General features: G+C 58.6%; 49 protein-coding genes (2 of these 49 cut by a window edge). 32 read left to right on the top strand and 17 right to left on the bottom strand.

The window, feature by feature from the left end:
- Nucleotides 1–251 carry the 5' end (the start) of a hypothetical protein gene (locus H6F75_RS20930; RefSeq protein ID WP_190754388.1) on the bottom strand. Its footprint begins 526 nt before the window's first position, so the window shows 251 of its 777 coding nt (coding positions 1–251); it begins with the start codon at nucleotides 249–251; the stop codon falls past the left edge of the window.
- A 503-nt stretch (nucleotides 252–754) separates the two neighbouring features.
- Here H6F75_RS20930 and H6F75_RS20935 point away from each other — a divergent pair.
- The 13 genes from H6F75_RS20935 to H6F75_RS20995 all read left to right on the top strand — a co-directional run bounded on the left by H6F75_RS20935 (nucleotide 755) and on the right by H6F75_RS20995 (nucleotide 16499).
- Nucleotides 755–3232, top strand: coding sequence for an ATP-dependent Clp protease ATP-binding subunit (locus tag H6F75_RS20935; protein WP_190754389.1), 2478 nt, complete (start codon nucleotides 755–757; stop codon nucleotides 3230–3232).
- A gap of 30 nt (nucleotides 3233–3262) precedes the next feature.
- The gene (locus H6F75_RS20940) at nucleotides 3263–4300 is read left to right on the top strand and encodes an S-layer homology domain-containing protein (RefSeq protein ID WP_190754390.1); all 1038 of its coding nucleotides are present in this window, start codon (nucleotides 3263–3265) and stop codon (nucleotides 4298–4300) included.
- A 251-nt stretch (nucleotides 4301–4551) separates the two neighbouring features.
- On the top strand, nucleotides 4552–5589 hold the full coding sequence (glpX, locus tag H6F75_RS20945; protein ID WP_190754391.1) for a class II fructose-bisphosphatase: 1038 nt from the start codon (nucleotides 4552–4554) through the stop codon (nucleotides 5587–5589).
- Between the two features lie 386 nt (nucleotides 5590–5975).
- Nucleotides 5976–7268, top strand: coding sequence for a glutamyl-tRNA reductase (locus H6F75_RS20950; RefSeq protein ID WP_190754392.1), 1293 nt, complete (start codon nucleotides 5976–5978; stop codon nucleotides 7266–7268).
- Between the two features lie 135 nt (nucleotides 7269–7403).
- Nucleotides 7404–8027 (top strand): urease accessory protein UreG, encoded by a 624-nt coding sequence (ureG, locus tag H6F75_RS20955; protein ID WP_190754393.1) that lies wholly within the window; start codon nucleotides 7404–7406, stop codon nucleotides 8025–8027.
- 267 nt (nucleotides 8028–8294) lie between these two features.
- The gene (gene urtA, locus H6F75_RS20960) at nucleotides 8295–9599 is read left to right on the top strand and encodes an urea ABC transporter substrate-binding protein (protein ID WP_190754394.1); all 1305 of its coding nucleotides are present in this window, start codon (nucleotides 8295–8297) and stop codon (nucleotides 9597–9599) included.
- Between the two features lie 401 nt (nucleotides 9600–10000).
- The gene (locus H6F75_RS20965; RefSeq protein WP_190754395.1) at nucleotides 10001–11173 is read left to right on the top strand and encodes a branched-chain amino acid ABC transporter permease; all 1173 of its coding nucleotides are present in this window, start codon (nucleotides 10001–10003) and stop codon (nucleotides 11171–11173) included.
- 4 nt (nucleotides 11174–11177) lie between these two features.
- Complete coding sequence (gene urtC, locus H6F75_RS20970) at nucleotides 11178–12350, top strand: urea ABC transporter permease subunit UrtC (RefSeq protein WP_190754396.1); 1173 nt, start codon at nucleotides 11178–11180, stop codon at nucleotides 12348–12350.
- A 180-nt stretch (nucleotides 12351–12530) separates the two neighbouring features.
- The gene (gene urtD / locus H6F75_RS20975) at nucleotides 12531–13661 is read left to right on the top strand and encodes an urea ABC transporter ATP-binding protein UrtD (RefSeq protein ID WP_190754397.1); all 1131 of its coding nucleotides are present in this window, start codon (nucleotides 12531–12533) and stop codon (nucleotides 13659–13661) included.
- 118 nt (nucleotides 13662–13779) lie between these two features.
- Complete coding sequence (urtE, locus tag H6F75_RS20980) at nucleotides 13780–14532, top strand: urea ABC transporter ATP-binding subunit UrtE (protein WP_199304045.1); 753 nt, start codon at nucleotides 13780–13782, stop codon at nucleotides 14530–14532.
- 344 nt (nucleotides 14533–14876) lie between these two features.
- Nucleotides 14877–15167 carry a hypothetical protein gene (locus H6F75_RS20985; protein ID WP_190754398.1) on the top strand — a complete coding sequence of 97 codons (291 nt, stop codon included), beginning with the start codon at nucleotides 14877–14879 and terminating at the stop codon, nucleotides 15165–15167.
- Nucleotides 15168–15265: 98 nt separating this feature from the next.
- Nucleotides 15266–15880: a cupin domain-containing protein gene (locus H6F75_RS20990; protein WP_190754399.1), complete on the top strand. Its 615-nt coding sequence runs from the start codon at nucleotides 15266–15268 to the stop codon at nucleotides 15878–15880.
- 115 nt (nucleotides 15881–15995) lie between these two features.
- The gene (locus H6F75_RS20995) at nucleotides 15996–16499 is read left to right on the top strand and encodes a hypothetical protein (protein ID WP_190754400.1); all 504 of its coding nucleotides are present in this window, start codon (nucleotides 15996–15998) and stop codon (nucleotides 16497–16499) included.
- A 111-nt stretch (nucleotides 16500–16610) separates the two neighbouring features.
- On the opposite strand, the gene H6F75_RS21000 is transcribed toward H6F75_RS20995, so the two are convergent.
- Nucleotides 16611–17984, bottom strand: coding sequence for a GTP-binding protein (locus H6F75_RS21000; protein WP_190754401.1), 1374 nt, complete (start codon nucleotides 17982–17984; stop codon nucleotides 16611–16613).
- Between the two features lie 35 nt (nucleotides 17985–18019).
- On the bottom strand, nucleotides 18020–19672 hold the full coding sequence (locus H6F75_RS21005) for a YcjF family protein (RefSeq protein WP_190754402.1): 1653 nt from the start codon (nucleotides 19670–19672) through the stop codon (nucleotides 18020–18022).
- A 337-nt stretch (nucleotides 19673–20009) separates the two neighbouring features.
- On the opposite strand from H6F75_RS21005, the gene H6F75_RS21010 reads away from it, so the two are divergent.
- Together H6F75_RS21010 and bioD are read left to right on the top strand one after the other, a co-directional pair.
- Nucleotides 20010–21911: a serine/threonine-protein kinase gene (locus H6F75_RS21010; protein ID WP_190754403.1), complete on the top strand. Its 1902-nt coding sequence runs from the start codon at nucleotides 20010–20012 to the stop codon at nucleotides 21909–21911.
- A gap of 124 nt (nucleotides 21912–22035) precedes the next feature.
- On the top strand, nucleotides 22036–22752 hold the full coding sequence (bioD, locus tag H6F75_RS21015) for a dethiobiotin synthase (RefSeq protein ID WP_190754404.1): 717 nt from the start codon (nucleotides 22036–22038) through the stop codon (nucleotides 22750–22752).
- Nucleotides 22753–22795: 43 nt separating this feature from the next.
- On the opposite strand, the gene H6F75_RS21020 is transcribed toward bioD, so the two are convergent.
- Complete coding sequence (locus H6F75_RS21020) at nucleotides 22796–23002, bottom strand: hypothetical protein (protein ID WP_190754405.1); 207 nt, start codon at nucleotides 23000–23002, stop codon at nucleotides 22796–22798.
- 508 nt (nucleotides 23003–23510) lie between these two features.
- Between H6F75_RS21020 and H6F75_RS21025 the strand changes: the two genes are divergently transcribed.
- A complete protein-coding gene (locus H6F75_RS21025; RefSeq protein ID WP_190754406.1) occupies nucleotides 23511–25571 on the top strand; it encodes a hypothetical protein in 2061 nt (686 codons plus the stop codon).
- Nucleotides 25572–25638: 67 nt separating this feature from the next.
- Here H6F75_RS21025 and H6F75_RS21030 read toward each other — a convergent pair whose 3' ends face one another.
- Complete coding sequence (locus H6F75_RS21030) at nucleotides 25639–26262, bottom strand: NUDIX hydrolase N-terminal domain-containing protein (protein WP_190754407.1); 624 nt, start codon at nucleotides 26260–26262, stop codon at nucleotides 25639–25641.
- Nucleotides 26263–26826: 564 nt separating this feature from the next.
- On the opposite strand from H6F75_RS21030, the gene H6F75_RS21035 reads away from it, so the two are divergent.
- Nucleotides 26827–27009 (top strand): hypothetical protein, encoded by a 183-nt coding sequence (locus H6F75_RS21035; RefSeq protein ID WP_190517623.1) that lies wholly within the window; start codon nucleotides 26827–26829, stop codon nucleotides 27007–27009.
- Between the two features lie 199 nt (nucleotides 27010–27208).
- Nucleotides 27209–27472 carry a hypothetical protein gene (locus H6F75_RS21040; protein WP_190702448.1) on the top strand — a complete coding sequence of 88 codons (264 nt, stop codon included), beginning with the start codon at nucleotides 27209–27211 and terminating at the stop codon, nucleotides 27470–27472.
- Between the two features lie 78 nt (nucleotides 27473–27550).
- On the opposite strand, the gene H6F75_RS21045 is transcribed toward H6F75_RS21040, so the two are convergent.
- Complete coding sequence (locus H6F75_RS21045; RefSeq protein WP_279308319.1) at nucleotides 27551–28834, bottom strand: YvcK family protein; 1284 nt, start codon at nucleotides 28832–28834, stop codon at nucleotides 27551–27553.
- Nucleotides 28835–29254: 420 nt separating this feature from the next.
- Between H6F75_RS21045 and H6F75_RS21050 the strand changes: the two genes are divergently transcribed.
- From H6F75_RS21050 to H6F75_RS21065, 4 genes are all read left to right on the top strand, one after another.
- Nucleotides 29255–30124 carry an ABC transporter ATP-binding protein gene (locus H6F75_RS21050; RefSeq protein WP_190754409.1) on the top strand — a complete coding sequence of 290 codons (870 nt, stop codon included), beginning with the start codon at nucleotides 29255–29257 and terminating at the stop codon, nucleotides 30122–30124.
- Between the two features lie 103 nt (nucleotides 30125–30227).
- On the top strand, nucleotides 30228–31487 hold the full coding sequence (locus H6F75_RS21055; protein WP_190754410.1) for an MlaD family protein: 1260 nt from the start codon (nucleotides 30228–30230) through the stop codon (nucleotides 31485–31487).
- Between the two features lie 21 nt (nucleotides 31488–31508).
- Entirely contained in the window at nucleotides 31509–31994 is a 486-nt protein-coding gene (locus H6F75_RS21060) for a nitrate reductase associated protein (protein ID WP_190754411.1), read from the top strand.
- Nucleotides 31995–32059: 65 nt separating this feature from the next.
- Nucleotides 32060–33253 carry an alpha/beta fold hydrolase gene (locus H6F75_RS21065; protein WP_190754412.1) on the top strand — a complete coding sequence of 398 codons (1194 nt, stop codon included), beginning with the start codon at nucleotides 32060–32062 and terminating at the stop codon, nucleotides 33251–33253.
- 50 nt (nucleotides 33254–33303) lie between these two features.
- Here H6F75_RS21065 and dut read toward each other — a convergent pair whose 3' ends face one another.
- The 7 genes from dut to H6F75_RS28885 form a co-directional block, all read right to left on the bottom strand.
- Nucleotides 33304–33735, bottom strand: coding sequence for a dUTP diphosphatase (dut, locus tag H6F75_RS21070; RefSeq protein ID WP_190754413.1), 432 nt, complete (start codon nucleotides 33733–33735; stop codon nucleotides 33304–33306).
- Nucleotides 33736–33817: 82 nt separating this feature from the next.
- Nucleotides 33818–34654 carry a queuosine precursor transporter gene (locus H6F75_RS21075; RefSeq protein ID WP_190754414.1) on the bottom strand — a complete coding sequence of 279 codons (837 nt, stop codon included), beginning with the start codon at nucleotides 34652–34654 and terminating at the stop codon, nucleotides 33818–33820.
- Between the two features lie 68 nt (nucleotides 34655–34722).
- A complete protein-coding gene (gene fmt / locus H6F75_RS21080) occupies nucleotides 34723–35727 on the bottom strand; it encodes a methionyl-tRNA formyltransferase (protein WP_190754415.1) in 1005 nt (334 codons plus the stop codon).
- Between the two features lie 3 nt (nucleotides 35728–35730).
- Nucleotides 35731–36780, bottom strand: coding sequence for an OmpA family protein (locus H6F75_RS21085; RefSeq protein WP_190754416.1), 1050 nt, complete (start codon nucleotides 36778–36780; stop codon nucleotides 35731–35733).
- A 64-nt stretch (nucleotides 36781–36844) separates the two neighbouring features.
- Nucleotides 36845–38266 (bottom strand): DUF4335 domain-containing protein, encoded by a 1422-nt coding sequence (locus H6F75_RS21090; RefSeq protein WP_190754417.1) that lies wholly within the window; start codon nucleotides 38264–38266, stop codon nucleotides 36845–36847.
- Nucleotides 38263–38868 (bottom strand): DUF3038 domain-containing protein, encoded by a 606-nt coding sequence (locus H6F75_RS21095; RefSeq protein ID WP_190754418.1) that lies wholly within the window; start codon nucleotides 38866–38868, stop codon nucleotides 38263–38265. Before H6F75_RS21095 ends, H6F75_RS21090 begins: the two co-directional genes overlap by 4 nt.
- A gap of 162 nt (nucleotides 38869–39030) precedes the next feature.
- Nucleotides 39031–41451, bottom strand: a complete 2421-nt coding sequence (locus H6F75_RS28885) for an IMS domain-containing protein (protein WP_190754419.1) — start codon at nucleotides 41449–41451, stop codon at nucleotides 39031–39033.
- A gap of 675 nt (nucleotides 41452–42126) precedes the next feature.
- Here H6F75_RS28885 and pdhA point away from each other — a divergent pair.
- From pdhA to H6F75_RS21135, 7 genes are all read left to right on the top strand, one after another.
- Nucleotides 42127–43155 carry a pyruvate dehydrogenase (acetyl-transferring) E1 component subunit alpha gene (gene pdhA / locus H6F75_RS21105; RefSeq protein ID WP_190754420.1) on the top strand — a complete coding sequence of 343 codons (1029 nt, stop codon included), beginning with the start codon at nucleotides 42127–42129 and terminating at the stop codon, nucleotides 43153–43155.
- 200 nt (nucleotides 43156–43355) lie between these two features.
- A complete protein-coding gene (locus H6F75_RS21110; protein ID WP_190702480.1) occupies nucleotides 43356–44339 on the top strand; it encodes an alpha-ketoacid dehydrogenase subunit beta in 984 nt (327 codons plus the stop codon).
- A gap of 141 nt (nucleotides 44340–44480) precedes the next feature.
- On the top strand, nucleotides 44481–45914 hold the full coding sequence (secD, locus tag H6F75_RS21115; RefSeq protein ID WP_190754421.1) for a protein translocase subunit SecD: 1434 nt from the start codon (nucleotides 44481–44483) through the stop codon (nucleotides 45912–45914).
- 9 nt (nucleotides 45915–45923) lie between these two features.
- Entirely contained in the window at nucleotides 45924–46895 is a 972-nt protein-coding gene (secF, locus tag H6F75_RS21120) for a protein translocase subunit SecF (protein ID WP_190754422.1), read from the top strand.
- Between the two features lie 13 nt (nucleotides 46896–46908).
- Nucleotides 46909–47280 carry a hypothetical protein gene (locus H6F75_RS21125; RefSeq protein WP_190754423.1) on the top strand — a complete coding sequence of 124 codons (372 nt, stop codon included), beginning with the start codon at nucleotides 46909–46911 and terminating at the stop codon, nucleotides 47278–47280.
- 194 nt (nucleotides 47281–47474) lie between these two features.
- Nucleotides 47475–48656, top strand: coding sequence for a sulfate adenylyltransferase (gene sat, locus H6F75_RS21130; RefSeq protein WP_190754424.1), 1182 nt, complete (start codon nucleotides 47475–47477; stop codon nucleotides 48654–48656).
- 18 nt (nucleotides 48657–48674) lie between these two features.
- The gene (locus H6F75_RS21135; protein ID WP_190754425.1) at nucleotides 48675–50924 is read left to right on the top strand and encodes a caspase family protein; all 2250 of its coding nucleotides are present in this window, start codon (nucleotides 48675–48677) and stop codon (nucleotides 50922–50924) included.
- Here the strand turns inward: H6F75_RS21135 and H6F75_RS21140 are convergent.
- Nucleotides 50921–51490 (bottom strand): hypothetical protein, encoded by a 570-nt coding sequence (locus H6F75_RS21140; protein WP_190754426.1) that lies wholly within the window; start codon nucleotides 51488–51490, stop codon nucleotides 50921–50923. The genes H6F75_RS21135 and H6F75_RS21140 overlap by 4 nt on opposite strands.
- Nucleotides 51491–51588: 98 nt before the next feature.
- On the opposite strand from H6F75_RS21140, the gene H6F75_RS21145 reads away from it, so the two are divergent.
- Complete coding sequence (locus tag H6F75_RS21145) at nucleotides 51589–52863, top strand: cyclic nucleotide-binding domain-containing protein (RefSeq protein ID WP_190754427.1); 1275 nt, start codon at nucleotides 51589–51591, stop codon at nucleotides 52861–52863.
- Nucleotides 52864–53059: 196 nt separating this feature from the next.
- Here H6F75_RS21145 and H6F75_RS21150 read toward each other — a convergent pair whose 3' ends face one another.
- Together H6F75_RS21150 and H6F75_RS21155 are read right to left on the bottom strand one after the other, a co-directional pair.
- Nucleotides 53060–53332: a hypothetical protein gene (locus H6F75_RS21150; protein ID WP_190754428.1), complete on the bottom strand. Its 273-nt coding sequence runs from the start codon at nucleotides 53330–53332 to the stop codon at nucleotides 53060–53062.
- Between the two features lie 162 nt (nucleotides 53333–53494).
- Nucleotides 53495–53986 carry a TIGR00725 family protein gene (locus H6F75_RS21155; protein WP_190754429.1) on the bottom strand — a complete coding sequence of 164 codons (492 nt, stop codon included), beginning with the start codon at nucleotides 53984–53986 and terminating at the stop codon, nucleotides 53495–53497.
- A 297-nt stretch (nucleotides 53987–54283) separates the two neighbouring features.
- On the opposite strand from H6F75_RS21155, the gene H6F75_RS21160 reads away from it, so the two are divergent.
- Entirely contained in the window at nucleotides 54284–56152 is a 1869-nt protein-coding gene (locus H6F75_RS21160) for an alpha/beta hydrolase (RefSeq protein WP_190754430.1), read from the top strand.
- A 33-nt stretch (nucleotides 56153–56185) separates the two neighbouring features.
- On the opposite strand, the gene H6F75_RS21165 is transcribed toward H6F75_RS21160, so the two are convergent.
- Entirely contained in the window at nucleotides 56186–57097 is a 912-nt protein-coding gene (locus H6F75_RS21165; protein ID WP_199304046.1) for a pentapeptide repeat-containing protein, read from the bottom strand.
- A 364-nt stretch (nucleotides 57098–57461) separates the two neighbouring features.
- On the opposite strand from H6F75_RS21165, the gene H6F75_RS21170 reads away from it, so the two are divergent.
- Nucleotides 57462–57671, top strand: the 5' portion of a protein-coding gene (locus H6F75_RS21170) for a DUF6816 family protein (RefSeq protein ID WP_190754431.1). Its footprint extends 645 nt past the window's final position; 210 of the gene's 855 nt are visible here — the first part of the coding sequence; it begins with the start codon at nucleotides 57462–57464; the stop codon falls past the right edge of the window.

Genomic DNA, 57671 nt, shown 5'->3' on the forward strand with positions numbered 1-57671 from the left:
AGTCCAGCAATCACCGATCGCTGGTCAGGGAAATGCGGCTGGTGGAGCTGAATTTTGTCAACTGTCGCCCACAGGTCGGCTGGTGTGAGGGTCGGGGGGCAATAGATAGCGTAGGCCGGTGTGAGCAGGTCTACGACCCCCTCCTCGGGGCAGGGTACCTGCCGATAAACGCTGTGGCCATAGTCTTCCAACCAGCGCCCTAGCGCGGTTCGAAGGTCTTCTGCATTGGCAAGTTCTATGGCAACGGTCACGGTCGGCCCAGGGAGATATAGTTCTTATGTACTAATACTAAAGCGAGATCTAAGATTGGGATCGAAAATCGCTAGAACGCTTAGCCGTTAACAGGTTTGTTCCGCAACGGTTCTGCAATGATAGAGCGATTTTTTTAAAGCGGTTGCGTCATTTTGCTGGTTGACCCCAGCAATTTGCCGAACTAGGCCCTAGGCTATAAGATAAGATTAAGTAATGTAAATAATCTCTAAGGAAAAACTATTGTCTGTGATTTTTGCTGCTGGTGGTTCATGCATTCTTAAAGCCGAGCTAGCGGACAAACGCTAAACCCGACCCGTTTCCTACGGTTCTCCTCACTGCGGAGTATGCGTGCATCTACGTAAAGTATTACTAACTCAGTAGGCCCATATATTCATGCTTTGGGGGTCCATGGCCCCAACATCGCCACAGTCGCAGCCCGTTCTTGCTCAGTCAATTTCGGCTCTCTGTCACTCCTCACGCCATTGGTACTGACTTAACTGCCATGTTTGAACATTTTACTAATACCGCGATCGCCGTCATCATGAAGGCCCAGGAAGAGGCCCGTCGGCTGCGCCACAACTTTGTCGGCACCGAGCAACTGCTGCTGGGCCTGATTAAAGAAGAATCGACTCTATCGGCTAAAGTGCTGGGCGAGTTTGGCGTCAACATCAACGATGCCCGCGCCGAAGTCGAGGCCATCATTGGCCGCGGCAGCGGCAGCGTACCGCCCGAAATTCCCTTCACGCCCAAGGTGAAGCAGGTGTTTGAGCAGGCCTTTCAAGAGGCCCGCAAGATGGACTCACCCTACATTGAGCCCGAACATTTGCTGCTCAGCCTTTGCCAGAACACGGAGAGCGTCGCCTATCGGGTACTGACCAACCTTGGGGTTGACCCGGCTAAGGTGCGCACCCGCATCATTCAAGATATCGGTGAAGTAGCCGCCATGCCCGCTGGCAGCCGTCGCGAGAGCGATCGCGACAGCTCCCGCAAGCCCGGCAAAATTCTCGCCGAGTTCGGCCATGACCTGACGGCCCTAGCTGCCGCCGGCAAAATTGACCCTGTAGTGGGCCGCGCCAAGGAAATTGAGCGCGTCGTGCAAATTCTTGGTCGTCGCACCAAAAACAATCCCATTTTGGTGGGTGAGCCAGGGGTAGGCAAAACGGCGATCGCCGAGGGCCTAGCCCAGCGCATTGTCAACCAAGACGTGCCCGAAGCGCTGATTACTAAGCGCGTCATCAGCCTCGACATGGGCTCCCTGGTCTCGGGCACCCGCTTTCGAGGTGATTTTGAAGAGCGCCTCACTCAGCTCGTGCAGGAGGTGCGCGAAGACCCCGATGTGGTGCTGGTAATTGACGAAATTCACACCCTAATTGGGGCTGGTTCCCTCGAAGGCGGGCTCGACGCCGCCAACATGCTCAAGCCCGCCTTGGCACGAGGCGAGATGCAGTGCATTGGAGCCACCACCCTCGATGAGTTCCGCAAACACATTGAGCGCGATGCTGCCCTAGAGCGCCGCTTTCAGCCCGTTACCGTGAGCCCGCCCTCGGTGAGCGAGACCATTGAGATTCTCCAGGGGGTGCGCAGTCGCTATGAGCAGTTCCACCAGGTGAACTTTACCGATGCGGCGCTAGAGGCGGCCGCCAAGCTGTCGGATCGCTATATCAGCGATCGCCACCTGCCCGACAAAGCCATTGACCTAATTGATGAAGCGGGTTCCCAGGTGAAGCTGCGGTTCATGCCCAAGTATCCCTCCAAGGAACTCAAGCAGCAGCTGCGCCAGGTCAATAAAGAGCTAGATGAAGCCATTCAGCTGCAAGAGTTCCCCAAGGCCAAAACCCTGCGAGAGCAGCGGCAGGCGCTGATTCAGCAGCTTCAGGCCGACATTCCCGAGTACGGCGAGGCGGTGACCGACAGTTCACCAGCCCTGCCCAATGTTGATGAAGACAACATTGCCGACATCGTGGCCGCTTGGACAGGCATTCCGGTGAACCGGATGACCGAAACCGAGGCCGTGCGTCTGCTGCACCTTGAAGATGTGCTCCACGAGCGGGTGATTGGTCAGAACGAAGCCGTAGTCGCTGCCGCTAAAGCAATTCGTCGGGCGCGTTCGGGCTTGGCCAGCGGCGATCGCCCCATTGCCAGCTTGGTGTTCTCTGGCCCTACAGGGGTGGGTAAAACTGAGCTGTCCAAGGCTCTGGCCGTGGCGCTGTTTGGCTCCGAAGAGGCAATGATTCGCCTCGACATGTCCGAGTTTATGGAGAGCCACACGGTGTCGAAGCTGATTGGCTCGCCGCCGGGCTTTGTGGGCTACGACGAAGGCGGTCAGCTCACCGAAGCGGTGCGTCGCCAGCCCTACAGCGTCATCCTGATGGATGAGATCGAGAAGGCTCACCCCGAGGTCTTTAACGTACTCTTGCAGGTGCTTGACGACGGGCGACTGACCGACGCCAAGGGGCGGGTGGTGAGCTTTAAGAACACCCTGATCATCATGACCTCAAACATCGGTTCTCAGGTGATTGAGAAGGGCGGTGCTGGTCTGGGCTTTGACTTTGCCACCACCGATGCGGCCACCAGCCAGTACAACAACATCCGCAACCTGGTCAACGAAGAGATGAAGCAGTACTTCCGTCCGGAAATGCTGAACCGGATCGATGAAATCATCGTCTTCCGTCAGCTCACCCGCGACGAGGTCAACCAGATTGCTGATCTGATGCTCGACCAGGTCAATCAACGCATTGCCGATCGCCAAATGGCGGTCACCTTGTCCGACGCCTTTCGGACGCGGCTGGCGGGCGAGGGCTATGACCAGCGCTATGGGGCACGCCCCATGCGTCGGGCGATCGCTCGTCTGGTAGAAGACACCCTAGCTGAGGCTATTTTGTCTGGCACTCTGGAGGAGGGCGATCGCGCCCACCTCGACATTGACGAGGCTGGTAACCCCATTGTTACCCCCCAGCGAGAGCCGGCTCTGGTAGGATAACCCTGGACGTTGCTGCCAGCTTGCCGAACCATGGTGAATCTCCCTCCCGACCCGCCTAACCCGTCTGACGCTAGTCGTCGCGTTGTTAGCGAAACCGCGCCCCGAGCGCGTCGCACCCTTGAGCCTGACGAGCTGTTGGCGGTAGTGCTGGCCTTCTTGGGTATAGGCTCCATCCTGTGGTGGGGCCTGACCCGCGGCCAGGGGCCATTGGCTGACCCGGAGCTGCTGTCGCGTCGGGTCGAGGAGCCGTCTTCCCTTACCCAGGTAGAACCGGAGGGGACGGAGGAAGATTTTGAACCACGCACCTTTGAACGGGGCGATCGCCCTCAGCAGGAGATCCCTGCTGAGCCGAGTTCTGACCTAGAAGATCGGCGCTCTTCGGTAGTTCCTAGGGAAGCCCCATCCGGTGTCGTGTTGCCGGTTAATCCTGATGAGGCGCCGAACGACCCCTCAACCGGGGTCATCGAGTCCACTCAACCCATTGATATTGCTGACGTACCAACTACCCACTGGGCCTATCCCTTCATCAAACCCATGTTTGATGCCGGATATCTGCCCGACTTTCCTGAGAGCAGCTTTCAGCCCGATCAACCCCTAACCCGGGCTGAGCTAGCGGCTTTCCTCAATCAAGCTTTTGGCGATGTCCCTCGGGAGGGCTCGGTGCGTGCCTTTGTTGACGTGCCCAGCAACTACTGGGCTGCTCCAGCGATCGACAGCGCCGTCTCCCAGGGCTTTATGAACGGCTACCCCGAAGGCGACTTTCGCCCCGACCAGGCCGTGCCCCGCTACGAGGTGCTAGTCTCTCTCGCCTCAGGACTGGGCCTGACCGACTCGTCCACTCCAGACCAAACGCTGCAAGCCTTTGTTGACCTCAATCCGCTGCCTGCCTGGGCCCGGCCCAAGGTAGCTGCCGCTGCCGAAAACGCCCTAGTAGTGAACTACCCCAACCGCGATCAGCTCAAGCCAGCCCAGGCGGCTACTCGTGCCGAGATTGTCGCGATGATTCACCAAGCTCTAGTGCAGCAGGGTGAGCTGCCGGCGGTGGAGTCGGAGTATGCGGTGCCGTAGGGAGTGAGGGGTGAAGGGTGGATGGGTGGATGGGTGAGGGGTTACTACTCAGTTACCCAGCAAGGTTGCTTGAGGCAGACTCTTGAGTCTGCTTCTAAACCCGCTACTCGCTACCCCTTACCCTCTTCACACCTCCTTCATCCTCCGCCCCACATTATTTCTATGCCTTGATCCCACCGTCTGATAGACTGGGAAATCGAGATGGGGAACGCGAAACCCACTAAATATAGGCAGTTTGGAGGATTGATCCCGTGGAAAGTACCCTCGGTCTTGAGATTATTGAGGTTGTCGAACAGGCTGCGATCGCATCGGCTCGCTGGATGGGCAAAGGCGAAAAAAACATTGCTGACCAGGTGGCGGTAGAAGCCATGCGGGAGCGCATGAACAAGATCCACATGCGCGGTCGCATTGTGATCGGCGAGGGCGAGCGGGACGATGCTCCGATGCTCTACATCGGTGAAGAAGTGGGCATTTGCACCCAGCCCAATGCGACTGATTTCTGCAATCCCGACGAACTGCTCGAAATTGACATTGCCGTTGACCCTTGCGAAGGGACCAACTTGGTGGCCTACGGCCAGAATGGTTCTATGGCCGTGCTAGCGATTTCTGAGAAGGGTGGTCTGTTCGCTGCGCCCGATTTCTACATGAAGAAGCTGGCGGCTCCGGCCCAGGCCAAGGGCAAGGTTGACATCAACAAGTCGGCCACCGAAAACCTGAAAATTTTGGGCGAGTGCCTCGATCGCGGTATTGATGAGCTGGTGGTCGTGGTAATGAAGCGCGATCGCCACAACGACCTGATCAAAGAGATCCGCGATGCCGGCGCCCGCGTCAAGCTAATTGCCGATGGCGACGTCGGTGCGGCTATCTCCTGCGCCTTCTCCGGCACCAACACCCACGCGCTGATGGGCATCGGTGCGGCTCCTGAAGGGGTGATTAGTGCTGCGGCCATGCGCTGCCTGGGTGGCCACTTCCAAGGTCAGCTGATCTACGACCCCGCCGTGGTTAAAACCGGCCTGATTGGCGAAAGCAAGGAAGCCAACATCGCTCGCCTTAACGAAATGGGCATCACCGACATTGATAAGGTCTACGACGCTCACGAGCTAGCTTCGGGCGAAACCGTGCTGTTTGCTGCTACCGGCATCACCCCCGGCGAGTTGATGGAAGGGGTGCGCTTCTTCCACGGCGGCGTGCGAACCCAGTCGCTGGTAATCTCTAGCCAGTCTAAGACCGCTCGCTTTGTGGACACCATCCACATGGTTGACCAGCCCAAGGCTCTCCAACTTCACTAGGCGCTCTTAGACCTAGCGAATGCTCGATTTGATCCCCCCTACCTCCTTTGAGGAGGGTAAAGACGCTGCCTTAGACAGCATGGCTCTGGGGGGTTCTACCCTGGCAAATAAACACCGACGGGCGCAAAAAACGTCCTGGAGTACGGGTTAAATTCGTTAGCCTAGAGATGCGGGATCCTCGCATCTCTTTTTTTAGGCCTTGTTCACAGTTTTTGATGGACTTTTGTTGAGTTTCCTTGAGTCGGGCCCTGTTTATCTCTAAGTTCAAACATATTGGCAATTGTGTATGCAGCAACCTTTGGGCGACCATTTATAGGCGACCAAGCTCCCCCGAAGGATCTGTCAACACCATAAAATTAGGTGACTACTAAACGCGTGGAGGAAGAATGAATATCGCCGTAATTGGCCTGAGCCACAAAACCGCCCCGGTGCAAATTCGCGAAAAACTTAGCATTCCGACGGCTCAGACAGGTGACGCGATCGCCCATCTCACCCATTGTCCCCACATCGACGAAGTCTCCATCCTCAGCACCTGCAACCGTCTCGAAATTCACATCGTGACCGAGGAAACCGAGCAGGGCATTCGTGAAGTAACTCAGTTTCTCTCCGAGCACAGCGGCCTGCCCCTCCACGAGCTGCGCCAGCATCTGTTCATCCTGCTGCACCAAGATGCCGTCAACCACTTAATGCGGGTGGCCGCGGGCCTCGACAGCCTGGTGCTGGGCGAAGGGCAAATCCTTGCCCAGGTGAAGCATGCTCACCAGCTAGCCCAGCAGCACAAGAGTATTGGCCGGGTGCTAGACCGCCTACTGAAACAGTCCCTCACGGCCGGTAAGCGTGTGCGCAGCGAGACCAGCATCGGTACTGGGGCCGTCTCCATCAGCTCTGCCGCTGTAGAACTGGCCCGCATGAAGGTGCCCCACTTGAACAGCTGCCACATCAGCATTCTGGGCGCGGGTAAAATGGCTCGTCTGCTGGTACAGCACCTAGTTTCTAAAGACTCCTCCTGCACCATCACCATTCTCAACCGCACCATCGATCGCGCCAACGAGCTGGCCAAGCAGTTCCCCGATGCCAACATTCGCACCGGCACCCTCGCTGCCATGCTGGAGACGGTTGAGGCCTGTGATGTAGTGTTTACCTGCACCTCGGCCACCGAGCCAATTCTGGATCGCGACAATCTGGCCCCGCTGGTCGACAATCGCACCCTGATGGTGTTCGACATCTCGGTGCCCCTCAACGTTCACACCAACGCCAACGAGCTGGACAACGTCCACGCCTTTAACGTCGACGACCTCAAAGCGGTAGTGGCTCAAAACCAGGCCAGCCGTCGCCGCATGGCCATGGAGGCCCAGGTGCTGCTCGACCAGGAGGTGGAGAGCTTTATGGACTGGTGGCGTTCCCTCGACACTGTGGGCACGATCAGCAGCCTGCGCAGCAAGGTCGAGACCATTCGCGAGCAGGAGCTAGAGAAGGCTTTGTCGCGCCTGGGCAGTGAGTTCGCCGAAAAGCATCAGGAGGTGATTGAGGCCCTCACTCGGGGCATTGTCAACAAGATTCTCCACGACCCGATGGTGCAACTGCGCGCCCAGCGCGACATTGAGGCCCGCAAGCGCGCTATGCAGACCCTTCAGGTGCTGTTCGACCTTGAGACCACCTCTAACGAAAAGTACAGCTAGCGTCGTTAAAAACGGGTTTCTAGCTTAGTTCACTTAGAACCCAGGGTTTTAGAACCGTGGGTTCTTCTGCTTGCCATAGGAACGTTCAGTAGGCAGTGTAAGATATCGAGCATCCTGATGTTGGCTTGAGCATACATGGCAACTCCCTTTCGCGTTGGTGTGGCAGGTCCGGTGGGCTCGGGCAAGACGGCCCTGGTAGATAGCTTATGTAAGGCGCTGCGCGATCGCTACTCCATTGCCGTAGTTACTAACGACATCTATACCCAGGAAGACGCCCAGTTCTTGGTGCGCAGTCAGGCTCTCAGCCCCGACCGCATCGTTGGGGTTGAGACCGGCGGCTGCCCTCACACCGCTATCCGCGAAGACGCCTCAATGAACCTAGTGGCGATCGAAGATCTCGAAGCCCGTTTCAATCCCCTCGATTTGGTGTTTGTGGAAAGCGGTGGCGACAACCTGGCCAGCACCTTTAGCCCCGAACTGGTCGACTTGACCCTCTACGTTATCGATGTGGCTGCCGGGGACAAAATTCCCCGCAAGGGCGGGCCTGGAATCACTAAATCTGACTTTCTGGTGATCAACAAGATTGATCTGGCTCCAATGGTGGGTGCCAGCTTAGAGGTCATGGAGCGAGACGCTCTCAAGATGCGGGGCGATCGCCCCTTTGGCTTCACCAACCTCAAAACCCAGGCGGGCTTAGCCACCATCATCGATTTTATTAGCTACCATGCAGCGGCTGAACCCGTAGCGTTAGTTCCTTGACTAGAGCTGATTTGAGAGCGTCGTGCAGAGTTTTGGCAGAGCCAGGCTGAGGTCTTAGTGCTGATACATTTGTGGCGATCGCCCAAAATCAGTCTTTAGAAAGAGGTCGCTCCAACCTGCATATCTCAGAAACGTTACAAAGAAGTTGAGGCCTTTGGTACCATAGGCTACATTTACTGCCAATCACACCTCCTAATATCCACTCTGACGGTCTACGTAATTTCTCGATCAGACAGTCTTCCATTAAAGAGTCAGGAGCGAGGTTGAATGGTAACTCGATTTAATCGACGTAAGTTTTTGGTGTATGGGTCTGCGACCCTCGGCACCTCTATGCTGCTCAAAGCCTGTGGCGGCAGCACCACCACTGATACCGGTTCCACCGATGCGGGCACCGACACTGCTGCCGCCGATGGCGAAACTATCAAGGTGGGCATTCTGCACTCCCTCAGCGGCACCATGGCCATCAGTGAAACCACTGTGGTCGATGCTGAAATGCTGGCTATTAAAGAAATTAACGAGGCTGGTGGTGTCTTAGGCAAGCAAATTGAAGCCATCACAGAAGATGGCGCCTCTGACTGGCCTACCTTTGCTTCCAAAGCCGAGAAGCTGATCGACGACGACCAGGTAGCCGTTGTGTTTGGCTGCTGGACCTCAGCTAGCCGTAAGGCCGTGCTGCCCGTGTTCGAGTCAAAAGACCACATGCTGTGGTACCCCGTGCAGTACGAGGGCCAAGAGTGCTCTAAGAACATCTTTTACACCGGAGCCGCCCCCAACCAGCAGATCGAACCGGCGGTAGACTGGCTGCTCGAAAACAAGGGCAAAGACTTCTTCCTAGTGGGTTCTGACTACGTCTTTCCCCGCACCGCCAACACCATTATCAAAGAACAGCTGACGGCTAAGGGTGGCAATACTCTGGGTGAAGACTATCTACCCTTGGGCAACACCGAAGTCACCCCCATCATCACCAAAATTAAGGCTGCCATGCCCGACGGCGGCGTAATTTTCAACAGCCTCAACGGTGACAGCAACGTGGCCTTCTTCAAGCAGCTCCAGGGCGCGGGCATGGGGCCAGACCTCTATCCTGTGATGTCGGTGAGCGTGGCAGAAGAAGAAGTTCGTCAGATTGGCCCCGAGTTTTTGGTGGGTCACCTGGCCTCCTGGAACTACTTCCAAACTGTTGAAACTCCCGAAAACGAAAAGTGGGTCGCTGACTTCAAGGCCGAGTTTGGCGACGACCGGGTAACCAACGACCCGATGGAAGCCGCCTACATCATGGTTTATCTGTGGAAGCAGGCTGTAGAAGCCGCTGGCACCTTTGAAATTCCTGAGGTGCGGGCGGCGGCCTATGGCCAGAGCATGGCGGCACCCGAAGGTTCCGTGACGATGAACGCCAACCATCACCTGTCCAAGACCGTGCGGCTTGGGGAAGTCATGGATGACGGCATGTTTAACATTGTCTGGGAAACCGAGGGTCCGGTTGATCCGGAGCCCTGGAACCAGTTTGTGCCCGACACCATTGGTTTTGCCTGCGACTGGTCTGACCCCGCTAAGGGCGGCAAGTTTGAGGTTTAAGGCTAAGCTGTAGCCGCGATCGCGGCACTGTCAAACAGTCGTTTGGTGGGGGTGCAGCAAGCTGTATCCCCGCTCTTCGTATAGGGTCGGCTAGATTTTTAGATAGCACCTATGCTTGCCGTTTAGTGGAGGCAATAGAAAGCGGGATCTCTCAATTTAGAACTTCGGAATTTTTGTCGCGACCAGGCTTTTTTGTCAAGCTAATCTCTCAAAAATATAAAGTGTAAAACAGCCCCACGTAGCGGGTTAGAGATCAAATCTCTAAACAGACGAAAACTGTAAAAGGTGAACATTTCTTCTCTGTGGGGCGCCTTAGTATTCCACTGAGATTGTGCCCAGTTCTTTCAGTGGGTCAATCAACATTTGTTAAGTAGCGCGTTGTTCCTAAATCGGTAAAGGCTGTGTTGGAAGGCTTAATTGGTGGCCTTTTTAATGGCATTAGCATTGGTGCGGTGCTATTGATTGTGGCGTTGGGCTTAGCCATTGTATTTGGCTTGATGGGGGTCATTAATCTGGCCCACGGCGAACTGATGATGTTTGGGGCTTACACCACCTTTGTGGTGCAAAATGTGGCCAAAAGCATTGGGGGCATTGCTCCTGATCTGTACATTTTTGCGGCCCTGCCTCTGGCGTTTTTGGTGGCCGCTTTGCTGGGCTTGCTGCTAGAGCGAACGGTGATTCGCTATCTTTATGGGCGTCCCCTGGAAACGCTGCTGGCCACCTGGGGGGTGAGCCTGATTTTGATTCAGTTCATCCGCAGCGTCAGCCTGCCGATGGTGATTGGCCTGGGCATTTTCGCGGTGTTGTTCTTAGTTGGTCGCTGGGTGCTGACGCGCTACACCGACTGGGAGCGCATTCAAGCCTGGGCCAACCCGGTGTTTTTGGGGCTGTCGGCGGCGATCGCAGTGCTGGCCTGGATTTTAATTGGCAACGCTGGCAGTGCTAAGTTCTCGCGAGCCTGGTTTAGCACCCGCAACGTGGATGTCACGCCGCCCAGCTGGCTGCGGGGGGGCATCACCCTGGGCGATTCGCTGCAGTTTCCCTCCGCCCGACTGTTCATTATTGTGCTCACCATTCTTTGCTTGGTGGCAGTCTATTGGTTCCTCAACGGCACGGCCTGGGGACTGCGGATTCGCTCTGTGACTCAGAATCGAGGCATGAGTGCCTGCTTGGGCATTCCCACCGGACAGGTGGATGCGATTACGTTTGCTCTGGGGTCTGGGCTGGCGGGGATAGCCGGGTGCGCGGTGACGCTGCTGGGTTCAGTGGGCCCTAACCTGGGGGCCAACTACATCGTCGATGCCTTCATGGTGGTGGTGGTGGGCGGAGTCGGCAAGCTGGTGGGCAGCATTGTGGCGGCGCTTGTGATTGGCATTACGACCTATCTGGTCGGGTCGGGCACCGTGGCGCTGCTGTTTCCGCCGACAGGATTCTTTAAGCCTGCGGTTGACTTCTTCACCTTTTTTGCCACTACAAGCATGGCCAAGGTGATGGTGTTTGCGTTGATTATCGCCTTTTTGCAGGTGCGGCCCGCTGGGCTGTTCCCGCCGAAGGGCCGTTCGGTGGAGCTATAGGGCTATGACTACAGATATTGCCGTTCAGCCGCGCCGGGCCGCCAAGGCCAGCCAAAAGCGCAAGTTAATGATTGAGGCGATCGCAGTCATTGCGATCGCCCTCATCCTGATTCTGATCATGCCGATGCTGCTGACGGGCTTTCGGCTGAATCTGCTGGGGCGCTTTTTAGCCCTGGGTATTGTGGCCCTGGGCATCGACTTGATCTGGGGTTTTACGGGCCTGCTCAGCCTGGGCCACGGCATCTTCTTTGGCCTCGGCGGCTATGCCTTTGCCATGTACCTGGAGTTAAACACCCTGGGCGAGGGGCAACTGCCGGAGTTCTTTGGTCTCTACGGGGTGACGGAGCTGCCCTGGTTTTGGCAGCCGTTCAACTCGCTACCGTTTACGCTGCTGGCGATTTTTACCATCCCGGCGATCGTGGCGGGGTTGCTGGGCTACCTGGTGTTCCGCAACCGCATTCGCGGGGTCTACTTCTCGATTTTGACCCAAGCCGCCCTGGTGGTGTTTTTTAACCTGTTCAATGGTCAGCAAAAGCTGATCAACGGCACCAACGGTCTGAAAACTTCCACCTCGGTGTTTATGAATCAGCAGGTGGGCAGCGACGGCATGCGGATGTTCTTTTACATCAGCACCGTCATTGCGCTGATTGCCATGTACGCCCTCTGCCGCTGGCTCACTAGTGGGCGCTTTGGCCGCATGCTAGTAGCCATTCGCGATGACGAAAACCGAGTGCGCTTTTCGGGCTATGACCCGACGGCGTTTAAGGTGCTGGTGTTTGCGGTCTCCGGGGCGATCGCAGGCATTGCCGGTGCCCTCTACACAGTTCAATCGGGCATCATCTCTCCCCAGGTCATGGATATTGCCTTCTCCATTGAGATGGTGATTTGGGTAGCCGTGGGTGGGCGTGCCACTCTGGTGGGTGCCGTGCTGGGTGCCGTGCTGGTGAACATGGCCCGTAGCCTGCTCAGCGAGCGCTTTCCTGACGTGTGGCTGTTTTTCCAAGGGGCGTTGTTCCTGATTGTGGTGACGGCTTTGCCGGACGGCATTATTGGCTGGGGTCGTCGCCAGTTTGGCTCTATGGTTAGCTCAGCTCTAGGTCTCACTCCCACAGATGTACCCTACGCCAGCGATAGCGATTCGGTCGTTGAAGCTGTTCCCGAGTTTGCCGAAAAGTAGCCTGCTGAAAAGTAGGGTGGGCAATGCCCACCATTTAACTAAGGCTTCCACAGCTTAGTTAAGGCAATAACCCCTTATGTATGTATTGCTCACCCACCCCAGCAAAAGCCTCGATCAGCGCCACAGATCAATGGTGGGCAGTGCCCACCCTACCCATCCACCCCCACCCATCCACCCACAATGAGCACCAAAGTCCTAGAGATCAAAGACGTCACCGTCAGTTTCGATGGGTTTAAGGCCATCAACAACCTCAACTTCAGCATGGATGAGGGCGAACTGCGGGTGATTATTGGCCCCAACGGCGCGGGTAAAACCACCTTCTTAGACGTGATTAGCGGCAAAACCAAACCCACCGAGGGCGCGGCCTACTTTAAGGGTCAAGATCTGCGCAAATACAAAGAACACGAGATCTCTCGCCTGGGCATTGGTCGCAAGTTTCAAACCCCCCGTGTCTACCTCAACCTCACCCCCCGCGAAAACCTCGATCTCTCCTGCAATCGCAATAAAAACGTCTTCTCCACACTGTTCAAAAAGGCCCCGCCCGCTGAAAAACGCACCGTGGGCGGCCTGCTCGAAACCATTGGCCTCGACCACAAAGCCGACATCCCCGCCGCGCTTCTCTCCCACGGCGAAAAGCAGTGGCTCGAAATCGGTATGCTGGTGGCCCAGTCGCCCGACCTTCTGCTGGTGGATGAGCCAGTGGCAGGCCTCACCGACGAAGAAACTGAGCAAACCGGCAAACTGCTGATGTCGCTAGCCGAAAGCCACTCCATTGTGGTAATCGAGCACGACATGGAGTTTGTGCGCCAGATCGCCCGCCAGGTTACCGTGCTGCACCAGGGCAGCGTGCTCTTTGAAGGCACAATGGACCAGGTGCAGACCGACCCCAAGGTAATTGAGGTCTACCTGGGCAAAGAAACCGGCCTCACCCCTGAGCAAATGCTGCTGCTGCGCATTGCCGCCACTATGGCCTGGGCCGACGACAACTTTGCCGACGTGCAGCAGGCAGTAATTCTCGATCGCCTCAGCCGCAAGTTTGCCCACGCCCCCGAAGAGCAGGCCGAGCTGCGGAACGATCTCAAGAGCCTGCTGGCCACCGAGATTCCCCTAGAAGAGCTGGTACCTCAGCTCACCACCCAAGCTCAGCGTGAAGAAGCCCTCATGCTCAGCTACGAGGTGATTAGCTCGAACCAGATTAATCAAACCGAGGCGGTAGTCTACCAAAAGCTGCTGAACCTGCTGGGCCTGCCAACAGAAACCGTCAGCCGCCTAGAAGCTGCCGCCCTAGAGGAACTGGCTGCGCGGGGGTAGATGGGTAGACGAGTAGATGGGTGAATGAGTCAGTTTACTATTCACCCCATCACCCACTCTCCTACCCCATCCACTCTCCTACCCATCCACCCTCCCACCCCCTTACTCCCCACTCCCCATGACCACCACCCTCCCCACCCCGGCCTTACAAGACCCCATGACCGCGCCCATGCTTGAGGTTTCGGGGCTGAACTTTTACTACGGCGAGAGCCACATTCTGCGCGATGTGAGCATGACGATTCCTAAGGGGCAAATGGTCTGCCTAATTGGCCGCAATGGCGTGGGCAAAACCACCATGCTCAAAAACATCATGGGGGTGCTGCGACCGCGCAGGGGTGAAATCCGCTTTGAGGGGCAGGTGGTGAATAGCTTTCCCCCCGATCGCCGGGCGCGGCTGGGCATTGGCTACGTGCCCCAGGGCCGAGAAGTGATTCCGCGGCTGACGGTGCGAGAGAATTTGCTAATTGGCCAGGAGGCCTTGGGCAGTCGCGGTAAGGCGCAGAAAGAAGTGCCCGAGGAGATTTATGAGCTATTTCCCGTGCTCAAGACCATGCTCGATCGCATGGGAGGCGACCTCAGCGGTGGTCAGCAGCAGCAGCTAGCGATCGCCCGCGCCATCATGGGCCAGCCCAAACTGCTCGTGTTAGATGAACCCACTGAAGGCATTCAGCCCTCGATCATTCTCGACATTGAGGCGGCGGTGAAAAAGATCATTAGAACCACCGGCATTTCAGTATTGCTGGTAGAACAGCACCTGCACTTTGTGCGCCAGGCCGACTACTACTACGCTATGCAGCGGGGTGGCATTGTGGCCAACGGCCCTACCAGCGAACTCACCAACGACATCATCCAAGAGTTCTTAGCCGTGTAGCGGCTTCGGGGAGTTTATCTCAAAGGCGTGAAAATTTTGGTTGGGCAAAGGTTTACGCCTTTGTCCATTGTCATAGCGGCTGTGAAAACGCTTCATCCTCCGTCAGCGGTCCACGCCAGTGCGTCCGATGGCTATACGCTAGTGCGCTGCTCAGTTTTTGTCGGGGGTTAGTGGCTAGGGATGGTCAGTGCAGTGGCCATCGCTGTAGTTGTGCGATCGACTGCTTGTCACTGAGCTGAAATAGCGACAGTTGCTCTAGTCACGAAGTTGTCACTTTTGAATTTTATGATCGGCACAACCCCTTCTTCATGCTGAAACCTAATAGCTGTTGAGAGCTTTTTATTATGCAAAATTACTATCCTTGGAATACTCAGGCTCTAGTAGATTGGCTCAATCAAGAACTTCGCTACCGCACGAAACAAGACTTAGAAGCCGTATTAGGTGTAGAACGCCATGTGATTAAATCTTGGCTCACTCAACCTTCGCCTGCTATTACCCTGACCCATCTGCGGGCGATCGCTGACTACAAAGGCTCAAGTGTAGACCAAACCATTAGCTGGCTTGGGTTACAGCCTGCCCACGTACAAGAACTTGTCGACCAAGATGTCTCAGGAGCTAGAGCGAGTCTTCGGTAACAATTTAGCGACAACTAGATTTGGGGGTTGGTACGAGGGTTAAAAATATAAAGGATTGATCGAGAATCGATCTCTCATATTTTTGGTGGCAACTCACTATGACCAGCAGATTTAGATCGATTGATGGCAGCCGGTTCTTTTCGCTGCGACGCTTGGGCTGGGCTGCGATCGCCGCTCTAATGACGCTGGTTATTCTCATCCTGAGCAGTCGATCCTCGCTCACCTGGGCGGATGCACCCGGTGCCAATCCGCCTGAAACCGCTGCTGCGCCTTTTTGGGTTGGGGCTGATGCTGGCACCACTTGGCGGATCTTTGGCCTAGAAATTGTGGGCAAAGTTATGAGTTCGCAAACCAACGGGGCTTACTCGGTGGTGATTAGCAATACTCCTCCCGAGGGTGGGCCGCCGCTCCACGTGCATGAGCATGAGGACGAGCTGTTTTACATTCTCAAGGGCACCTATGAGTTTCGCTTTGGCGACGAAACCGTAGTCGCTAACCCAGGGGATTTTGTGCATCTGCCGGCCCACATTCCCCACACCTTTCGCAACACTGGCTCTGAGCCTGGCATGGCGATGAACACTATGACCCCCGGCGGATTTGAGCAGTTCTTTGTTGAGATTGATCAACTGCCCAAGGAACAACCCCTCGATCGCAGTCAGGTTGCTGCGATCGCTAGCCGCTATGGTTTACAGTTCTTGCCAGAGTCATCGTAGTGCTGTCTGTTACCCAGTTCTGTTGGGCAGCTTCTGAATCGGCAGGACAAACAACCTTTGCCCTGCTAGGAGCCTGTCCTCGACTTAAGTGTATTGAATTTGAATTGGCTATCCCTTGCTCTACGTCACCACCAAAGAGGCCAAGCTACAGCTGATTCAAAATCGATTTTCGGGGCTGATCGGTCAGCCCATTTTGGGCTACGAGCTAGCTCAGATGTGGTGTGACGACGACCAACGGTGGAGCGACTGGATGGATTTGCCGCTGTTTTTGACCGTAGGTAGCTCCACTCTATCGATCTCCTGGCAAAAGTTTGACGACCTGGCCATTGAGGTGGGCCGAGTGCTGCCTTTTTCCCTCGGCGGATCAACGGTGCGCTGGTTGTGGGAAGGGGTGGCGGTGCTCGACGCCATTCTCGGTGCCACTATTGCCGCTGTCTCCCTGGGCCGCGGGCAGATGTCTATCGGCGGCAGCGAGCTTGAGATTTGGACGCGTCTGCTGATCACCCTCGACAGTGGCACCACCCTAGATGTGTTCAATGCCCTGGATGAAAACGGCATTGCCCTGGTTACCCTGGAGCCTGGGGATGAGGTTATCCAGGCCGTGGGATTGCAACCCTAGAGATTGCTCAAACAGCATGGGCACAGTTCTAGTGAAGCCAGACGACTAAGAACCGGGCGGCTTCAGCCCAGCAGAGTCTCGGGTTTGACCCCTTTAGCGATCGCACGCAGCCTAGCTGTGGGGCGTTGAAACCGCTACCAGATCGGCCTCAACCTCTTGGCGCAGACGAGCCAGAGTGGCCGAGGTTTGGGTATCGTTGAGCAGGGCTGCCAGGGTCGCGCTAACTCCCTCTGGCCCCCAGGTGCAACCCTGCTCCAGGTAAGTTTTAGCGGCTTGACCAACGGTGTAGGCCCCGTACCCAGCGGCGCTGGCCTGGGCGGTAATTGCCCCCGCTAAAGCAGCTACCCCCGAGGCGCTATCCACCAGAGTGACCAGGGCGGCGGTGGTTTTGCCTGCCCCGAGCAGCCCGCTGCCCAGCTCGCTCAGCAGCAGGGTGCCCGAGCTTTTGAGAATTGCCCGCCACAGCCGCCCCGCCTCGTGGCCTGTAATCGGAAAGCCGTAGAGCCGCGCCAGGGTGCGAATCATCACCAGGTCAATCAGCACGCCGCCTAGCAGGTCGAGACCCGCGATCGGGTTGAGGGCCACGGCGGCGGCTTTGTATTTGGCAAACTGCCAGATGGTTTCGTCGGCGCGATCGCTGTGCAGACGGCTCACGTGACCCACCAAATCGCCCTCAATAGACCGGGCGTGGCGCAGGGCATTGAGGGCTACCAGAGCCGAGCCATCCTGGCCCACAATCGCCAATAGCGCCCGGCGCAGCGGCTCAATCTGGGGAGGCTGAGGTTCCCACTCGTCGCTGGCGCGACCATCGGGCCATTCTACCCGCACCTGAAGCGGGGCCGGACTGGCCGCCACCATGACGACCTCTTCTACAGCCAGTTTGGCCCCTGGGGTGTCTCGGCCTAGCTCAGCCCGCAGACTATTGAGGGTGTCATATACCGCTTGGCGGTCAATTTCGGGATACAGATCGACCTTGTTAAACACCAGCAGCAGCGGCTTGTGCCCGCGCTGTAGCTCTACCAGAGCATCGTACTCAAGCTGGGTAATCTCCCCTGCCACCACAAACAAAATTAAATCGGCCTGAGTGGCTACGGTCTGAGCCATGTCGGCGCGAATATCGCCCCCAACCTCATCCAGGCCCGGGGTATCCACCAGCTCGATCTGCCAGGGCAGGTCGCTGTCAGCCTCGGGCTGCCAGTACACCGACCGGGGCCAGCGGGTGACCCCGTGCAGCGGGCCAGTTTCAAGAATGCTTTCTCCCACCAAGGCGTTGATCACCGCCGATTTGCCCCGGCTCACCAATCCAAACACCGCTACCCGCAGACAGCGCAACTCCAGCTTGGCGCTGAGGCTCTGGAGCTGACCCAGACCCTGCTTCACTGCCGCCTGGTGGGGGTTGGTACTGCCCTGTACTGCTGTGGAGTAGCGAGCAACGGCCTGGCTGAGGGTTTGGCGGGCGCGGGAGAGGAGGGGGGAGGGGGGCATAGGGGTGGATGGGTAGGGGGTGGATGGGTAGGGGGTTAGGAGTTGGGTGGGGTGGATTCGAGGGGGATGGCGATCGCTGGGATGGTTTCGGCGATCGGATCGAGGGCGATCGGTTCCAGATCGAGGGGGGCGGTGCTGGCGGGGAGTTGGGCAGGGGTGGGCTTGAGAATGTCGATGCCCTGTTTGGCCAGGGTTTGCAGCAGGCTGAGCTGGCGGTTTTGCTGAACGGTGGTTTGCAGGCGCTGGGCGATCGCCTCCCAGGACAATTCGCTGGTGGGGGTACCGGCCAGGGCGGCTTGCTCAAAGTAGTCAACTAGGCTAAGGCCGGCCATGCGGGTGAGGTAGGCAGCGCTGAGCCCCTGCACCAGTCCCCCAGCCAGGTAGGTGGCGAAGTGGCTTTTGAGCACGGCGGTGAGCACCTGGGTCGAGAGTTCGACCAGGCCCAGCTTGACGGTCAGGCTGGCCAGGGTACCGGCAGCGGTTTTGGCCTCGTTGAGGGTGAGGTTAAAGCCGTAGATCTTGCCCAGGTCGAGAATGAGCTGGCCGTTGATGGCGACGGTGGCCAGCAGATCGAGGGTGGGCACGGGGTTGGCAAAGGCAGCGGCTCCAGCCACCCACTGAAGCTGGTCGATCAGGGGCAGGGCGCGATCGCGGCGCAGGCGGTTGAGGTCAGTTTGCACCTGCTGGCGCAGGGCCTGGCTGCGGCGCAGCACCGTGGCGGCAACCAGGGTTGACCGTTCAGCCACTAGGGCGCGATCGAGGGCCGCCTGGAGTCCGGCGATCGCAGGTGCGGGCGTTTCCATAGTTTCGGTAAAGGTTCCGTCGGCCTGGTGACGGCGCACCTTGATGGGTCGAGGGGCAGCGGCGGCGGTGACGACGGGCACGGTGGCGGGCAGGGTTGCCACCCGCTGCTGCAGCTGGGTCAAAATCGTCTGCTGGTCGGCAGCGTCGTAGTGGTCGTGCTTGTTAAACACCAGCACCGCCCCCTGACCGGCGATCGCGCGCTCCCGTAGCAGGGTGAGGGCGCTGTCAGTGATGTCGCCGTCGGTAATCAGCAGCAGGCCGTCATAGTTGAGCCAGTCAGGGGTGGCGGTCAGGGTCATTTCCTCAAAGCTCAGGGCAGCGTCTTTCTCAACGGCTGCGTCGGCTGGGGGCGTAAGCAGGGTGAGTAAAGTGGTTTTGCCGGCGCGGGGTTCGCCTGCGATCGCCACCCGCAACGTCTGGCGATCGAGTTCTGCCCCTAGGGCCTGGTGTTCCTGGCGATAGGTGGTGAGCGGCGCAGAGACCTGGGCTACCTGGCCGGCTGACTCAGCTTCCCGGGCCAGGGTGTCGATCAGGGCCAACAGCGTTGCCAGCTCGATCTCAACTCGAGAGCGATCGACCACGGGTGGGGCAATGGGCTTGGGGGCCGCTGGCGCAGGTACGCCTCGCCGCCACCACCACAGCCCCGAGCCCAGGGCAATGGCGCTGAGCAACGTCGAGCTGTCCAGCGGGTTAATGTGAGTGCTGCCTAGCAGGGCCAAGGTGGCAGAAAGACCCAGGCCGCCTACCAGTAGCGGTCGCTTCAGCAGCGCTGGCAGGGCCAGCATCGGTTTTAGCTGCGGGAGAAATTCCCCCGCGCTAGTACCCGCAGTCTCTGTATCGAGATCGCTGGCAATGTCGTCTTTGCCCGTTAACCCTAGCCCCATGGCCTACTGCCTTTCTATATAAGTTGTAATTAAGCGGTGATGACGGCCCGATGCGACCACCGTTTCCCCTGGCCCGCTGGGGGCGGAACCGCGATCGCCACCAGCATTGTGTCAGCCGGCTTCAAACCCTGGAGAACGGCCTGCCCTAACTTTGGTGTCCGCTTTACTATTGTTGCAAAGGGGTTAGCATTCCTCCAGTAGGGTCTTCCTCCCCATTGGCGGCGTAGATGCCCGCCCAGGGTACCCATGAAGCGGTCGGTAATCCTACTGTAAACTGGTGTAGCGATCGCTCTGGCAGACTGGCTGCCTATTTTCAGCCCTGAATTGTTCCAAATCTATGCACCCCACCCTGATCCCTGGTACCACCCTTCAGAACCGCTACCGTGTGCTGCAAGAGCTGGGTCACGGTGGCTTTGGGCGCACCTACCTGGCCGAAGACCTGGGCCGCTTTAACGAACGCTGCGCCGTTAAAGAACTCGAACCTCAGCAGGGCGAGCAGTTTTCTGACAAAGCGCTTCAGCTGTTCCAGCGCGAGGCTGCCATTCTCTACAGCATTGAGCATCCCCAAATTCCCAAATTTCAAGCCATTTTTGAGGAAAATCAGCGCCTGTTTCTAGTCCAGGACTACATCGACGGTGTCACCTACCGCGACCTGCTCAACCAGCGGATTCAGCAGGGCATGGCTTTCTCAGAGGCCGAGGTGCGACAGTTTTTGCAGCAGATTTTGCCGGTGCTAGCCCACATTCACAGCAAGGGCATCATTCACCGCGATATCAGCCCCGACAACGTTATGCAGCGCCGGGCCGATAGCCTGCCGGTGCTAATCGACTTTGGGGTGGTAAAAGAAGTCGTCACCCGCATTCAGCCGCCTGGCACCCTGAGCCAGGCCACCTCGGTGGGCAAGCTGGGCTATGCTCCCAGCGAGCAAATGCAGTCGGGCCGGGCCTACCCCAGCAGCGACCTCTATGCCCTGGCAGTCACCGCCATCGTGCTGCTCACTGGCAAAGAACCCCAGGAAATTTTTGACGACGTCAACCTCAGCTGGCATTTGCCCAGCACCCTCAGCCCCGGCCTGCTTCAGGTGCTGCGAAAGGCCACCAGCTACCGACCGGGCGATCGCTACCAATCGGTGAGTGAAATGGCCCAAGCCCTTGGTGCCGTGGGCACAGCGCCTGGTACTGCTACCGTGCCGCCGCCCTCCCAGATGCGAACGGTGGCTGTGGGGCGACAGTATCAGCCGACTAGGGTTGGTGCGACGACCCAGGCCCCCAACTACACGGCCCCGGTGCCCGTTGCCGAGCCCGCCTCCGTGTGGGAAAACCCCTGGGCCGTGGCTGTGATTGGGGGCATTTTGGCTTTGCTAGCGGGCCTCGGCGGCTGGACGTTGGTGAGCCTGCTCAACCGCACCCCAGCCCCTACCCCGGTGCCCAGCCCCGAGATCACTCTTGACCCCCAACAGCCCGAACCGACTCCCGAACCCACCGCTGAGCCCACCCCCGAAACCAGCCCAGTTGAGTACAGCCAAAACCTATCGATCGCACCGGGGAGCGATCGCACCGTCAGGGGCAGTCTGCGTAGCAACGAAACGATTAACTACCGCCTCAACGCCGCCGCTGGCCAGGTTCTCTTAGCTCGCATGACCGGCGAAGGGGTGCTGATTACGGTGCTTACCCCCGAAGGAGAGCCGGTCGACAGCTCGGCCCAGCGCGTGCTCAACTGGCAGGGCACCCTACCAGCCGATGGCGAATACATCGTGCAGCTACGCCCGGTTCAGGGTCTAGAGCAGAGCGACTACGAGCTAGAGGTCAGCCTCAGCGCTCAACCTGACCCCGAAGCTACGGCTGAACCCGAGCCTGAGCCCAGCGTTGAGTCACCCCCACCGGTTGAACCTCAGCCTCAGCCTGAGCCTGAGCCGGGGCCAAACCCCGACGCCAACGTGGTTGAGCAGCAGGTGCGAATTCCGCCCGGGCAAACTAGCGTTCAGGTGTCGGGCCAGGTCAACGAAGCTCGCTCTCGCCGCTATATCATCAATGCTCAAGAGGGACAGGTGTTGGCCCTCGAGCTACCCAGCGTCAGCGGTCCCGTCACCCTTGACGTGCGCTTTCCCAATGGCGAGCTGATTCCTGACGCGTCGCGGGTGCTGTCGTGGCAGGGGCAGCTGCCCAGCAGCGGCAACTACATTGTGGATGTGTCGTCGCCTCGTCCGTCTAACTACGTGCTGACGATATCGGCAAATTAGGGGTGATGTAGAGGTTCAAGGTTTAGGGTTCAAGGTTTGGGGTATAGGGTGCAGGGGGCAGCCTTAGACCCTGACTCTGCACCTTGAACCCGTTCTGTAACTAAGGTTTTCCCTAAAGGGGCATATGGTTTCTCTGAATGCGCTACTGGTGGCTGGTACCGACACCGAAGTGGGTAAAACTGTTCTCACCAGTGCTCTATTGGCCTACTGGCAGCAGTATCGACCAGCTCAGGCTCCGGCGGTGCTGAAGCCGTTTCAGTCGGGGGTAGGCGATCGCGAGCTGTACCAGCGCCTCTTTTTCCCTGACACGAGTTTGGAGGCGATTACGCCCCAATATTTTGATGCGCCCCTGGCTCCACCCCTGGCCGCTGCTCTAGAGGGTCGCTCGGTAGATCTCACCTCGGCTTGGCGCATGTTGGAAACTGCTACCCAGCAACACCCCTGGGTGCTGGTGGAAGGGCTGGGGGGGCTGGGGTCACCGGTCACCTACGAACTCACCGTGGCGGATCTGGCGGCCGCTTGGCACTTGCCGGTGGTGCTGGTGGTGCCGGTCAGGCTAGGGGCGATCGCCCAGGCGATCGCCAACGTGGCCCTGGCCCGGCAAAACGCTATCGACCTACGGGGTATTGTGCTCAACTGTCCTCAGCCCTGTACCCCTGAGCAGATCGATCAGTGGGCTCCAGCGGGGCTGATCGCCAACCTAGCCCAGATTCCGGTGCTGGGCACGCTGCCCTACCTGCATACTCCGGAGTCACCGACGGCCTTGGCGGCGGCGGCCGCCAGTCTAGAGTTAGAGGCACTCTATCCGGCAACGGCACTGAACCTAGCAAAAAGCCGCTAGGTCGAGCCTTAGCGGCCGGTAGCGGTAGCAGCAGTTAACTGATTTAAGCGTTCACTCCGGCAGGAAACCCGGTGGTCACGCCCTCTGTTCTGAGGTCAAGAACAGTCGTTTTGGCGAGCTCAACGGTAACCCCAACTCGGTCTTCAGGGAAACAGTCGCGACTGCCCTTTTTGCACTCAGCCATGATCTCGACAATGGGGACTGAAGCGGCAGCGGCAGGAGGCAGAGTCGGAGGTAGCTGAAAGAACATAGTTAATTCCTATAGTCGCCCTGATGTGGTCGTAATTTTAGCCAAGTTGGCGATCGCAGGGGACTATCACTTTAACTAGAAGCCCCAATGCTGTTACAAAGCTTAAAATTCCCCTCAAAGCTGCAAGAAAAGAGCTTAAGCATCTAATGAACCTAAGGATCATTTCTCAGGTTGCACTTTTACACCCCTAGGCGGAAGCTTCAATAAAGAACGAAAAGCGACGGGCTGCCCCCGCAAAACAGACCAAGGGCGTTGCTGAACAGTGGCATGAATTAGCCAGGCACAAACGGCCTTTGCTCCTACGAGAGACGTTGAGTTTTTGACTTATACCTGTATTCAGCAGTCCTGAATGAAAGCCGCAGACTGCCTGTGTCAGCAGGGAATGCGGTTGGGCTTGAGTTCTAGCCTTGTGAATTAGCTTGACCAGTAGCTCATCTGCCCTAGGCACTGACTCAAGGCAATGGTCCCTTTGGTTACAATCACCAGGCAGTGCGTTGCAGGCAAGGCAGTGGCAATTCTTCGTGGCATCAAACTGGGTCGATGGCGGCGATGGCGGTGGCTGTCGGTCATGCTGCTCACAACTTATATCACCGTGCAACTGGTGCCCTACGGCGCGCTGGCAGCCGTTTCGCCGAGGGCAACTAGGCAGGCCCCAACGACTGCCTCAGCTACCGATAACTCGGACTGGCTGGCTCAGCTCGAACCGCTGCCCGGCGGCAGCGTGGCTCTGCCCAATTTTGACCCGGCGGTGAATGGGTTCCAGTTTTCTAACCAGGAGTTGACCCAGGCCATCGATATCACCCGCAATCCTCAGGCTTGGGAAGAGGTGCTGACTGAGCAACTGCAACAGCTTTTCGGCACCCAGGTTTGTGTCGGGGGCGCATCGACTACCTGCGTGCTCACCGCCGCTGCCCAAAGCTGGCTACAAACTCAATTAGGCCGCATGAACCAGGGCCTCTCGGAGGGCATGGCCGCCGCGGTGCTTGACCTGTGGCAGCCCGGTCAGCCGCGCCTGCCCTGGTGGCAGCGGTTGGTCAATGCCGTGCTGGGGCGCACGGTGTTCGGTCTAGTGCGCACCCTGTTTGACCTGCAAACCTTCATTGCCAACCTGTTTCTGATGCAGGGGGTGACTGAGGTGGCTCAGCAAACCCAGACCGTGCGCGACACTTTTACGCCGACGCAAATTTTGCGATCGCTGCTGGGGGTCTTTCTCGGCGGCTCCCTCGACCCGTTCACGATGGGGGTATATCGCCGCCTGGAGGGTGCTCTGACCGAGGGCCACAGCCTCACCCCCTACCGCGTCGAAGACCGAGGCCAGGGCAAGTATTGGGTTTATGTCTATGACAGCAACTTCCCCGCCGGTCGGCCCGACAGTCCCTCCGACCTCCACGTGGAGTTTGACACCCAGGCTGATACTTGGACCTACCAACCCACCGCCAGCGCTCCGGCGTTGCAAGGCGATGGGCAAAGCAAAACCCTCGATCTGACTCAGCGATCGTGGCGACAGCCCCCAGCTGATCAACCGCTGGCTGCCACTGGCCCCTTCACCTGCCCCTTTTGTGGCCCTAAGGCCGAAACTGAGGTCGAGGTCGAGACAAAAGCCGCTGCTACCGTAGACATCACCTTAATTGGCGAAGGGGTGCTCGCCATTACCCCCTATGAGGACTCGGCGTCCGCCGACCTAACCCTACTGTCTGTCAGCAATCAGGACGCCGTGGAGCTAGTGCCCTTCAAAGGCGGATTGAATCGCGGGGTGCCCGCCAGCTATCGACTGCCCGCCGCTCAGATGGGGCAACCTCTCCAGGTCACCCTAACTGGGGTGACCACGGCACCCAGCCAGACCGCTACGCTCCAGCTCACGGGGCCAGGGTACACAGCCAACGTTGAGGAACTCAGGCTTGACCCCAACCAAACCCTCACCCTGTTTTTAGTGCCCAATGCCACCGACCCTGAGATTACCCTAGTGGCCAACCGAGCCACCGACCTGCCCCACCTCTCAATCAATCTCACCGATGAGACCAGAACCTACCAGTTCAACTCGTCTACCCCAGAAACCGGATTTTCGCTCACCGATCGCCAGGTGTCTAAAAGCTCTGGGTTTGACCTCAGCGGCCTCAAATTGCCAGCGGGCCAGCGTGTTGCCCTAGCCGCCAAAACCGACCTCAAGCGCCTTTACTTTGCCGACGACACCCTTGCCCCGAGCCAGTACACCCTCACGGTTAAAAATCGCATTGTGATCAAAGACCGCATGCAGCTAGGGGAACGTCAGCCCGACTTCGTCAACTACACCCTGGCCTACGACGAAGAAATGCGGGCCAGCGGCGTGCAGATCGAAAGCCAGCGCCAAGCGTTTTTTGATTACGATCCGGCCTTTATTGACCCCGCTGAACTGCCCCGACAGGCGCTGCTGGAAGCTTTCGACCAGCGCGATTTTCCTATCACCATCGCCTACGAACCTTTGGCCAGTTCCAATGGACAGAGCCCGCTGCGACTGGTGCCTTCGGAAAACGAACCTGTCGGTCGGCGGGTGTTTCAGGGATCGTTGCAGAAGGGTGGGGAGAAGGGGTGAGGAAGTAGGGAGTGGGAGGGTGGGCAGGTAGGGGAGTGAGAGGAGTGGGGGCGGTTGAGGCAGTGGGTTAGTCGAAATCGGTGGGCTGATCGGGATTTTTGAGATAGTCAAAAAAGCGTTGAATTTGTTCTGGCCCGGTGCGGCCTAGGGAAAGGGGCGGAATGTCGTTGGGGCCAAAGAAGTCAACGGCTGGTGTTTCGTAGCTGGGGGTGAGTTGCCCACCAGTAATTTCGCAGTGAAACACTAGCCTGTAGCTGTGGTGCAGGGCCGGCGGGTGCCCGTGGCGGGGGTGGGCGCGATCGTAGCAGGCTAGCAGTTGGGTGGCCCGAGCCGTGAAGCCAGATTCTTCAAAAATTTCGCGCTCAACAGCGTGGCTGGGGGAGTCGCCAATGTCGGCCCAGCCGCCGGGCAGAGCCCACAGCCCATCCGATTGCTCCTGCACCAGCAGAATTTTTTGATCGCGAAACACAACGCCTCTGACATCAACTTTGGGGGTGGCGTGGCCCTGCTCTTGTTGCCAGAGATTGAGAATCGTGGGCGGATCGGCCTCAATTTGGGCGGCGAGCATGGCAGCGGCGATCGCCTGAATCTGCTCGTAGCGCTCTACATCAAAAGGATGATTTTTGTAGTGCAGCCCGGTTTGGGCAATGCCCTGAAGTTGCTGAATCCAGCCTAGCCATGGAGAGGTCATAGGAAGCGATTAATCCATCGAATTAAATCACCCAAATTTTAGGGCTTAGCTTTGGGCACTAAAGTCAAATTCCTGCAATTCTGATGTGTTGACAGCCGTCTAACAGAGATGAATGCACGGTTTTGGCGAACATTTATAATCGTGCAACAGTGACCCAATTCAAGTTAATAACCCAACAGGCATGCCGCCGTCGAGAATACACCTAACCTAAGGAGGAATCCGAGAAAAACCGGATAAATGTTAAAAGAACTGCCGCAATCCATGAGTATTTATACCGTTTTCTCGGTGATTCTGCGGAACTGATAGAGAATTCATAAAACTTTAGTTAATCTTCCTTTGACGGCAAAAATTATGTGATTCTTCAATCAGGAAACGATAAATCAAGGGATTGACAAGCTACATCAGGGGTGCGATCGCCTCGTAACATCCAGTTACACGGCTTCTCTGCAATAAAGCCTTAGATTACTTAATAAAATTCTCATGAAGGCGGTGATAGGATTTCCTCAAGTAAGCCATAAGCTTTTCTTACCATTGCTGGTCGCTGTTTTCTGGAGAGCATTAGTCATGTCTACTAACCCCGTTGGAATCAAGCCCGAAACCCGGAATCACAAGGGATTTTTTGTTCAGGATGCTGACTATGAATTGGTCAGTATTGAGGCCTCTGGCTGGGCTCTCATTTGCGTTGATGATGCCGTTTGTCACTACGTTGACCCGGACAATCTGCTGATCCAGAATCTTGACGCTTAAGATAACTCCAGGCCAGCTACCTGCCTCAGCCAAGGCAAATTTTGTATCAATCAGTTAATACTTAGTCTTTTTGGTAGGCTGCTCTAGTCCTTAGAGCAGCCTAATTTTTGACTTAAGATTGCGGCTGAGCGCGATCGAGGCTCGCTCGCCCAATCTCTGCCAACATATTCCTCGTCCCAAGCCTTCTATCCTTAACCCCATGAAAGAAACGCCCATCACACAACGCATCTCTAGCCTGATTAGCTGGGTCCTAGTGGCCGACCTGGGCCTGGTGTTGCTTAGCCTGGGCTGGTTTCTAGTAGCAGTACTGGGGCGCAGCATGAATGTCGACCTCGGGTTAGACCTCTGGTACTCCCTCTGGAATCCGCTGATTATGCCCGCTCTTAGCGTGCTAATGGCCGGGGCGATCGCCAGCGGCATCGTCGGCTGGGTCGGTCGCCGCTTTAACACCGACCCTTCCTAGGGATGACAGGTTTAGGGCGCAAGGTATTAGGTATAAGGATGCGGCCCTAGACCTTAGACCCTGAACCTTATACCCTGCTTACCAAAGCCGCTGCGTGCGCGTGTACCACCGCAGCAGCACCCGCGCTAGCCGTTCGCTGTGGTGGCGCACTGTCAGATCTGCGCTCTCTTCCATCACGTTGGCGGCGATAATGCGGCGACCCGAGTCGAGAATGGCAGCGCGATCGAGCAGTACTGGCCCTACCCCCGCCCTGGCGTAGTGGCTGATCACCGGATCGGAGGGCATCACTTTTTGTACCAGCACCGCATCAAATAGGTAGCAGCCGCAGGCCGAGTCGATCGCCCGAATGTGGTCAGACACCGAAAACCCATCGGTTTCGCCCGGCTCGGTCATAATATTGCAGATGTAGATGCGAGGTACCTGCCGAGCCGCGATCGCCTTCACCAGATCGGGCACCAGCAGGTTAGGAATAATGCTGGTGTAGAGACTACCAGGGCCGATCACAATGTAGTCGGCCTCTTCAATCGCCTTGACAGCCTTGGCCAGGGCCGGTGGGTTGGGGGGCAGGCAGCCAATGTGCACAATCCGGCCCCGCGCCTCGGTAATTTTCGACTCACCGACAATCCGGCGACCGTCCTCTAGCTCGGCCCACAGCTGCACATCTACTGAAGTCGAGGGCAGCACCTGACCCCGCACCGCTAGCACCTTAGAACTGGCGGCGATCGCCTGCTCCAAATCCCCTGTGATCTCGTTCATAGCGGTCAAAAACAGGTTGCCAAAGCTGTGGCCCACCAGACCACTACCCGACTCAAACCGATACTGAAACAGCTCCGTCAGCAGCTTTTCTTCGTCCGCTAGGGCCGCCAGGCAGTTGCGAATATCCCCCGGCGGCAGCACCCCCATCTCTCGCCGCAGCCGCCCCGACGAGCCGCCGTCGTCTGCCACCGTCACAATGGCCGTAATGTTCGAGCTGTAGCGCTTCATGCCCCGCAGCAGGTTAGACAGCCCAGTGCCGCCGCCTACCACCACAATCTTTGGTCCCCGCGACAACCGCCGCTGGGTGAGCAGAGCGTCAAGTAGATCCTCCTCATTGCCTGGAATTAAGACGTCGGTGATCGCGCCCACGGTGCGGCTCTGACCCCAAAAAATCAGCCCCAGACCCAGCAAGATACCCACGGGGCCGCTGACGTAGTTGGGTACGTGGGTCGTAAAGGCCCGCAGCGCCGCCCCCAGGAGTCGCCCCGTATAAAATACCGGCGTCAGCTTGAGCCAGATCATGCCGCCGATTCCAACCAGCAGCACCCCAGCCATGCTGAGAAACAGCCAACGCTTGACCAGCAGCCCTGGTGCCAGCCACCACATCAGCCGATTGATCCGCCGCGGCGGGGCCAGGGTTAGCGTCTCCCGACCGACCTTACGAAACAGTCTGGTCAAGGCCGTATAAAAAGGTTTTAAGAACATGAAAGGAGGTCGATAGCGATCTGACCAACCTGAGCGGCGGTTTGCAACGGACAGTAGGGCTGTGGGCGATCGGGCTGTCGTACCTAGCTCGAATAACCTATCCCAGGCAACTTCCCAGTAGGTGGATGAAATTGCCCAGGTGTTTCAAACAGCCTTTGATAGGATGAGCACCAGCGCCTTCGATTTTAGCGGCTATTTGATAGAGTCAAGGCATGGATATGCCCAGTGGCTGTTAATGGTTGGTAAACCCAACTGCTTGGTCCGACAACCCTAGGCAACCAGACCGCTGAGCAGACACGGGTACTCCCATCGGTAAGGTCTATGGCCGATCTCCACGATTCCAGCACTATCCCAGGGCAGTCTAGCGTCCCTTTGGTCCCCCCCGCAGCCCAGCCCGAAGTGGGCTGCAGCGGCGAGGAGGTTTTGCTAGAGCTCAAGGGCATCTCGAAGCGGTTTGACGACAATCAGGTGCTCGACAACGTCGATCTCACGCTAAATCGAGGTGAGGCGGTGGCGATCATTGGCCCCTCGGGCACCGGGAAATCTACTATCTTAAGAATCATTGCTGGGTTGCTTTCCCCGGATGAGGGCGAGATCTATGTGCAGGGGAACCGGCGAGAGGGGCTGATTGAAGATTCGCCCGATCCGGTGGGCATTGGCATGGTGTTTCAGCAAGCGGCGCTGTTTGACTCCCTCTCGGTGGAAGAGAATGTAGGGTTTTTGCTCTATCAGCACTCTCGGCTGCCCGCCCGTCAGATTCGCCAGATCGTCGATGATGTGCTTGACATGGTGGGGCTACCGGGTACGGGCAGCCGTTACCCGGCAGAGCTGTCGGGGGGGATGCGCAAGCGGGTGAGCTTTGCCCGGGCAATTGTTTCAAACCCTGAAAACCCTCAGGATCGACCGGCACTGCTGCTCTACGATGAACCTACGGCCGGCCTCGACCCGATCGCCTCCACGGTGATCGAAGATTTGATTCGCGCCATTCAGCGCAACAACGGGTGCAGCTCATACCTGATTGTCACCCACCAGGACAGCACCATTCGTCGCACTGCCGATCGGGTGATTTTTTTGCACCGGGGCCAGATTCAGTGGCAGGGGCCGGTCACTGCCGTAGATGAAACCGATAACCCCTTTGTGCGACAGTTCTTTAGTGGCCGGGTTGAGGGGCCAATTCAGATGGTGCAGTAGGACTAGATGGGCCAGCGCCATGGTTAACCTGGCTCAGGTAGAGTTGATTCGGTAGAGAATGGAATTGTGAGTAAGCCGTTGAGCGGTTGAGTTAAGAGGCACCATGCGGGCAAGGGCAATTCGAGAAGGATCGGTGGGGCTGTTAATTCTCATAGCGGTGGGGTTGTTTGGCGGGTTGGTGCTGTGGTTGCGGGGGCTAAACCCCGGCAGGCAGACCTACCGAGCCACCATTGTGTTTGACAACACCCTGGGTATGCAGGAGGGCACCAGTGTGCGCTACCGGGGAGTGCCCGTAGGGCAGGTGTTGAGCATTATGCCTACCGCCAATGCTGTCGATGTGGCGGTGGAAATTGGCAGCGACGATCTGCGTATTCCCCGCGATGCCGTGATTGCGGTTAACCAATCGGGGCTGATTGGCGACACCACCATCGACATTACCCCCACGCGACTGCTGAGCGATCAAGAGTTAGCTGTCGACCCGACGGGGGAGAGCTGCCTCGGACAGACGGTGATTTGCGATGGCGATCGCCTCAACGGTGAGGTGGGAGCCAGCTACGAGTCACTGCTGCGCTCGGCCGAAGGGCTCGCCAATGCCTTTTCTGACCCAGAGCTGATTGCCGACCTCAAAGTTACCCTTGACAACGCCACCACCCTGACCGAGAGCGCCAGCCTGCTGTCGGCGGAGCTGATTGTGCTGTCGCGGCAGTTGCAGACCGAGTTGGGGCCGCTGGCCGCCTCGGCCAACCGGGCCACCAACAATATCGGCAACGCCGCCGCCCAGTTTGAAATTACCGGCGCTGAGGTCAACCGTCTGGTGGTCACTAACCGGGGCACCTTGGTGAATACTCTCACCAACCTCGATCGCAGCGCCACCGAGATCCAAGCTATTACCACCACCCTCAGTCCGGCCCTACGGCAGGGCGAATTTGTTGCCAACCTCGAGCGTCTCTCCGCCGATGCCGCCGTGGCTGCCGCCGATATTCGCTCGATCACGGGCACCTTCAACAGCGCCGAAAATCTGGTGATGCTTCAGCAAACCTTGGATTCGGCCCGCAGCGTCTTTCAAAGCGCCCACAAGGTGATGGCCGATGTGGATGAACTGACTGGCGACCCGGTTCTGCGCCGCAACCTGCGCGATTTGATCAACGGGCTTAACGGTCTGGTGTCGCTAACCAACCAGCTAGAGCAGGCCAGTCAGGTGGCCGAGTCGCTCACCCCGGCCGCTGGCACCCAGGTTGAGCGGGTCACGTTTACCCCCATCCCTGCTCCGCCACCGCCGACTGGAGCTGGCCCTACCCCGGTAACGATTACCCACCAGGGGCAGACCTACCGACTCGATGTGCATTCACTTCAGCCCCGCTAGGACCGTTGCCCCCAACCCGCTATGACCCAGGCCAATACATCTCTAGAAACCAACGATTTCTTTCAGTTTGAGGCCGACTTTGTTGAGTCACTGCGCTGCATTCCCATGCAGGTGCGCCTCAAGCTCGACACCTGTGGCGTCAAGCTCAAGCTAGAGCACTGGCATCGGTTTAGCGAGGCCGATCGCGAGCGGCTCACCCAGCTCCAGTGCAACGATCGCGACTCCACCGTGGCCTATACCGCCTACGTGCAGTCGCTGGTGCACCGCGTGCAGGGTGCTCCCGCCTCTACCCTCGCCATTGACCCCCAACCTCCTTGGCACAACGGCAATGTCATCCCTGAAGATGTGCAGGCGCAGGCGCAGGCGGTGGGAGCTGAAATTGGGCTGGAGCAGTGGCGATCGCTGCGGCCCCTGCAACGCTTCGCTCTAATCAAGCTCAGCCGCCCCAGCCACGAAAACCGCAATTTTTATCCCGCCCTGGTGGAATTTGGGCTAGTGTCTCTGTAGCAACCAGGGGAGGCGACTTTAGTCTTCCGACGGTAGTTACGATGTAGTCCTCACCCCCTAGGCTCATGGTCACCCTGCAAACCAGCCCCACGACCCCGACTCCCGATCAGCTCCAGACCACGCGACAGCGCATTGACGCCTACGTACAAACGATTGCCGCCCGTCCCGACCGGCGAGATGGCGCTTTTCCCTACTACCTGTTTCATGAGGCAAACACCCCAGTCAGGGGCACTGTCTTGATGTTCCACGGGTTTAGTGCCAAACCCCACCAGATGTCGCGTCTGGCCAACTATCTGTTTCGCAACGGCTTCAATGTGTATCAAGCCACGCTGGCGGGCCATGCCTATATCAATCCCGACCAAAACTGGCCCCAGGTTGACCTCAAACCCGAAATTTTGATTCCCCTGCGGGAAAAAGTTAGTGCCGACCCGGTGCTGCAACACTTTCTCGCCAACCTGGCGGCCTCTGGTGAGGGTGCCACCACCCCGACCCCCGTACAGATGGTGGGGCTGATGGCCCGCCTGAGCAAGCTAGAACCCCGCCTGCTGGATATTATTGCCGCGATCGAGCGCGAAAACGACCCCGACTTTGACCGCTATTTTGTGTCGTCTCACCTGGCCTACCTAAGCGATGCCCAGGCTCGCTTGGCCGAGCTAGAGGCGCTACCTGGCCCCATCTACACAGTGGGCCTATCGGTTGGTGGGGCCGTGGCCCTGGCGTTGGGGGCCAAAAACCCTCAGCGAGTTGACAAAGTGGTGGCCTTTGCGCCGCTGCTAGAGGTCTATGGCGGAGAAACCCGCGAGCGCTACATCAACCTAGCTGGCCCATTGGATGTCAAAGAATTTGGCTGGGATGAACTACGGTTTCCGTTGGGCTGTTTTACTGCCGCCAATCGATTTGGCGCGTTTGTGCAAAATAAAGATAACATCGCGGCTCTGCGGCCTCAGTCAACGCTGATGATTTTGACTGAAAACGAAGATGCTGCTGACCTACAAACCAATCAAAAATTCGCGCAGTCTCTCAGTCAGGCCTCAATACTCAAGCGCTACGATAACCACTACCTATACACTTTTCCTAGCGAGGCCTTGGTGCCCCATCCGATGGTTGACCCGCTAGAGGTGAGCCAGAATATGAGCAACGAATACTGGAAGCCCATGTATCAGGAGACGTTTCGCTTTTTGACCCAAACCGAGTTTAAAAGCCGCAGCTTGGAGCAAATTAACGAAGTGTCGGACCTACCGGTTGTACCGCCAATTTGATCCTGTTGGTCGGTTTGGCGATGGGCCGTTGCTTTCTTAAAACAATCGGGTCATGACATTCCTGTGGAGCCGAATCCTTGCGGACCTCTCTGGGTTTGGGTTAACTCGTCGATTTCTTCAATTTCGACTTGAAGTACTGGCTTAATCACCATTTGAGCGATTTTCATGTCCTTGACGACCTGAAAAGAATGCTTGCCGTGATTGATCAAAATCACACCAACTTCGCCTCGATACCCCTCGTCAATAGTTCCTGGGGTATTGAGCACTGTCACCGAGTGCTTCAGCGCTAGCCCACTTCGAGGTCGGATTTGAGCTTCAGTTCCTGGAGGTAGCTCGATCGCAATTCCAGTATGAATGAGAGTGGCATCACCCGCAGCGATGTCTACATCGTCAATGGAGCAAAGATCCAGCCCGGCATCTCCTAAGTGGGCATAGGACGGAAGAATGGCCAAATCATGGATCTTTTTGATTTTGAGCTTCATTTTTAGACTAAGCCACTCTGCCTGAAGTTCTCAGCAATGGTTATAGAAAAAACTTTTGTAGAAATACAGTTTTAAAGAGAAATTATCGGGAACCGTCGGTTAATTTTGCCCTGGGCGGCTCAGGCAAGGGTGCTTCGACTCGGGCAACGGGAGATTCTAACCCCAAATAGTTTGACAGCCAAAATACGCCCAGGTAAAACGGCCCTGTGTCGAGCAGGGCGGCCACTAGCTTAAACAGGTAGCCGTAACCCATAAAGCGAATTAGCTGCGGCCATAGCTCTTGGCCGGCATCAATGGGCAGCGCCCCAGCGAGAAAGTGGGTGATCAGCACGACGGCGATAGTGTCGACCAGCTGACTGATCAGAGTAGAGCCGTTGTTGCGCAGCCACAGGTGCTTGCCGTTGGTCAGTTCTTTCCAAAAGTGAAACAGATAGACATCGACAAACTGGGCCATTAGGTAGGCCAGCATAGAGGCCGTCACCGCCCCGAACGTGAGGTTGCGAATTTCAAAGAAGACGGGCAGTCGCCCGGCGGCATCGCGCAATAGCTCGCCGGTGGCTGGGTCAGTGGCCTCAAACCCCGGCAGCACGCCCCCTAGCCAAACAACAAACAGCACCCACAGATTGAGCAGCAGCCCCACCCAGACCACCTGATTGGCCCGCTCTTTGCCATAGAGTTCTGAAATCAGGTCGGTGCAAAGAAAGGTCAAGGGGTAGGGCAGCACCCCTACCGCTACGGTGACGACAAAATCGCCCCAGGTAAATATGTTGATAAACCGACTGATGCCCAGAATGTTGAGCATTCCTAGGGTGCCAAGGAACAGCCCGCCCAGCACCAAAAACACGATTTCTCGGCGGGCTTGCAGATATTCCGGTACGGGGCCATGGACCGCCGCCGATGCTGAAGGCTTTGTTTCCATCGGTCGTTATCTCTGCGGAAAGGATGGCCAAATAGATCTAGCTGACTATAGAGCATGAGGCAATTAGCCTAGCCGAGGGATTCGCCAATGTGTAGGCGGCTGCCATTGGCGAAATCGCTCCCCGCCTGAGTCTGTTTGCCGCTGGGTTTGACCTGGCGCAGCAGCAGCAGCCCGTCCCCGGTTTGAACGACAGGGCCCTGGCCCTTGAGCAATCCCACCAGGGTTCCAGGAGGAGTTGGGGGGACAGTTTCGGCCACAATGGCCGCCACCGCCTCCCGCATTGTCACCAGATCTGAGGGCAGTTCTGCCCAGTAGGGTTCTCCCAGGGGAACTGTGGACATGACCTTCAACGGCTGTCCGCGAAAGGTCGTGACGCAGTTGGGGTAGAAGCCGCGCACTTGGTTGTGGATTGCGATCGCCGCCTTGCCCCAGTCCAGCTCAAAATCGTCTTTCTGAATCAGGGGCGCGTAGGTGGCCAGCGCCTCATCCTGAGGTAGCGGGTTGAGAATGCCATCGGCCAGACCGTGCAGGGTTTCTACTAGCAGACCGGCGCACTGTTGAGCTAGGGCTGTTGCTACCTCTCCAGCCGTATCGAGCAGGCCAATGGACAGGGTTGACTTGAGCAACATGTCGCCAGTATCCATGCCCAGGTTCATCAGCATGGTGGTCATGCCGGTGACGGTGTCACCGTTGACAATGCACCACTGAATCGGGGCAGCTCCCCGGTAGGCGGGCAGTAGCGAGCCGTGGCCGTTGATGCAGCCCAAGCGAGGCATATCCAGAATGCGCTGAGAGAGCAGCTGTCCGTAGGCCACCACGACAAAGGCATCGGCCTGGATGGCCTCTAGGGTGGTCAGGGTCGGCTGATCTTTTTTGATGCGGCTGGGTTGCAGGACTGGACAGTTGGCCTCCAGGGCAATCTGTTTGACGGGCGAAGCATCCACCTGGCTACCCCTGCCCCGGCGGCGATCGGGCTGGGTGACGACGGCGGCCACCTCAACCCCTGGCTCGGCCAGCAGCCGCTGGAGGCTGGGCACAGCAAAGTGAGGGGTGCCAAAAAATACAAGTCGCATAGGTTATCTACCTGGCACGATGCCGATTTCGACCCGCTGGTTGCGCTGCTGGTCAGCGGGGGTGGTGCCTACAGCGGTGGGCCGGGTTTGACCATAGCCCACTGGCACCCAGCGAATGCCGCCGCCCTCTAGCTGAGGGCTCAGGTATTGCTGCACCGCCACGGCCTGCTGCAGGGTGAGCTGACTGGCTAAGTCAGGGGATGACGCCCCGTCGATATGGCTGCCCACCAGCAGGGTCGCGGCACCATAGCGGCTGAGGTCGGCGGCAATGCTGTCGAGCAGTTGCTGGCCAGGGGGAGTGAGGATGCTGCTGCCCGGATCAAAGAGCAGGGCGCTGGGCAAAACGACGCGATCGCGCACCAGCGGAAAGTGCGGCTCCTGATAGGGCACCCGAGCCACTGTCGCGGCCTTATCTGTCCCAGCTTCAGGCGCTGGCTCAGCCGCTGGCGTCTCTGGCTCAGCCGCTTTAGGTACTTCACTAGGTACATTTTCGGCACCGAGCCGCTGATCAAGACGCTGTAGGCGATCTTCAATCGTGCCGGTGGGCGTGGCACCCAGGCTGCTTTCTAGCTCGCTTAGGCGAGTATTGATATCAGTTAGATCTTGGCGTAGGGCGTTGAGGTCGGTTTGAAGGCGATCGCGCTCAGCCTCAGCTACAGGCGGTGCAGCCTCCGGTGCAGCCGCGACGCCAGAAGATTCTGACGGCGAAGTTTCCGGTGCCAGAGCCACCTCGTCGACAACCCCGTCAACTGGGCCATCGCCCTGCCACCAGCTGGGTAGCTGCCGCAGCTTGCGCCCGGTCTGGCTGCCCTGGCGCAGGGCCACCTCTGTCAGCGGTGGGTCAGGATTGCGGGAGGGCAGCGCCTGGGCCACCAGCATGCCAACTAGCCAGCCTACGCTGACCCCCGCACCCAGAATAATCAGGCGCACCACCAGGGTCCACAGCGCATGCAGCCCCGCCCAGGGTCGATGGGGGGCAGGCGATCGGGCCGAGCGGGAAGCCGCTGGAGCAGGGTCTGAGGGCAACGGTGGCAGATCGGGGGAATCAGCCATGACGCGATCGGGCTAGAAACATTGGGCCAATATCATAAGGGCATCGGCAGTGCTAGGAGAGGGGCTATTGGGGCCAGCCATCCCAGGGGTTGACCTCTAGCACACCGCTCTCGGTGAACACCACCTGAAAGTCAGCCTGATTGGCGGTGCTATCAGCCGCAGTAACCAAATTGGGCAGAGGGGTTTCGTTCGCCAACAGGCCAGCGGCAGCGTTGACGGGCTCATAGCCCACCACCTCACCCGTCTCGGTTAGGCGTACCCGAAACCGCAGATCCTCATTCGCCGACAGGGGTTCTAGCTCAGCCAAAATGCTGTCGTAAAGGTCGCTGTTGAGTTCACGAATGCGATCGCCGTCGGTCACCTTATCCTCTAGAGCCGGCAGTTCAGCCGCGTCAGCCTCAGACGTATCGGCCTCAGACGTGTCGGCCTCAGACGCATCGGTCTCAGCCGGAGCCTCTGTCGGCTCCAACCGTACTTCCCCATCAGGGGTAAAGGTTGCCACAAACTGGGCCACGCGCTCCCGCACTGGCTCTGCGCCTGCCACCGGCACAAAGGTGAGCTCGGGCAGTGGGGTATTGTCGACCTCTTCTAGAGCCAAATCGTTTTCGTATTGATACCCCAAAATATCGCTGTCTTCAGAAACCGCCATGCGATAGGCCAGGTCGCCGCTGGGTCGTGGCGCATCGGCCCAGGCTTCCTGCAATCGCTGGGTCACGTCGGACTGCAACAGGGCAATGGTGGCCGCGTCGGTAATCGCTGGGGCACCCTCTAAACGGTCTAGGTCATCGCCATTGGCAGCCACCGCTTCGCTAGTCTCTTCACCGTCGGCTCTGGGGGGTTCCCCAGGCACCGCGCTGGCAGCTGCCGGGGCCGAGGCCTCAGACTCTGGCCGAGTGGGTTCAAATTCGGGCGGGGGCACAAAGAATAGGGCCAGCCCGGCGGCAGCCAGCGCGGCCGCTCCCAGGGCAGCGGGGGCTGCCCGCTTGGTCATGGGCTCGGTGGGTCGCACCAGCCGTCGCGACACCGCTTGAAACTGGGCCTTCATGTCGGGCAGCGTTTGAGTGTCGGCCAGTAGCTGGTCGACCGCTTCCATCAGGTCGTAGAACTGCACTGTGGTGAGCTGGATGTCCAGCGGCGGCAGCGCGTTGACGTCGTTGACGCGATCGCCCAGAGGCTGCTGCTGCACAATCAGGTGATGGTGATAGGGGAGATCCCCTGGTTTGATTTCCACCATCGGTGGCGCTGACCCCGTTGTCCTGGGGTGGGGCACGCCGCTAAGCAACTGCTGCCCGTAGCGGCTCACAGCGGTGACTAAACTATCTAAAAATTCGCGGCCCCCGGCCAGCGTGGCATCGGTGGCGCCGGGCAGGTGGCACTCGGCATTCATCAACACCGCCAGGGGCGACAGGGGGTCGTTGGCGTCAGCGCTGAGCCCTTCTAAAACCAGATTGCAGTGGGGCAGGGTGTATTGCCGTTGAACGGTCATGATACCTCTCCGTCAAACAGGCTATTCCAAAGGCGTTGGGGGCCAAGTACCCCAGCGCACAGCAGCAGTTCTTGCAAAAGCTGAAGGGCCAGCTCGTCGAGCTTTTCGTCGCTGCTGTAGGCGATCACCCCGGCGCGGCGCGGGTTCATGCGGGCGCGAAAATGGCTGCGAAACCGGCTCAGGTAGTCGGCCAAGCGAAAGTGGTGCTCGGGAGAGAGCTGTTTGTCGGACAGTTGCTGATAGCCCACCAGTAACTGGCGCACCACCACCGTCAACCGCCGCGCCAGGGTGCAAATAATGATCACCAGGGCTTTGGCCTCTTCAATATTTAAAGGCTGCCGCTGGCTGTAGCGACGCATGGGATTGGTGCCCCGCAGCAACCACAGGTGCACCCGGCCTTTGACCAAGCCCTCTAGGCCGAGGTCGCGGGCGGTGCCCAACATGGCTTCGCTGCCCCCCAGGTCGAGGGCCTCAATGGCCAGCAGCAGCAGGTCAAGCTGAATGCGTGCCCGACGAGGACATTCATCGCTGGGCAGCCCTGGGTTGGCCAGGGTGTCGAGCACTAGGGGCGGCTGGGGAGCGGGCGGGCTATCTACTGGCATTCAGCTCTAGGGTTAATACGAACAGCATTCTATCAAAACACAGTTAGGCTCTGCCCGTCCGGAGAAATTGCCGAACCGCAGCCTTTGCAGGGGGCGTTCATGGTAACTTATCCGGCGGTCAGGGCAACGACCGGCCTCTTACAGAAAGCCCAGTCATTACCACTAATTCACATCGGCTAGCTTATTCATGCCCTTGATGTACCACTTGCCGTCCTGGCGCACCAGGTCATACTGCATTCTCAGGGTGTCGTTGTAGGCGGCGTCAGCGTTTTCAACGCCAAACTCAAACAGCTTTGCCTGCTCAGAAACTACGGCGATCGCCTGCAAATTGTCAGCGGTCGGGTCATCGGGAGTGACCGATTCAATCTCCACCTTGTGCTCGTATTCCCAATACCAGCTTTCGGCGGCGGCAGCATCGGCCCGGCGAGTCCACTGGGTGAGCACCGGCTCGAGCAGAATATCGTCGAGGCGATCGCCCTGGTAGCTTTCGCCCAGTGCCCCACGCTTGATCTCTAGCCATTCGTTAATCACCCGACCGGCCATATCGTTGACGCCAATCTCGCTGGGGGCTGGCGGTGCCTCTGGAATTTCGAAGGCGGGTTGGTCGACGCGAATGGCTAGGGGTTTACCCGAAATTCTAGGACCGCTAAAAACACCAGTAACCCAACCCAATGCCCGCATGGTGCCAAAGCCCAAAATTCCCACCCCCAAAACACCCGCCGCCGCAACCAGGGCCAACCGACCCCAGTGGGGCGCCCCCCGACTGCGCCGCCCAGAGGGAACGGCGGGCGGCAGCGTCTGCTCCGCATCCAGGGCGGCTGGTTCTGGCGTGAGTCGTCGCTTAGAGATCGGCTTAGTTGGTGCCTCGCTTCCCGGCGTGGTCATCCTGCCTTCGGGGGAGAGCTGGGCAACCCGCTCGGCTACCGAGAGATCGTCATCGTCGGCATAGCCGCTGTGAAACTCGGGCTCAGGGGTGCTTTCCTCTGCCAATCTGAGCCGGGGCTCGGGCTGGCTGGGGCGACCATTGCCGTTGCGGGCAGCCGGTCTAGGATAAGCACCGTTGCCGTTGCTGGCCTGAGCCGGCTCAGGCGGACGGCGACGGGCGGTGGCGGTGGGGTTGGGCATGGTGGGTGCCCCAATGGGCAACGATCCCTCAATCGTTGGAAACGGAGCCGTTGGCGGTTGGCCTGCCCCAGTGGCGGTGGTCAGGGATGTCTGCTCAAACACTCCTTGGGAAGCGGCTGACTGGCGCGGTTCCGATCGCAGCTCTGTACCCGAACCCGTAGGCATAGTCTCTAGGTAGGCCTGCACCTGGGTATCGGCAAAGTAATCCTTGAGGGTGGCCTTCTGGTCTTTGAAGTCGCGAAAGTGCGGGAACAGCTCGTCCTTAAGCCAGCGCTCGGCATAGAGGCACAGCCCCGGCAGCAGGTCGGGCGACTGGCGCGAGTGCTCACGGATGTAGGCCAGGGGCTCATACTCCTGACTCATCTCCAGAGCCCGGTTGGCCTCCTCGGTCTGGCCCAGCAGTAGGGCGCACACCGCCTGCTCCAGGTGGACGTCTTGCTGAGACCCCAGACGCAGCAGCAGCTGCTTGGCGCGGCGCACCAGGGCCGGCTGGTGGCGGGCAAACCCTCGAGCCAGCAAGGCATAGACGGTCAGGTAGGTGGCCACGGGCGACGGTCGGCGGGCCTCGTGCTCAAACAACTCCTGCTGCTCGCTGGCGGTGAGATAGTCGCGCAGCTGCTGAATAAAGCGCAAAAAATCGTCAATCGCTAGGCCCGAGAGGTCGTCCTCGGTGCCCTCAATGCCACCCCGATCTTCGAGCATAGTTTTGAGCAGCTTGAGCCCCTGGCGGCGCTCGCGAGTCTGGTCGAGGGGGCGGGCCAGCAGCTCCAGCACTCGGTAGGGGCGCAGCTTGTACAGCTCGGACTGAATCTCAGCCCGAATGGCGGGAAAGTGGTTACCTCGGGCGAGCAGCTCATGGCCCGTTTGCAGCGACTCGGCGGCAATTTCGTACTGACGCTGCTGCCACTGCTCGCGGCCTAGCTCGAGACAGGCTAGAGCCAAAGTCAGCACCACGTCGTCCTGGGCGGGCTCGGGGGTGGCTAAACCCCCGCTGGCGTAGGGGTTGACCAGCTGGGGCTGACCCAGCTGCAGCACCTGCTCGTATTCCCCTAGCTCTAGCAACAGCAGGAGAGCCCCAACTAGCTGATCGCTCTCGATCTCAATTTTGGAGCTTTGGGATTCGCTGCCGCCGGGTTCGGTGGCGAGCGACCTGAGCGCTGCTTCTCCCACATCGGCGCTCACCTCTAGACCCGGCAGACCCTCGGGCAGAGGCTCGGGGGCCATATCGACGGTATAGGCGCTGGCGAGAAACTTGCTGTCGTAGTTGCGGCGGCGATCGCGGTCAGACAAGACTGTGTAGGCTTCGTCGATGAGCTGCTTGCGGGCCTCAATGGCGGCGGTGGAGAATTCGCGCCGGGGCAGCTGCAGGCCGCGATCGCGGTGGGCCTGTTTCAGCTGGTCAGCGGTCGCCTGAATGGGTAGTCCCAGAATTCGGTAGTAGTCTAACGGAATTTGCACAGCTCACGTCCCCAACGGCGAATTCACTCGAAATAGTATCCGAAAAGATTTATTGCGGACTGTCTAAACCGCTGAACTTCTAACGCGCCCCATACCCTCAGGACCCATCTTCGCCCCCAAGCCCACGCTACGCATCCATGGCCCTGAGACCCAGTTTCAACCATCACTTTCCCAGACCGTGCCACTCTGTGACCCAACGGCATTCCAGGAAATAGCTACACCCTATCGCGTTTGCCCCAAAATCAGGACAAAAGTGAAGTTTATAACACATGTTTGCCGCCACTGCCAGAGCGCTCGCGACCCTTGACTGACCCAGCCGCAACATCCGGTTGCCCTATCAACATTTAGTTCAATCTAGGTCAGCGAGATACTTTAGCGCGTTCGCAGTGTTAGCGCCCAGTTCAGTTAGGTTAAAGACCATTCACTTAGCCGTCGAGCATATTAGTTGAATAAAGATCCTCTTCCTGACTCCAGACGGCTTCACAGTGAGCAGCAGAGAGTTGTTAAGGGCTACAACAGTCAGGAGAAGTTTGGTTATAGCCAAGTCGAACACCATAGCCCAGCGGCCCGATCGGTATGATGAAAGGCATATCCCAGCCGGTTCTCTGCCCAAGGGGGGATACTTTTCGGTATAGTCAAATGTTGGACATCGCGGCGTAGGACCCAGCAAAACCCATGGTTCAAGAACGGACGTTACCCCAATTCCACGCTCCAGCAGCCCAGATTGCCCCCGAAGAGGGGCTGAGGCTTTATGAGGACATGATCCTGGGGCGCTTTTTTGAGGACAAGTGCGCCGAGATGTATTACCGGGGCAAGATGTTTGGCTTCGTGCACCTCTACAACGGTCAGGAAGCGGTCTCCAGCGGGGTGATCAAGTCGCTGCGCTCTGACGACTACGTGTGTAGCACCTACCGCGACCACGTCCACGCCCTCAGTGCCGGGGTGCCCGCCAAGAATGTCATGGCCGAGCTGTTTGGCAAAGAGACGGGTTGCAGCAAGGGACGGGGCGGCTCGATGCACCTGTTTTCGAGCGAGCACAACATGCTGGGGGGTTTTGCCTTTATCGGGGAAGGTATTCCCGTGGCCTTGGGGGCGGCGTTTCAGTCGCGCTACCGCCGCGACGCTCTGGGCGACTCTAGCGCCGACCAGGTGACCGCCTGTTTCTTTGGTGATGGCACCAGCAACAACGGCCAGTTCTTTGAGTGCTTAAACATGGCTGCCCTCTGGAAGCTGCCGATTTTATTTGTGGTGGAAAACAACAAGTGGGCGATCGGCATGGCCCACGAGCGCGCCACCTCCCAGCCCGAGATTTATAAGAAGGCCGCAGTATTTGGCATGCCCGGCGTCGAAGTTGACGGCATGGATGTGATGGCCGTCCGCGCCGTAGCCCAGGAGGCCGTCGCGCGCGCCCGCGCTGGCGAAGGCCCTACCCTGATCGAAGCTCTCACCTATCGCTTTAGGGGCCACTCCCTAGCTGACCCCGACGAGCTGCGATCGAAGGCCGAAAAAGAAGCCTGGCTGGCCCGCGATCCGATCAAGCGGTTTGAGGGCTACCTGCTAGAGCAAAATCTGGCCGACGAGGGGACGCTGAAAGAAGTGCGCGATCGCATCCAGACCCGCATCGACGATGCCCTCACCTTTGCCGAAGAGAGCCCCGAGCCCAGCCCCGACGACCTCTATAAATATATCTTCGCCGAGGATTGATCGCCCTGGAGCCGAGATCAGCGCTCGAAATCTCGCCTATCCAGCGGTGGGCAGTGCCCACCCTACGGTTCCTGAAAACGGTGCATGCGGTACGGCATTGGTATGGGGATCCCCTGAGGGAGTTAACCGCGAATGCACCTTACCCATCCACCCGCCCACCCATCCACTCACTCACCCCCTACCCTATTTAGACCAAAGCAATGGCAGAAACCCTCCTATTCAACGCCCTGCGCGAGGCCATCGACGAAGAGATGGGCCGCGACGACACCGTCTTTGTCCTGGGCGAAGATGTCGGTGTCTACGGCGGTTCCTACAAGGTCACCAAAGACCTTTACAACAAGTATGGCGAGCTGCGCGTGCTCGACACCCCGATCGCCGAAAACAGCTTCACCGGCATGGCCGTCGGTGCTGCCATGACCGGCCTGCGCCCGATTATCGAGGGCATGAACATGGGCTTCCTGCTGCTGGCCTTCAACCAAATTGCCAACAACGCTGGTATGCTGCGCTACACCTCGGGCGGCAACTACAAAATCCCCATGGTGATTCGCGGGCCTGGCGGCGTGGGTCGGCAGCTGGGGGCCGAGCACTCCCAGCGGCTCGAGGCTTATTTTCAGGCGGTGCCGGGGCTGAAGATCGTGGCCTGCTCGACCCCCTACAACGCCAAGGGGCTGCTCAAGGCCGCTATCCGCGACGACAACCCGGTGCTGTTCTTTGAGCACGTGCTGCTCTATAACCTCAAAGAAGACCTGCCCAACCACGAGTATGTAGTGCCCCTAGACAAGGCCGAAATCGTGCGCCCCGGCAAGGATGTCACCATCCTCACCTACTCCCGCATGCGTCACCACGTCACTCAAGCGGTCAAGGGTCTAGAGAAAAAGGGCCTTGACCCCGAGGTGATCGACCTGATTTCCCTCAAACCGCTCGATTTTGACACCATCGGTGCCTCGATTAAGAAGACCCACCGGGTGATTATTGTGGAGGAATGCATGAAAACCGGCGGCATTGGCGCTGAAATCATTGCCTCCATCAACGATCGCTACTTTGACGAACTCGACGCGCCGGTGGTGCGCCTGTCGTCCCAAGACATCCCTACCCCTTACAACGGTAAGCTAGAGACACTGACCATTGTGCAGCCCAAACAAATCGAGGCCGCCGTCGAAAACATGGTCGCCCTCAAGGTCTAGGGGCAAATCTTCGGAACCCTGTAGGGTGGGCACTGCCCACAACCGCCTAGTTCCTAGACGTTGCCCAATCGTCGCCGCGATCCCAAGGGCATAGCCCATTACAGGGGATCACTATCCGCACCCACACCGCAGCAAATCGCAATGGCAAAATATCGAGCTTGGCTAGGGGTTATTTTGGTGCTCACTATCGCCTCCGTGGTGGTGATTACCCAGATTCCCACCCGTCTGGGGTTAGACCTGCGGGGGGGCTCTCAGCTCACCATCCAGGTGCAGCCCACCGCCGCCATCCCTACCATTACTGAGCGGGAGCTGGAGGCGGTGCAAACCGTGGTCGAAGGCCGAGTCAACGGTCTGGGCGTGTCGGAGGCGGTGGTGCAGCAACTGGGCAACAACCAGCTGCTGGTGCAGCTGCCCGGCGTCAGCGACCCCCAACAGGCGGAGCGGGTGTTGGGGGGCACAGCCCAACTCGAATTTCGCGCCCAGCGGCCCGGCACCGACCAGCAGCTCCAGATCGAAAATCAGGTGCTGCAAGGGCATCTGGGCGAGCTGGCGGCGCTTCAGGCTTCTCTGCCGTCAGGTGGCGAAATTAACAGTGATACCCAGGCTCGCATCGACAAGCTCCAGGCTGATATCACTGCTAGCGAAAAGGCCGTAGCAGCTCTGTTTGAGCCCAGCACCCTGGGTGGGGATAAGCTAACCGATGCGATCGCCCGGCCCACCAGCGGCACCCTCTGGGAAGTGGTGATTCAGTTCAACAGCGAGGGTGGCAACGAGTTTGCTGAGATCAGTAAGGCGATCGCCGGTACCGGCCGCACCATCGGCATCTTTCTCGACAACCGCCTGCTCAGTGCGCCCACGGTGAATGTGCAGTACGCCGAAACCGGCATTACTGGGGGTAGTGCCGTTATTTCTGGCAACTTTACTGCCGAGTCGGCCCGCGACCTGGAAATTCAGCTGCGCGGCGGTGCCCTGCCCCTACCTGTAGAGGTGGTTGAGAATCGCACTGTAGGCCCTACCCTGGGCCGCGACAGCATTCAGCGTAGCCTTTACGCCGGTATTGCCGGTTTGGGTCTGGTGCTGGTCTTTATGGCTATTTACTACCGTCTGCCCGGCATCTTGGCCGATATCGCCCTGGTCATCTATGCCCTGCTCACTTGGGCGGCCTTTAACCTGCTGGGAGTCACCCTCACCCTACCGGGTATTGCCGGGTTTATTCTCAGCATCGGTATGGCAGTAGACGCCAACGTGCTAATTTTTGAGCGCACCCGTGAAGAGCTACAGGCGGGCAAAACCCTCTACCGCTCGGTTGAATCGGGCTTCTACCGAGCCTTTTCAAGCATCCTAGACGGCAACGTCACGACCCTGATCTCTTGTCTGGCGCTGTTTTACTTTGGAGCTGGACTAGTCAAAGGGTTTGCCCTCACCCTAGCCATTGGCGTCATTATCAGCATGTTTACTGCCTTGACCTGCACCCGCACCTTAATGTTCTTAGCCATTAGCCTGCCGCAGTTCCGGCGCCCCAGCCTGTTTTGCCCCGGCTTGACCACTGCTCGCCCCGACCCTGTTCGCCCCTAGGAGTGCCCCATGAAGCTCAACATTATTCAGCAGCGCGGTCTGTGGTGGGGAATCTCGACAGTGCTGGTGCTAGTCAGCTTGGTGGCCATGGCGATCTCGTGGCAGCAGCTGGGTGCACCCTTGAAGCCAGGTCTGGATTTTGCCGGGGGTACAAGGCTACAGCTGACCCGAGCCTGTGTGGTTACCGATAGCTGTACCGAACCGCTAGAACTGGCAGAGGTTCGACAGGTGTTGGGGGATCAGGGGCTCGACTCTAGCAGCCTTCAGCTTTTGGGGGAAGATCAACAGGTGCTTTCGATTCGCACCCGCACCCTGACTGTGGATGAGCGCGCTCCATTGCAAAGTGCGCTCGACGAGGCCATTGGCCCCTTTGATCCTGGTTCTACTCAAATTGATACCGTTGGGCCGGTGGTGGGGAAACAGCTGTTGGTGGCGGGCCTCCTTGCCCTGCTGGTTTCCTTTGCCGGAATTGTGGCCTACATGAGCCTGCGCTTTAAGCTCGACTATGCGCTGCTGGCAATTTTGGCCCTAGCCCACGATGTGATTATCACCGCTGGCGTGTTTGCTATCCTGGGACTGGTGCTCGGTGTTGAAGTCGACAGTCTGTTCATCGTGTCGCTGCTCACCATTGTGGGCTTCTCGGTTAATGACACGGTGGTGATTTACGATCGCGTGCGGGAGAACATGAAGCTCAGTCCCGGCAGCCACATCAACGACATTGTCGACAGCGCCGTCAACCAAACCCTGGCCCGCTCGATCAATACCTCGCTGACCACAACGCTGCCGCTGGTGGCGATCGTGATCTTTGGCGGCCCCACCCTGAAGTATTTTGCTCTGGCGTTGATTGTGGGTTTTGTGGCCGGAGCCTACTCCAGCATTTTTGTGGCCAGCTCGCTGCTGGCCCTGTGGCGAGAACGCACGGGCCAGGCCTACAGCGACGACCCTGACCTGGCAGAAGCTCAGCCCGAAACCCAAAGCTAACGGATTTTTAGCCATGGGCACTCCTAGCTATCCTGCGCCTCTGGAGCGCCTGCGGGCCATCATGCTACGCCGCTGGTGGACGATTAGTGGACTGCTGTGGCTGACGGCAGCCCCCCTCAGCCTTTGGAGCCTGCGCCCTGAGATTGCTCAGCTGCGCCAGTACTTTACCTGGTCAACGGTACGGTTGGGTTTGGCCTATAACCGTCCTGCCGCCCTAGGGCTAGGGTTATGCGTGGGGCTTACCGTCGCTCTACTGGTGGCCGAGAGCCGCTATATTTTGTGGGGCATGACCAAAGACGAACAGCAGCGGCTAGAGAAACAGCGCGATCGCATTGCTGCCCAAGGCCCATCCCATCCTCTCTGGAAGCAAATCTATCGCGATTAATTGATGGAGCGCTAGTGGCCATCCTAGGCATGGCTCAGCGCCCGCGTGACATTGGTACCAAGATGTAATTTCATAGAACAAGACAGTTAACCCCGATTCCCCGCCGGAAAACCGGAGTTGCTTCGATCAGCTAAGCCATGGCTTAGCCTCAAATTTTTTGGATTTCATCATCAGCAGAAGGCAGCGGTATCTCCATGACTCTACAAAAAGACGGTATTGCCCCCCACGGCGGCACTCTGGTCGATCGCCTAGCGACGCCCGACCAAAAAGCCCAGTTCTTAGCCAAAGCCGACACCCTGCCCCGAGTCAGCCTTGACGAGCGAGCCTTCTCTGATTTGGTAATGATTGCCATTGGCGGCTTTAGCCCTCTCAACGGCTTTATGAAGCAGGCCGACTACGACCCCGTGGTCACCGACATGCGCCTGGCAAACGGTCTGCCCTGGGCCATTCCGGTCACCCTGTCGGTGGATGAAGCCATCGCCGCTCCCCTTCAGGAAGGCAGCCTGGTGCGACTGGACGACCCCTCCGGCCGCTTTGTCGGCGTGCTCGAACTGGAAGAAAAGTACACCTACGACAAGGCCCGTGAGGCCATCAATGTCTATCGCACCGACGACGAGAAGCACCCTGGTGTCAAGGTGGTCTACGACCAGGGAGCGGTGAACCTGGCTGGCCCCGTGTGGCTGCTCCAGCGCGATCCCCATCCCCTCTTCCCCGCCTACCAAATTGACCCAGCCACCTCGCGATCGCTGTTTCGCGATCGCAGCTGGAAGACCGTTGTCGGCTTTCAGACCCGCAACCCCATTCATCGCGCCCATGAGTACATTCAAAAATGTGCCCTAGAGACCGTTGACGGTCTATTCCTACATCCACTGGTAGGGGCCACCAAATCCGACGATATCCCCGCTGATGTGCGCATGCGCTGCTACGAAATTATGGTGGAACACTACTTCCCCCAAGACCGCGTGATTCTTGCGATCAATCCCTCCGCAATGCGCTACGCTGGCCCTAGGGAAGCAATTTTCCACGCGCTAATCCGCAAGAACTATGGCTGCACCCACTTCATTGTGGGCCGCGACCACGCTGGAGTGGGCGATTACTATGGCACCTACGACGCTCAATACATCTTCGACGAGTTTGAGCCAACGGAGCTGGGTATTGTGCCCATGAAGTTTGAGCACGCCTTCTACTGCACCCGCACTGGGGGCATGGCCACCTCTAAAACCAGCCCCAGCACCAAGGACGAGCGGATTCACCTGTCGGGTACCAAGGTACGGGAGATGCTGCGCCGCGGCGAACTGCCCCCCCCTGAGTTTTCTCGGCCCGAGGTGGCGGCGGAGCTGGCTAAGGCCATGCGGGTTCCCGAAGCCGTCAGCTAGTAGGATGTAATCAACTCGGTGACACTGAAACGACGGGCGTTTTTGCGGCAGGCAAGTTTGGCCCTAGGGGCGTTGGGAGTAAGCGGTACGACTTGGCTGACAACCTACAGCCGCTACCAGGAGGCCTTAGCCAAGCCTACCCGTCGTCGGCTGGCCCTATTGATTGGCATTAATGCCTACCCCGATCGCGCCCTCGACCCCGGAGTGGCCCAAGACATTGCGCTCAGAGGCTGCGTGACCGATGTGGAGCTGCAGCGGCAGCTGCTGGTGCATCGCTTCGGCTTTCAGCCAGCGGATGTGGTGACGCTGACCAATCAGGAGGCCACCCGCGCCAACATTCTGACCGCCATTGACGAACATCTGGTGCAGCAGGCCCAGGCCGACGACGTCGTGCTACTGCACTTCAGCGGTTACGGCAGTCAGGTGCGAGTGGTTGAGGCCGACGACTCGGGCGCTTTACAGGCTGCTTGGGTAACGGTGGACAGCCGCCTACCCAGCGAAGCCAATCCTGTTCTGGGCGATCTGCTTGAGGCCGAAATTGTTGCTCGGCTCAGGCCCCTAGCCACGGCCAACCTGACCACCGTCATCGATGCCGGCAGTCAGGATGCGGGCTATCTGCGCTGGGGAAATTCTCGCGTTAGATCTCGGCCTACGGTACCCACAGGTCTGCTGTCGTCGCCAACGGAAATATCCCCCTTTCCGCTGGATGCTCCCTGGCCAGGGCTCGTGCTGCGGGCGGCCGACCTAGGGCGACTGGTACTAGAAAGCCATTGGGACGGGTTTAGCGCCGGGGTTTTCACCTATGCCCTCACCCAGGGCCTCTGGGAAACAGAACCTGACTCCACGGCTAAGGTTTTGATACAGCGCGCTGGTTCGCGACTGCAGCGCTGGGTAGGGGCTGACCAGCAGCCCGGTCTGAGCGATCGCCTGCCGCCTCACACCGGCCCGACGGCCTACCGCCTACTGCCCCAGCTGCCGCCAGCGGCAGGGGTAATTTTGCCGCACAGCGATGAGCGACCTTTGACCGCGTGGCTAGGAGGTGTGCCGCCCCAGGTGCTGCGTTACCTACAGCCCGGCTCTCGCCTGATGGCTGACGCCGATGGGGCAGCTGTGCTCCTGCGGCTGGAGTCGCGCACGGGCCTTAAGGCTGTGGTCCGGCCTTTGGAGAGCGAAGTTTCCCTGCCATCGATCGCCCATCGGCCCCTGTTTGAGCAGGTGCGGCGACTGCCCCAAACCATCGATTTAATTGTGGCCCTCGACAGTCAGCTCAAGCGGGTGGAGCGAGTTGACGCTACCAGCGCCCTATCGGGTATTCCCCTGGTCACCTCAGTGACCGCTGGGGAGAAGGCTGCCGACTGCCTATTTGGCAGACTGCCCACTGGCCCGGCCCCCACCCTAACCGCTGCCCTGCCCAATGCTGGCGAGACCCTGCCTAAGCTAGATAGCGATGCTCGGGGTGCCTCCCAGGGGGGAGAACGCCCTGCCGAGAGCAGCTACGGGCTATTTGCCCCCAACCGCACCCTGCTGCCTGGCACCATGCTGGCCAAAGAAGAGGCGGTGAAAACAACGGTCAACCGGCTCACCCCCTACCTGCAAACCCTGCTAGCTCTTAAGCTAGTGCGATTGACCGAAAACCATACGGCCTCCCAGGTGGGGGCGGCGGCGCTGCTGGAGGCGGTGCAGCCCAAGCCCATGCCGCTACTGGTGCAGATCACAGAGCGCAGTCCCGCCGTCACCTGGCCTCAAGCGATTCAGCAAGCCCAGAGGTTAGCGACCGATGACCCGATTATGCTGCCCCGCGATGGCCGCATTGGCTACCGCTTAGCCAACACCTCGACCCAAATCCTCCACCTGCTGTGGATGAGCTTTGACAGCCGGGGAGAATGCAACGCCTTAATCACCCTGCCCGATGCGATCGCCGCTGACGGGGCCGAGGTTCCGCCCGCTGCCATGCCCCTGTCACCGGGGCAGCTTGTTTCTATCCCCGCCGATGGGGCTGGCTCGGCCATGCCGGGGACGGCCACCTGGGTAGAAGCCTACGTCATTCTCAGCACCCAGCCTTTAGAACAGTGCCTAGCCGTGCTGGGCGACGATCCCCCATCGCTGGCTACAGGTTTTCGCCCGGTGCCCCAGCCCCTGCGGCTGGCCCAGGCGCTGCTGCAAGACCTCAGCACCAGCTCTGACGAAGAGAAAAAGCCTGCCCCTGACTATTACGCCCTGCACCACGATCGCTGGGCCACCCTCAGTTTTCGCTACGCCATTGCCTAAGCAACGGGCAGCCTGGTAATTAGCAGCCCGATCGCGCCGCCCAGCCCTAGCCCCAGCAGGCAGGTCACCAGCAAAATCAGGCTGGTTCTGCTGCCCTTGTTGCGCCGCAGCAGGCGATCGCCCAGGGCCGCCGTCGTTAGGCTGCACAGTACCGCCAGCAGTACCGCCAGCAGGCTGTAGAGCACTATTTCCAAAAACGCTCTGCCGAGGGTGAGTTCATCCAGGTTGTCGGTGCCCAGGTGGTTAAGGGCGATCGAGAGCGCCACCGCCACGGCCGTGCCCCCCACGACGCTGCCCAGCACCAGCAGGTTGGCCGTCAGCCACCGAAATCGCTTTAGCGCTTCGGGGCCCGCCAGAGTTGTCCCCTGCACTACAGTGCCCCCAGCGGCCACCAGCCAGATCCAGGGGTTGGCCAGGGAGGTCAAAATCAGGCCGGCGGCGGCGTAGAGCAGGCCGCACAGCAGCCACAGCCCAAAAAAAGGGCGGCGGTTGGAGGAGCGCCTTGTCGGCCGCTGGCGCGGTTGACGATTGAAGGCGGAGCGACGGCGCTGGGTCGGTTGGTTCATAGCAGACAGACCATAGACCGATAAAATCCTAGGCTCTAGTTTGCCAGGAAGCGGAGCATTGTGCAGTAACCTGGTCATAATGCCCCGTCATTTCGTCAATGAGCGTTCCCATTGCTGCGCTAGTTCAAGGGTTGTTGGCGGCCTCTAGTCTGCTGGTAGGGGCCATTTTAGGCATTGCCTGGCGACCGGCGCGATCGCTCACAGCGGCAATTATGGCCTTTGGCAGCGGCACTCTGCTCTCTGCGATCGCCTTCGACATTACCCTGCCCGCCTACCAGAGCAGCGGCTTTTTGCCGCTGGTGGCGGGCTTTGCCCTGGGCGGCACCCTGTTTACCGTCATCGTGGGCTACATCGACAATCAGGGGGGCTTTATTCGTCACCCGTCGTCGTCGCGGCGGTTTCTCTACCACCATCGCCAGGACGAAGCCTCGGAAGTGCTCGATCGCATCGGCCATATCGAAGTGCTCCACAGTCTCTCCCCTGACGAAATGCAGGCAATTATTCCCCTGCTCAAGCCGCTCCATGTCGAGGCGGGGATGGTGCTGTGCCAGGAGGGCGCCCCCGGCGACTCCATGTTCCTAATTGTGGAGGGGGATGCCGAGATCTACAAAGGCCCCCAACGGCTGGCTGCTCTGGGCTCTGGGGAAATCTTTGGCGAAATGGCGCTGCTGACTGGTGAAGAGCGATCGGCGACGGTGGTGGCCAAGACCCCCATGGAGCTCTACGAACTCGATAAGGTCGATTTCGACGCCATGCTCACCTACGCCCCTCAGCTCTCTAGCGGGCTGAGCCGCATTCTGGCCCGGCGGCTGCGCGAAACCACCCAGTCCACCGCCAAGCTTGCTCCGGTGGATGATGACCAGTGGCGGCGGCAGGTGCTCGACAGCGTCGAGGTCGATATCCCCATTTCGGAGCAGCAGTTTAAGGAGCTGGCCCAAAGCTCGGCCCCCCTGGCCATTTTGGTGGGTACCATGATCGACAACATTCCTGAGGCTCTAGTGATCGGCTTTCACGTGGGTACAGGCCATACGGGGGCGTCATTTTTAATGGCGGTGTTTATCTCCAATATTCCCGAAGCGATGTCGAGCTCCATCGGCATGCGCCAAGCGGGCACCTCGGCCGGTCGCATTCTGGCCCTGTGGGGTGGGGCAGTACTACTCAGCGGATTGGTGGCCATGGTTGGCAGTCAACTGGTGCCGGTGGTGTCTGAATGGATGCTGGCCATGGCCAAGGCCACCGCCGGAGGTGCCATTCTCGCTATGGTCGCCAGCACCATGATGCCTGAGGCCTACGAAATGGGCGGCGGCTCAGTCACCTTCTCAACCATTGCCGGATTTTTGGTTAGCTTTTGGTTAGCCTCCTCGGCGTTTTGAGGCTGCCAAGGGTCATTTGGGCCGAAAAAATCAAACAGGTTCCTAATCCTGCGCACCGAAACTAAGGGAACTCGGCTCGTCTCAGCAGCACCTTTGGGCTTGCCCTGACTACTGACATCAGAGCTAAAGATGAAGCCTATCGGGCTGCAACTTCACTTAGAAAAATATATCCCTCCCTCTTCTCGTCGCCGGATTGCTAAACCTCGGGAGGTAGCTCTGGCGGGGGAGATGCTTCAACGTCTAGCAAATTTGCCTTGGACCGTTTCAGGTCTGTCCACAGGCGCTTGATTTCGTCATAGGCTTCATCAGCCGACATTTTGCCGCCAGTTTCAAGGTTGCAGACTAAGGAGACCCGTTGAGCAAACTCTTGCAGGTTAGCGTTAAAAGCTAGCTGCTGAGGCGTAAATTCACCCCAGTACTTGCTGCGGGGGAAGAGAAAATTTTCCTTGGGGGAGGGTTGGTCGGTCATAGCACCAGCGGGTGGAGGGCATAGCTCTTACCTTACATTAGATAAATTCTTGCCTACTGACGGCGATCGCAACCCAACTGTCGTTTGCAACACCCCATGCTAGTTTCCGTTAACAGCGCTTGGCGAGAACCCCGGCACGCCTGCTAGCTCCGGTTGGCAAGGTCAGGACGCCAGCCACCGCTGGATCTGCTCTAGGGCGGCGGCAACGGTGTCGGCGATCGCCAACGGCCCTGTTGCTAAACTCTGCCACAGGGCGATCGCGCCAGGGGGCATTTCCATCAAAATGACGGGCCGCTGGGCTTTGAGGGCGAGGGCAATTTCAGAGGCAGTGCCGGGACCAAGGCCGCAGGCTACTACTACCTGGCTCGATAGCACGTTGACTACATTGCGGGCATCCCCTAATCCCGTCACTATAGGAATGTCTACGGCCGCTGACCGATCGGCTCCGTTTACGGAGGGCAAAATACCCACGGTGAGCCCGCCCGCTGCCTTGGCCCCTTGGCAGGCAGCCTCCATCACACCTACCTGGCGTCCGCCGGTGAGTACGACCCAGCCAGCAGAGGCGATGGCCTGTCCAAGGTCGTAGGCTGTTTTCATTTGAGCCGGGGTTGCTGAACTTCCCGGTCCCATGACGCCAATCATGATGTAAGCCATTGGGTAATCCGTCGAGAAATTACTGGGGTTTACGGTGGTTAGCGCGGTAGTGATTGACCAAGTTTTGCTGCTGGCCTGGCTCCTTAGCAGGTAAGGGCGGTGACCTGATTAAATGAGCGATCGCAAAAAAACTTGACGATGGATCTCCACCAGCCAGGGGAGCTGTCGTTTAGATTAAGTTAACGATTAGAGAAAATTTGGGTACTGTACTCCTAGCTTAACTCTGTACCATTGCTCGACCCTGGCCCGCTGCCCCCTGCGTTTAACCCTCTTGCCGTGCGATCTACAGCGTCTTGCTTGAGTCTTTTCTCCCCCCTCAAACGGTGGGGCTGGGGCGCGATCGCCGCCAGTGGACTGCTTGCGGGCGGGTTATCTTTGTCTCCCCCGGCAGCGGCAGCAGATTCGGTGACAGTGCGTTTGGGGCGGCTGTCTCAGACGGTGAGCCTTGACGATTTACAGGCGTTTGCCGCCACGGGTGAGGTGCCCCGCTCGCTGCGACTCTACCGGCCGCTGCTCAATGCCAGCATCCAAGAGGTGCTTCAGGGCGAAATTGCCCTAGAACCCGAGGTGAGCCAGGTAATTTTAGACGAGATTTTGCAGACCCCCGGCGGAGCGCAGCTGCTCGATACCCTGCGAGCGATCGCGCCCAATCTAGCTGCCGCCGACCTGCGCGTCACCCTTGAGCAGGTGTCTGAGGCCGAGGCTGGCCTGACCCTGTTGGGCATTTTGCGGGCTATGCCCCAAGACACCCTTGAGATCGATGTAGGTACCTTGCTCACCCTGGCCTCTCAGTTTCAGCTGGCGCAGATGGAGAGCAAGGCGCTCAGCCGAGTGCTACGCAAAGACCCTAATGCTAAAGCGGCTGCCCCTGCCCCTCTGTTGGGGCCCGATCCCTTCGCCAAGGGTTCCTCAATGGTCGAGCGCTGGGAACTGGTGCTGCGCGATCACAGCCGCGATCGCAGTATCCCCATCGACATGTACTGGAGCAAAGACAGCCACGGCCCGCTGGTGGTGATCTCCCATGGGTTTGGGGCCGATCGCCGCTTCTTTGCCTACTTGGCTGAGCATCTGGCCTCCCACGGGCTCACGGTAGTATCGGTAGAGCACCCCGGCAGTAATGTTGCCGCCCTGCTGTCGCTGCCCACCGACAACCTGCCTGAGGCCGCTGCCCAGAGCCGCATTTTACCCGCCACCGAGTTTCTGGATCGGCCCCGCGATATCAGCTACGTGCTCGATCGCCTAGAGAGACTCAACATCTACTCCTACAGCCTGCGCGATCGCATCAATACTGACGAGGTGGCCTTCATTGGCCATTCACTCGGCGGCTATACGGGGTTGGCCCTAGCCGGAGCGGCGCTCGATCTGCGATCGCTCGAGGCCTATTGCCAAACCCTTAACCCCGTCAACGTCTCCCCCGCTGACTGGCTTCAGTGTGCAGCCCAAGACTTGCCAGTTAAATACGCTAACCTACGCGATGATCGGATCACTCAGCTAATTGTGGCCAACCCGCTCACGGGAGTGCTGTTTGGCGAAACGGGACTGAGCCGGGTGCGGGTGCCTACCCTGGTTCTAGCCGGCACCCACGACACCGTCACGCCCATGGCCAGCCAGCAGTTGCGCCCCTTTATGCAGCTACCTGCCGATAAGTATCTCGTTACCGTGGTGGGTGGGTCACATCTGAGCGTTGGCGACCCTAACAACCTCAACGCTGACTTGGGCCGGATTCCGTTTATGGCCGAGTTGCCCGACGTTACCACTGCCCCTCTACGCATTTTTCTCCAGGGGGTGAGCTTCAGCTTTATCATGCAGCAAACTTCCGAAGCCGAAGCTTACGCTCCAGCTTTAGACCCCGCCGTAGCCCATGCGTTTTCGACGACTACGATGTCACTGCGCCTGAGTCAGACCGTGCCTGAGGGGCTAGCCGCCTGGCCTCGGCTGCGCCAAAGCGGGCTGCACCGCCAAGAGGGGTTAATCAGCTACCTGCCCTCTCTACTCCATCTCGAGGCCCTGGCCATTCAAGACCAGTTTCAGGCGCTACAGCGCCAGATGGTTGCCTATCTGCGCCATACCCCCCCTTCCCTAACAGCCGTATATTGGCCCTTTTTGGTGCCACAGCTACCCATGCAGGCCAACCAGCCCGGCAGCAAACCAGCCACCTCCCAGTAACAAGGCTTAGTTTTGATGCCTGGCTCAGAAATGCTATTCCTGAGATCCCATGGTGTAACCGTCGGGCATGATAGTGCCGTGCACATCGGTACGCCGCAAGTTGGTGTAGTCGAGCTTAGCGTTGATCATGACTGCATCGGTAAGGTCAGCTCCGCTTAGATTTGACCAGCTCAGGCGGGTGCGATATAGGGTTGCCCCCCGCAGATTGGCCCCCCGCAGCGAGCTCCAGCTCAGATTGGCCCCGCGCAAATTGGCATAGGATAAATTGACATTCACCAGGTTCGTGCTCGTCAACTTAGCCCGGCTCATGTCAGCTTCTTGAAAATCAGCTCCCTCAAGAGTAGCTCCAGTAAACACCGCCCCCACCAGTATGGCTCCCCGCAGTATGGCCCGGTTCATGAGCGCACTGGTCATATTGGCGTGTTCCAAGTTAGCGCCTTCCATGTCAGCCGCCAGCATTCTGCCCCGGCTGAGGCTAGCCTCGCTCAGCACGGCCTTGTGCAGCGTAGCGTGATCGAGCACGGCTTCATTGAGGTTGGTTTCGCGTAAAATCGCCTGGTTTAGATCGGCTCGCACTAAGTTGGCGCTCCGCATACCCGCCTCACTCAGGTCGGCTCCCACCAGGCGAGCATCGGCCAGGTCAGCCCCGATCAAGTTGGCTAAAATTAGCGTGGCTTGATCAAAATTGACGTCAGTGAGCTTAGCCTCGCGGAAGTTGGCCCCGACTAAAGTGGCCCCGGCAAAGGTTGTATTTTGCAAGTTAGACTGACGAAAATTGGCACCGCTGAGGTTCTGTCGGCTTAGGTCAGCGCCAATCAGCTGAATGCCGCGAAAGTCTCGTTCTCCCGCCGCGTAGCGTTCCAGCAGATCGGCAACGGTTATATCTGCGGGTAGATTAGGGAGTTGAGAGCTGAAAAATTGAGAACTAGAGGGGGGTGTTTCCAAAGAAAATCCTCAACGGCGACGATAATTGGGGTTTAGCTACAACTCCAGCGTTTCAGGTCGCAGGAGCGAATGTTGAAGCAAAAAAGAAGTGTCATCTACCCTAGGCTAGATGTTTTAGGATAACCAGAAGCTTGCCCTCGGTAAACGGTGTCTGAGCTAGGGCAGCTCTGATCTTTGCAACCTTAACAGTTCTCAATCTGCCCTGCTGAGGTGAGGCTAGGAAGATCAGCCAATCTATCCAGGCTGTAGGCTCCAGTGGCCCAACCTTGTCCTGTCCCAAGGGGAGGCATGGAGCAGATCTTCGCCTGAGGTATGCTAAATCTGAATTCAGGTTGTTCTAGCTTGTCATCTTGGTCGCTCATCTATGCCCCGATCGCTGCTCACCCTCCTGCGTCGCCGCCTGTTCTGGCTCACCCTGCTGCTGACGGTGTGGCTACTGTGCAGTGGTCAGGCACCAGCGAGAGCAATGCCTCTAAAGGGCGGTCAAAGCTTGGTCGAACGTCTAGCGGCTTTTCCCCAGTGGGGCACCAAGCCTGCCTTGCCCGCGGCTCAGGGTGACTTGGTTTACCCCGAC

Origin of the sequence: Nodosilinea sp. FACHB-131 (assembly GCF_014695395.1) — a bacterium.
GTDB lineage: Bacteria > Cyanobacteriota > Cyanobacteriia > Phormidesmidales > Phormidesmidaceae > Nodosilinea.

Coding starts and splice junctions, on each gene's coding strand:
- H6F75_RS20935 (WP_190754389.1), top strand. CDS start 755: ATGTTTGAACATTTTACTAATACCGCGATCGCCGTCATCATGAAGGCC.
- H6F75_RS20940 (WP_190754390.1), top strand. CDS start 3,263: ATGGTGAATCTCCCTCCCGACCCGCCTAACCCGTCTGACGCTAGTCGT.
- H6F75_RS20950 (WP_190754392.1), top strand. CDS start 5,976: ATGAATATCGCCGTAATTGGCCTGAGCCACAAAACCGCCCCGGTGCAA.
- ureG (WP_190754393.1), top strand. CDS start 7,404: ATGGCAACTCCCTTTCGCGTTGGTGTGGCAGGTCCGGTGGGCTCGGGC.
- urtA (WP_190754394.1), top strand. CDS start 8,295: ATGGTAACTCGATTTAATCGACGTAAGTTTTTGGTGTATGGGTCTGCG.
- urtC (WP_190754396.1), top strand. CDS start 11,178: ATGACTACAGATATTGCCGTTCAGCCGCGCCGGGCCGCCAAGGCCAGC.
- urtD (WP_190754397.1), top strand. CDS start 12,531: ATGAGCACCAAAGTCCTAGAGATCAAAGACGTCACCGTCAGTTTCGAT.
- urtE (WP_199304045.1), top strand. CDS start 13,780: ATGACCACCACCCTCCCCACCCCGGCCTTACAAGACCCCATGACCGCG.
- H6F75_RS20985 (WP_190754398.1), top strand. CDS start 14,877: ATGCAAAATTACTATCCTTGGAATACTCAGGCTCTAGTAGATTGGCTC.
- H6F75_RS20990 (WP_190754399.1), top strand. CDS start 15,266: ATGACCAGCAGATTTAGATCGATTGATGGCAGCCGGTTCTTTTCGCTG.
- H6F75_RS21000 (WP_190754401.1), bottom strand. CDS start 17,984: ATGCCCCCCTCCCCCCTCCTCTCCCGCGCCCGCCAAACCCTCAGCCAG.
- H6F75_RS21005 (WP_190754402.1), bottom strand. CDS start 19,672: ATGGGGCTAGGGTTAACGGGCAAAGACGACATTGCCAGCGATCTCGAT.
- H6F75_RS21010 (WP_190754403.1), top strand. CDS start 20,010: ATGCACCCCACCCTGATCCCTGGTACCACCCTTCAGAACCGCTACCGT.
- bioD (WP_190754404.1), top strand. CDS start 22,036: ATGGTTTCTCTGAATGCGCTACTGGTGGCTGGTACCGACACCGAAGTG.
- H6F75_RS21020 (WP_190754405.1), bottom strand. CDS start 23,002: ATGTTCTTTCAGCTACCTCCGACTCTGCCTCCTGCCGCTGCCGCTTCA.
- H6F75_RS21030 (WP_190754407.1), bottom strand. CDS start 26,262: ATGACCTCTCCATGGCTAGGCTGGATTCAGCAACTTCAGGGCATTGCC.
- H6F75_RS21035 (WP_190517623.1), top strand. CDS start 26,827: ATGTCTACTAACCCCGTTGGAATCAAGCCCGAAACCCGGAATCACAAG.
- H6F75_RS21040 (WP_190702448.1), top strand. CDS start 27,209: ATGAAAGAAACGCCCATCACACAACGCATCTCTAGCCTGATTAGCTGG.
- H6F75_RS21045 (WP_279308319.1), bottom strand. CDS start 28,834: ATGTGGTGGCTGGCACCAGGGCTGCTGGTCAAGCGTTGGCTGTTTCTC.
- H6F75_RS21050 (WP_190754409.1), top strand. CDS start 29,255: ATGGCCGATCTCCACGATTCCAGCACTATCCCAGGGCAGTCTAGCGTC.
- H6F75_RS21055 (WP_190754410.1), top strand. CDS start 30,228: ATGCGGGCAAGGGCAATTCGAGAAGGATCGGTGGGGCTGTTAATTCTC.
- H6F75_RS21060 (WP_190754411.1), top strand. CDS start 31,509: ATGACCCAGGCCAATACATCTCTAGAAACCAACGATTTCTTTCAGTTT.
- H6F75_RS21065 (WP_190754412.1), top strand. CDS start 32,060: ATGGTCACCCTGCAAACCAGCCCCACGACCCCGACTCCCGATCAGCTC.
- dut (WP_190754413.1), bottom strand. CDS start 33,735: ATGAAGCTCAAAATCAAAAAGATCCATGATTTGGCCATTCTTCCGTCC.
- H6F75_RS21075 (WP_190754414.1), bottom strand. CDS start 34,654: ATGGAAACAAAGCCTTCAGCATCGGCGGCGGTCCATGGCCCCGTACCG.
- fmt (WP_190754415.1), bottom strand. CDS start 35,727: ATGCGACTTGTATTTTTTGGCACCCCTCACTTTGCTGTGCCCAGCCTC.
- H6F75_RS21085 (WP_190754416.1), bottom strand. CDS start 36,780: ATGGCTGATTCCCCCGATCTGCCACCGTTGCCCTCAGACCCTGCTCCA.
- H6F75_RS21090 (WP_190754417.1), bottom strand. CDS start 38,266: ATGACCGTTCAACGGCAATACACCCTGCCCCACTGCAATCTGGTTTTA.
- H6F75_RS21095 (WP_190754418.1), bottom strand. CDS start 38,868: ATGCCAGTAGATAGCCCGCCCGCTCCCCAGCCGCCCCTAGTGCTCGAC.
- pdhA (WP_190754420.1), top strand. CDS start 42,127: ATGGTTCAAGAACGGACGTTACCCCAATTCCACGCTCCAGCAGCCCAG.
- H6F75_RS21110 (WP_190702480.1), top strand. CDS start 43,356: ATGGCAGAAACCCTCCTATTCAACGCCCTGCGCGAGGCCATCGACGAA.
- secD (WP_190754421.1), top strand. CDS start 44,481: ATGGCAAAATATCGAGCTTGGCTAGGGGTTATTTTGGTGCTCACTATC.
- secF (WP_190754422.1), top strand. CDS start 45,924: ATGAAGCTCAACATTATTCAGCAGCGCGGTCTGTGGTGGGGAATCTCG.
- H6F75_RS21125 (WP_190754423.1), top strand. CDS start 46,909: ATGGGCACTCCTAGCTATCCTGCGCCTCTGGAGCGCCTGCGGGCCATC.
- sat (WP_190754424.1), top strand. CDS start 47,475: ATGACTCTACAAAAAGACGGTATTGCCCCCCACGGCGGCACTCTGGTC.
- H6F75_RS21140 (WP_190754426.1), bottom strand. CDS start 51,490: ATGAACCAACCGACCCAGCGCCGTCGCTCCGCCTTCAATCGTCAACCG.
- H6F75_RS21145 (WP_190754427.1), top strand. CDS start 51,589: ATGAGCGTTCCCATTGCTGCGCTAGTTCAAGGGTTGTTGGCGGCCTCT.
- H6F75_RS21150 (WP_190754428.1), bottom strand. CDS start 53,332: ATGACCGACCAACCCTCCCCCAAGGAAAATTTTCTCTTCCCCCGCAGC.
- H6F75_RS21155 (WP_190754429.1), bottom strand. CDS start 53,986: ATGGCTTACATCATGATTGGCGTCATGGGACCGGGAAGTTCAGCAACC.